Below are 57091 nucleotides of genomic sequence, written 5' to 3' on the forward strand. Positions count from 1 at the left end.
GCGGCACCAGAAAGGGAATCCGGATCAAGGCCAGGGCGAAGCCTGTAGCAAAGATCAGGATGAAGTAGATGAGAGCAGGTTTTATCAGTCGCATTTGGAGTACGTATTATGCTTTGCCTTACCACCATTGTAACGGGCCGGTTTAGAGCGTCAGTACAACATTGGGGTCAGGTCTTGAATGTTGCGATCAAACGCACGGTGCAAGACCTGACCCCGGATCCAGTAGAGCTGGGCTCTGTGGCCGTTTTTTGGTTCGCCGAACCAAAAAAACGGCCCTACCCCCCCCAGTTATATTTTAATTTCTCCAATACCGACAAATTCGCTAAGAATAGAAAGGCGCTCTTTAATATTTGAAGCATCATTTGTTCCTTGTTGAGTCAATCGGTCATATTCCAAAAGATCAAAAGAGGACTGTTCATAATCTTCAGCAGCCATTAACCGATTCTCCCTAAGCCTTTCATTAAAGTCGATTAGCTTACGCCTCGTAATCGAGTCTTCTAGGCCGCGCTCAACCGCATATCTGAATAAAAGGTAGTAAACAGTCATATTGCCTTGAGCTCTTAACAGATCATCACTAATGCTGAAAACTTCATACATCTTGTCTACAACAATATTCGCAGCCTCAGAAACCTCACCCACTTTATCCGAGTGCCCCGAGTAATAATTTCTTGCCATTGCATCAAGGTAGACCTTTTTTGTATCCATTAAGGTGTTACCGAACCTTAAATTTTCTTCAACCAAAAGAAAACGAGCTGCAACCTCTCTATGCTGGTACCTCTTATTCCCAAACTTTACCTTTTCCAAAAACAATCTATGCTCAGACAAGGCTCTGATGGCATGCACCATTTCTCCGCCAATGGCATTCCTTTTCTCAGCAGCATTCAACGGCACAGCTTCATTTAAACGATAAAACATATCCTCAATAAGGTCTTCATCGTCGGTATCAACAGCTATAACAGGCAAAACAAATGAGTCGAATTTTATTTTTATCCGAGGATATTCCTTTGCAATATCGTCATACGCCAAACCAGAAAGCTTAATGTTTGGATCTCTCTGATATTCAAAATCATCAGACAAGTTGAAGTCGCCATCAATAAAGCCCCATATAGTCTCGAGCCTTTGACGACCATCAATCACCGCATAATTAATACCGGTGTTAGCGGATTGCTCTCGAGAATACAAATGAAAGTATATTTTCGGGAGATCATAATCATTTAATATAGAATCAATTAGAAGCTGCTTTTTTTCCTTTGTCCATACGCCTCCCATTCTTTGATACGGAGGATCTAACTTTATCTCATCGCGCTCTGAATACAGGAGCATGATAGTGCTGTTCTTAATTGGTGACGTCTCAATATAGCTCACAGCAAATTTCCTTTTATGATATGCCCAATACTTGCAAGCTCTGGAAAAAGTTGAAATTTTGTATATCCAAGAAGTGATAACTGCTTAACAATACTGTTTCTACTATCGCCAGGAATTATATATTTAACTACATGGCTTGCATCGCCAATCTCTTCAATTGGAACTCTCTCATGATGATGTATAGTAAAGACTCCATGCTGGGCCTGGATTCTTGCATTATTCCTAGTAGCAATTGTGGCCAAAGGGCGGAGTTGTGTTCTCTGGTTTTGTGCAAGATTTTCAACAGAGTAGTTAGTCAGCTCAATATCTTCAAATGAGGGAATAAAAAATTCTTCATCAACATTATTGATGCCTGCATTTTTATTAAGTTCCGAGGGCCTCAGTGACCACAATGCAGCATCTTCGTCATGCCCATCTGAATCACCATCAACAGCGAAATATAAGGCTACCAGGGGACTCTCACTCCAATCGAGCAACCTAGTGGGCACACCATAATGTTGCATCAAAAATAGCCAATCAAAAGACTGATTAGGTGTATTCTGTACTAACATTGCAGCACTTTGTTTAAAGCGCTTGATCAAAGTTGCTTCAGAGGGTGGCTGATTGAGCCGAAGATAACCAGGAAGCAACGGCCACTCCTTACGGGATTGACCTCTATACCAAATTGACCCGTCGTAACCTTCATTATCGGCTTCAAGCTCTACCAAAAGGTCTTGAACCGATCGAATCTCTTTCTCAATCAAAAGACAACTCCTCTGTCTTGCTCGGAAATTTAACGTGGAGTACAACGGCGATCCGTCCGGGACGTCCGCCGGCCACTAGACGCGAACTGATGCAAATTGCCATAAATTAGCGCACATCAATACCTTCTAGGGGATAACCCACAATACAACCAACATAGAGCTACTTTTGTTCCAATCTAAAAACGAAGGACGTTTTCATGTACGCGATTTCTCTTGAAATACTCGTCTTATCTTTCGGTTCGATAAAATAGCCAAACGCTTCAAACTCCTAGGAACCAGGGTCAGGTCTTGCTTCGTGCCCCCCTTAACGCACGGGGCAAGACCTACCCCCCATAATCTCTGTTCTTTTTTCCCCTTTCCGGGTGCCATGCGCAAGTTTTCTTCATAGCTCCGATTTCACATAACGCCCGGCGCAGCAGGCAAATTGGAGCGACGCAGGAGCGCAAATTTGGTCTGACTGGCGCCGCTTGTTATGTGAAGCCCTCTCGCAGAGATCACTCACCAGCTTTAGACCTTTGAAACTGCCACCGTGACAAAGCGATAAAAACCACCCCGAGGGAAAGAGCCACTACCCCCTGATACTCAAACGACTCTGTTGGAACAATTTTATAATACGCACCAGACTCACGCCCCATAACCAGATCGATTGTTGATTGCCAAAAACCAACGGGAAGAAGACCTAGAAAATAGAGACCTGCGTAAATAAAGCATAGAACTCCCAACCCAAAAGAAAACCACTTCATCAGTCCACACCTAGCCTGAGCACACATAACAGCGTATTCAGTCGAACGATTCGACCTATCCTTTTTCGACATAATTCTTTGATGACTTTCGGGAGAAATACAGAAACCCGAAAGCCCGTCAGGCACTTACAGCAAAAACAAGAACCCTTCTCGTCTGACAAAACTCGAAGAAGCGGCCTATTTCCTGACTTACCCCGATATCCCCCGTTCCGAAAACCACTCTATATCAACCGTTTAGCATTTTCTGTAAGCCATATCCTACAAAGATAGGGCTCGTTCTGTTGAGCACGGCATATTGGGGATCACTGCTTGGAGGGGGGCACGGCCCAAGAGGGTCTGGATAAACCACTGGGCCTGGCTTGCGAAGACGCAGAGGCTCGCGAAAGCACGGCAGTGACGTCCGCCCCTTCGCCTTGCGAGCAAGGCTCCAACGAGGATTGGGGGTTGGGGTGTTGAAGGGCTTTTGGGGCAAGGAGCGGTTGGGGAGCCGCTGGACTCAGGGGGTGATGGTGAAGCGCATGACGCCGATGATCTGGTTGTCTGCGGTGCGCACTTCCACTCGCCACCGGCCTTCTGAGGGAACCGGGATATGGCGCTTGTGGGACCAGGTGCGAAAGCCGGATTCACGGCCGCCGTAGAGCTTGAGAGGAATCCGGTCGATCTGTTCGCCGTTCTGGAACCAGTAATGGTAAATGTCCTGTCCCAGGCCCAACGGCGCCTTGATGGCGGTGTAGGCATAGAGGCCGGCGGTGACTTCGTCGCTGGTGAAGCTTTGCCCGGTGACCAGGGGCTGGCGTTGCTCTCGGTTGAAGGACAGGGCCATCGCCCGCTCTTCCAGGGACAGGGTCAGCGGTGGCACCAGGGGGGCCAGCCAGCGTGGCGCCAGGGCGATCACACAGGACACGGCCAGCAAACCCGCCCAGCGAAACCATTTTCGCGGCCCACCGAAGCGCCAGAAGCTGGGCAGCGCAAACAGGGCGGTGAGCCAGCCGGCCCAGGTGAGGGAGGAATCCGTGCTCCAGTGGAAGATCAGCGGCAGCAGTACCAGCAGGGCCACAAACAGGGCCCAGGCGTGGAAGCCGAAGTACAGAGCCCGGTGCCGTGCCAGCCAGAAGTACAGCGGGTCGATGATGCTGACCAGCGCGGCACTGATCACCAGGGTGGTGAAGAAGATGTATTCCGCCCCGCCGGACCATTGCAGCAGCACGAACGGCAGGCTGAAGAAGAAGGCTTCCTGGTGGACCGCTTGCAGCAGCAGTTTGAGCATGCCCTGGGACATGCCTTCCATGGCGGTACCGGCGAGACGCCGTTGCCAGAGCCCTTCGGTGAGCAGGAGCAGCCAGCTCAGTACCAGAAAACCGGTGAGCACCGCGGCCAGCCAGGGCTGGCGTTCCACCAGGAAGTAACTGGACAGACCCAGTGCAAAGCTGATCACCGCCCACAGGTGGCGGATCTGGTAGAGCTTGTCGGTCAGGGTTTGCAGGGCGGGTGGCAAGGGGGTCGCTCCGTTGGGGTTTGGCTGTTCGACGTACTATAGGCGTTGGGGTTCCCGGTGGGTGTAAGAACTGGAGGGATTTGCTTTGGGGGAGGCGGTGCCGGCTATTGGTATCGTTTGAGAGTTTCGTGGGCGGATAGGCCTGATCGCCCTGCGGGCGACTTCCGCGCTGCGCGCGGTTCGCCATGCGAGCATGGGCTCCTACAGCGGCTTTGCAGAAAGGTTTGAGCGGCGCGGCCTGGGGCCGCGCGGGTTAGCCGGCGAAGTTGAGGAGGACGCCGGCGGCGACGGCGGAGCCGATGACGCCGGCCACGTTGGGGCCCATGGCGTGCATCAGCAGGAAGTTGTGGGGGTTGGCTTCCAGGCCCACCTTGTTGGCCACCCGGGCGGCCATGGGCACGGCGGACACGCCGGCGGCGCCGATGATGGGGTTCACCGGGTGGTGGCTGAGGCGGTTGAGCAGCTTGGCCATGAGCACGCCGGTGGCGGTGCCGATCATAAAGGCCACCAGGCCCAGCACCAGGATGCCCAGGGTTTCCATTACCAGGAATTGTTCGGCGCTGAGTTTTGCGCCCACCGCCAGGCCCAGCATGATGGTGACGATATTGATCAGCGCATTGCTGGTGGTGTCCACCAGACGGCTGACCACACCGGATTCCTTCATCAGGTTACCCAGGCAGAACATGCCCAGCAGCGGCGCCGCATCGGGCAATACCAGGGCTACCAGCACCAGCAGCAGAATCGGGAAGAGAATCTTTTCCGTCTGGCTCACCGGGCGCAGCTGTTCCATCTTGATGGTGCGTTCCTTGGCGGTGGTCAGGGCGCGAATGATGGGGGGCTGGATAATCGGCACCAGGGCCATGTAGGAGTAGGCGGCCACAGCAATGGCGCCGAGCAGTTCCGGGGCCAGCTTGGTGGTCACGTAAATGGAGGTGGGGCCGTCCGCGCCGCCGATGATGCCGATGGCCGCCGCATCCGCCAGGGAGAATTCCATACCCAGAAAGTTCAGCGCCAGCGCCCCCAACAGGGCCGCAAAGATACCGAACTGGGCCGCGGCCCCCAGCAACAGAGTACGCGGGTTGGCCAGCAGCGGGCCGAAGTCGGTCATGGCGCCCACGCCCATGAAGATCAGCAGCGGGAAGATGCCGGTCATCAGGCCCACGGTATAGATCAGGTAGAGAATGCCATCGCCGTAGTTGGCGCTCTTCGCCAGATGATGGAGCTGGTCCTGGGCAGCAGGCCCGGCAGCTTGAGCGGCTTTATAGAGCGCTTCTCGCCCGGCATCCGCATCCATGCCCAGCACCTGGGCCATGCTGGCGAGCAGATCCTGATTGCCGAAGTGCATGGCCTGGCTGATGGCGGATTCCGCCAGCCCGGCCACGGGGATGTTGGCCAGCAGGCCACCGAAACCGATGGGCAATAACAATAGCGGCTCGAATTTCTTGTTGATGGCCAGCCACAGCAACCCGAGACAGACCAGCAGCATGATCAACTGGCCACCGGACAGGTGAAACAGGCCGGTGCTGTGCCAGAGCGTTTCCAGCTTATCCATGGGCCGGCTCCACGCTGAGCAGGGTCTGGCCGACGGTGACGGCGTCGCCCTCTTTCACTGCCAGCTCGGTGACAATGCCCGCTTCCGGGCTGGATACGTCAGTTTCCATTTTCATGGCTTCCAGCACCATGATCTTCTGCCCTTCGGTGACCCGGTCACCGGGTTTCACCAGCACCTTGAAGATGTTGCCAGCCAGGGGCGCCGGGATCGGCGTGCTCTGGGACGGGTTGTGGACCACTGGCGGGTTGGGCTGGGTTGCCCCTGCGCTTTCGCCGAGTGCCTTGATACCGGTCACGTCACCGCCGTCACTGACTTTGACGGTGTACTCCCGGCCATCCACCTCCACGGTGTAAATACCCTCGCTGTTACCCGCCACGGGAGCCGTCTGGCCATCCGGCACCGGCTCGAATGCCGAGGCGTCGCCACGATGCTCCAGGAAACGCAAGCCGATCTGCGGGAAAAGCGCGTAAGTCAGCACGTCATCGATGCGGCGCTCGCCATCCGCCAGCGTCAGGTTTTTTTCGCCGGCCAGGTTTTCCACTTCACGGATCAGGCTGTCCATCTCGTCGTCGATCAGATCCGCCGGGCGACAGGTGATGGGCTCGTCGCCGTCCAGGGCGCGGGCCTGCAACTCGGTATTGAAGGCCGCCGGGGCGGCGCCGTATTCGCCACGCAATACGCCACGGGTTTCCTTGCTCAGTGCCTTGTAGCGTTCGCCGGAGAGCACATTGAGCACCGCCTGGGTGCCAACGATCTGGGAGGTGGGCGTGACCAGGGGAATAAAGCCCAGGTCTTCGCGTACCGCAGGAATTTCCTGCAGCACTTCGTCGAAGCGGTCGGTGGCGCCCTGCTCTTTCAGCTGGCTTTCCATGTTGGTAAGCATGCCGCCGGGCACCTGGGCCACCAGAATGCGCGCATCCACGCCGCGCAGGCTGCCCTCGAATTTCGCATACTTCTTGCGCACTTCGCGGAAGTAGCCAGCGATACGATTGAGTTTTTTCAAATCCAGGCCGGTGTCACGGTCGGTGCCTTCCAGCATGGCCACCACGGACTCGGTGGGGCTGTGGCCGTAGGTCATGGACATGGACGAGATGGCGGTGTCCACATTATCAATGCCGGCCTCGGCCGCTTTCAGTGCGGTGGCAGTGGACAGCCCGGTGGTGGCGTGGCACTGCATGTGAACCGGAATGGAGAGCGTCTGCTTGAGGCGGCTGACCAGCTCAAAGGCCACATTGGGGCGCAGCAGGCCGGCCATGTCCTTGATCGCCACGGAGTGGGCGCCCATCTGCTCAATCACCTTGCCCTGCTCTACCCACATATCCAGGGTATGCACCGGGCTGACGGTGTAGGCGATGGTGCCCTGGGCATGTTTGCCCTGCTTGATCACGGCGGCGATGGCGCGTTCGATGTTGCGCATGTCGTTCATGGCATCGAACACCCGGAACACGTCCACGCCGTTTTCGGCGGCGCGTTCCACAAAGGCGTCGACCACATCGTCGGCGTAGTGGCGGTAGCCCAGCAGGTTCTGTCCGCGCAGCAACATCTGTTGCGGCGTGTTGGGCATGGCCTTTTTCAGTTCGCGGATACGCTCCCAGGGGTCCTCGCCCAGATAACGGATGCAGGCATCAAAAGTCGCGCCGCCCCAGGATTCCAGGGACCAGAAACCGATTTCGTCCAGTTCAGCGGCAATCGGCAGCATGTCGTCCAGACGCATGCGTGTGGCAAACAGGGACTGATGGGCGTCGCGGAGCACCACATCGGTGATGCCCAGAGGCTTGTGATCACTCATGGAGAAATTCCGGTTATGACTGGGACTGCCGGTGCTGACGCACCGCCAACTCAATGGCTTTGATCACCGCGGGAGACGGTTGCGCTGCTGCAGGTGCAGAGGTAGCCGGCGCAGGGACGTCTGCGGGCGCTTGTCCGAAACGTTTTACCAGTGCGGACATCAGGGATGTCACGGCCACGAGAATAATCAGAAAGGTAAAGACTACGCCCATGCCGACCAGCATGAGCTCCAGGCCCTGGGCCATCAGTGTGTTCATGGAACACTCCTTTACGGTTCCGGTGGCAGTTTGCATTACCGCGGGCGAGAGCGGGCCAGCCCGCCGTGTCAGCAGGCGCCCGGAAGGCTCCCGGGTGGTATTCGGGATATTTCCGATTATCTCTCGTCGATTTCTGGGAATGTAGAGGGATTGTCGACAATCTGCAATGAGGCTTGAGTACAACAAGGGTGATCAATTTGATCAATTCATGCGGGTCAGCGGGCCAGGCCGCCGGCTTCATACCTTGAGGCGTGATTATTTTTTTCTGGCTGAAACGAAAAAGGGCCCGCTGATTAGCGGGCCCTTTTAGGGATATGGCGCACCGGGGAGGATTCGAACCCCCGACCTACTGGTTCGTAGCCAGTTGCTCTATCCAACTGAGCTACCGGTGCATGTCTCGTTGCTGTATCGCCCCGAGAGGCTGCGCATTATTCCGAAAGCCCTGCTGGGAGTCAAGCGCCAGTCGCTTAAAACTTCAGCAATCAGTCTTCTGCGGTTTCCATTTGTTTTTGCAGGTAATTTTCGATGCCCACCAGGTTGATCAGGCTGAGCTGGGTTTCCAGCCAATCGATGTGCTCTTCCTCGGATTCCAGGATGTCCTTGAGCAGGTTACGGCTGATGTAATCCTGAATGGATTCGCAGTAGGCGATGCCTTCGCGGAGGTCCGGTACCGCCATCTTTTCCAGCTTGAGGTCGCACTCGAGCATCTCTTTGGTGTTTTCACCAATCATCAGCTTGCCCAGATCCTGCAGGTTGGGGATGCCTTCCAGAAAGAGAATACGCTCTACCAGCCAGTCCGCGTGTTTCATTTCATCGATGGACTCGTGGTATTCCTTTTCATACAGCGCCTGGAGGCCCCAGTCCTTGTACATTTTGGCATGCAGGAAGTACTGGTTGATGGCCACGAGCTCGTTGCCGAGTGCCCGGTTCAGGTACTCAATCGCCTTGGCGTCGCCTTTCATGGGGTTGTCTCCGTCCGATGAACTTGTGTCTAAACTTGGGTTAACCCCCATTGTTCAGCAAGCAGATGACAGAGACAAGGCAGGAATGCAAAAAAGCGCTTGCAATACAAGCGCTTATGTAAATGAGAACGATTAGTTATGCGGTTTGGGGCCAGTAGACCACCACACCGTCAGAGGAAGAGTGCGAGAAAGAGGGTGCCTCGTTGGCGCTACGGGCTTCACGCATCACTTGGCGGGCATGACGGGCACATTTACCACACTGACTTCCAACCCCAAGTTCCCGACGAAGATCACGCAGGCTGTCGCAGCCATTGCCGACCGCTTCCCGTATATGGTTGTCAGTAATGCCCTTACAAATGCATACGTACATAAGAATGCCATCCCTCAATCTCTAGTGGGCATGCTAACCCTAACGCGAATCATTATCAACTGCTTTCAGATATGGAATCATTGGCCTGCCAGCACTTCGTCGTGGTCAGGCCGGTCATTGGGCATTTTTTGCTTAGCCTCTCCCCTCTTAGGGGATACGCCGTAGAGATCAACGGGAGTGGCCCGGGGAGACCTGATTGGGGCTGCCCGGGACAGGCATAAGGAAGGCTGGCGGTGACTCAGGACAACGAGCCAGGGGGAGCCCCCTGACCGCCACCGATTGCGGTAGGGTGCACTGAGCCTCAGGCGAACTGCACCATCAAGCGCCGGGTCGGTGCAGTTCGCCCTAGGCTCAGTGCACCCTACGGATTGGAAAGACCCTGGTATTTCGACAAAAAAAAGCCCCGCGATGGCGGGGCTTTTTTCAGAAAGTCCGGATCAGGGGATCAGGACGATTTCTTGGCCGCTGGACGCTTGCTGGCCGCTTTCTTGCGGGCCGGCGTCTTGCGAGCGGCCGCTTTTTTGGCAGCAGGCTTGCGCTTGGCTGCGGTTTTCTTGGCAGGCGCCTTACGGGTGGCAGCTTTCTTGGCAGGAGCCTTGCGGGTAGCCGCCTTTTTACGCGTGGTGGTTTTTTTCTTTACCGCGCGCTTGGCTTTGGCTGCTGCTTTCTTGGCAGCGGCCTTCGCTTTCTGCTCGGCTTTTTTCTGCTCGGCTTTGGCTTTCTTCGCCAGTTTGCGCTCGTGTTCGCGCAACTTGGTCTTCAGATTGCGCTCAGCGGTACGGAGCTTTTTCACCTCACGGGTGACCACTTTCTTGGACGCCTGGATTTCAGCACGAATCAGCTTGGCTTCACCACGCAGATCCTGCAGTTTCAAACGAGCGGTATTCATGCGACCACGTGCTGTATCCACTGCGCGCTTGGCGGCAGCGGTGGAAGACGCCTTCGCCTTATCGCGCTTGGCAGCAAGGTCAGCGCGCATTTTCGACAGCTTGCCATTTTCGGTATCGATCTTGGCGCGGTGCTTGTCCAGTTTGGTCTGTGTCTGTTCAGCTTTTTTCTGCGCCTGGTCCACGGCTTTCTGCTGCAGCTTCACCTTGGATTCGGCATTAGTGACGGACTTCGGCAGAGCCGGTGCCTTGGCAGCGGTTGCCTTCTTTGCTGCGGGCTTACGCGCCGCAGTTTTTTTAGCGGCGGCTTTCTTTGCTCGAGCCATGATTGATCTCCTAAGCTATGGCGTTGTCATCAGTACTGCGACAATTCGAAAAATAGCATAAAAAAAAATCAGTTGGTACATTATTTGACCAATTCGTTTTTGTTTTTTTCATTTAGCGCTTTTCGTATTTGCTGACATCGCTTTTTTGATTCCTTTTCTGTTTCTTAAAAAACATTTTTCGGCCCTCCTCAGTCAGCCTGACTGGCACATCTGAAAAGCCGTCAGGAATATTTTTCTGCGCTTTTGGGCCGTTTTATTAAATAAAATCGCGATGGAGATCATTCAATGCACCATGGCAACAACATCGATCGGCACAGGGTGTTGGCACAAAGATGTACGGCGACGGTGATATTGCGAAACAGGGAAAAGAAAAAAACGCCCCTGCCCTGCTATCCCGTCACGGTGTGACTCGCAGGCCCGGGAGCAGCCGACTGGCTGAGCCCTTGTGTAGAAAGGTTACATTTTCGATTGCTGCTGAAAATTCGCCGAAAAGAGAATGCACGATCATGGGCAGCACCCCGTGGACAATGACAGTGCACGGAACGCTATCAGGCTTGCCTTTTTACACAGGGGCCAGGAAACATCCCGGCTCAAGATTATGGCGACCCCAGCAAGATGTCGTTTAGGCAGGCGCTCCAGGCACAGGGCGTATTCGCAGTGCAGCGCAAACCGTCGAGGGCATGACAAAAGGAGATGAGAGAGGGAGAGGAATAACCTTCATGGCTGAGCCATCGTGAAGCCACTGCGCTCAAGCGCTGGCTTTTCTGACTCGCGCAATCGCGCCATGAGTATGCAATTTTTTCTGTTGTGGCCACTCGGTAAGAAACCTGCCGACCGGCGTGGCATCTTTTCCGGACGCATTCGCGGACATGGCAGAGGTTTCCGGGAGGAGTCTCCCGCCGTACCGGCGAGAGCCCGTGGAGCCTCCGCCAACAAAAAAGGGAAGCCCGCAGGCTTCCCTTTTTCAGTCTGACACCTTCAAGCAGGGATCAGTCTTGCAGAGCGTCCAGCACTCGGCTGCGGATATCATCCACGGAGCCAACACCGGCCACACGCACGTAGCGGGGCGCTTTGGCATCGTCTTTCTTGGCCAGATCCTGGTAGAAGTCCACCAGCGGACGGGTTTGAGACTGATACACTTCCAGACGCTTGCGGACGGTTTCTTCCTTGTCGTCATCACGCTGAACCAGTTCTTCACCGGTTTCATCGTCCTTGTCGTCTTCCTTCGGCGGGTTGTATTTGATGTGGTAAACCCGTCCGGAGGAAGGATGAACGCGACGACCGCTCAGGCGTTCAATGATTTCCTCATCGTCCACATCGATTTCGACCACGAAGTCGATATCCACGCCCTGCTCTACCAGCGCTTGCGCCTGGGGAATGGTGCGCGGGAAACCATCGAACAGAAAACCGTTGGCACAGTCGTCTTCGCTGATGCGCTCTTTGACCAGGCCCAGAATGATGTCATCGGACACCAGACCACCGGCATCCATCACTTTCTTGGCTTCCAAACCCAGGGGAGTGCCTGCTTTAACAGCAGCGCGCAGCATGTCACCAGTGGAAATCTGAGGAATATTGAACTGTTCCTTGATGAACTGCGCCTGGGTGCCCTTGCCCGCACCGGGGGCACCAAGCAGGATGACACGCATAGGATTCTCCATCGTTCTGTGGTCGAAAAGGCTCCAATGCGCCAAAAGAAACGTTCTGTCACAAGGGAGCCAGGCAAGCGCTCCAATCAAGGCGATAAGGCACAGAACCGGATAACGGGTTCGGGCTTTTTAACGCCAGGCGGGCACTTTGACGACACGAATTTGTTGCAGAACCTTCCGTTTGGCCCATTCAGGGGCCTCCGAAGGGGTGCAACTTTACCCTGAGGCCCCGTTCTTCACAAGTGATTGGAGGGTGCTACCTTGGTAGCACCCCTGTGAAAGGACGGGCTCAGGGGCGTTCGAGAACCAGCGTGGCTGGACTCTTCTGGGGTAGTTCAAGGGGTTTGACCGGAGCCATGATGGCAGCCTGATCCACGCCGCCGCCTGGCGCCGGGGTGTAACGGGCGCCTATGACCAGCGCCGCCGAGTCATCCGGATAGCGTTGCAGCCAGTCCCGAGCCGACAGCGACACGGTGGCCGGGAAATGGGGAACCACCTGGCGGCGGGCCGCCAGCGGCTGGCCACTGCTGCCGGCCTCACGAAGATAGACAAAGACGGTGCCGCCTGCGGGCAGATCGTCCGCCTCGACCACCGCCTGAATCCCGGCAAACTTTTCCTGACGTGCCTTTTGCTGGCGGGCATTTTCCAGACCGCGTCGCAACAGATCACCGGTTTCACCCTCACTGTGGCGGGACAAAAGCGCTTGCCAGCCCTGCTCGGCCAGGTCATAGCGCCCGGCCCGATCCGCAGACATGGCCAGCATCATCCAGGCACCGTCATGGGCAGGTTCCCGGTCCAGCACCCAACGCAGCTCTGCCAGGGCCGGGTCCGTCAGTTTGCCACCGGCTTTCTGAATCAGCGCCCTGGCCAGCAGCAAGTGCATGGCGGGCTCCTGCGGACTCATGGCCAACGCCTTGCGGGCCGCTTCCTCACTCTGCTCCGGGGCGCCGAGTTGATCGTAGAGCGAGCCCAGCGCATACCAGCCCATGGCGGACGGCTCTTTTACCAACTCTGACTGCAGGACTCGCACCAGGGCGCCCACTGGCACCTCCGAGGCGGCACGCTCCGGAGACTCACCGGCGATAATGGCGCGGGCCACGTCGCGGTATTCCTGTTGGTCGGCAAGCCAGTCATTGGTGTGTTCGTTATAACCGATCAGGCCGTACCCGAGAGCCGCCAACAGCACCACGACCAGCGGGATACCAATGGCTCCACGCATTACCTTGCCCGCCTTGCGGGCTTCGCGTTGCCACAGCAGCCATATCAGGGCGCCGAGGGCGACCAGCAGGACCACCGAAATCACTATCCACACCATTAACGGTCTCCCCGCTGATTCATATCGCTTTCCTCACCGCCCTCGTCACTGTCATCCACCCGGGCACTGGCCCGGCGCAACAACAGCACGATGATCACTGCACCACTGCCCAGTAGCAGCAATGGCGCCAGCCAGAGAATGGAGGTGGTCGGCGTTACCGGGGGGCGGTAGCTGACAAAATCGCCGTAGCGGGCCACAAAATAGTCGACGATCTCATCGTTGCTTTTGCCTTCCTTGATCATGATCTCGACCCGGGCGCGCATATCCTGGGCAATGCCGGCATCGGAATCAGCAAGGCTCTGGTTCTGGCATTTGGGGCAACGCAATTCATCCAGCAAAACCCGAAACCGCTGTTCCTGTTCCGGGGTTTCGAATTGATAGATATCCGTGGCGGCCATGGCCGACAGGGAAATGCCAAGCAGAAAAACAATTCGCAGCATCCGTGTCATGCTTCCCCCCCCGGTTGGTTCTGTTCCAGCAAGGGCACAAATTTTTCCTTCCAGACACGGGCATTCAGGTCACCGGCGTGGCGCAGCACAATCTCGCCGTCCGGATTAATCAGGAAAGTTTCCGGTGCGCCGTAAACGCCCAGATCCAGACCCAACTGCCCATCCGCATCCACGATCACATGGGTGAAGGGGTTACCGTGCTCCGCCAAATACTGACGGGCCGGATCACTCTCGTCCTTGTAGTTCAACCCGGCAATGGCAACGCCCCGGGCGGCCAGTTCCAGCAAGAAAGGATGTTCTATATAGCAGGTGGGGCACCAGGTGGCCCACACGTTGAGCAACTGCCAACGCCCCTTGAGAGAGTCCTGCGTCAGGGTCTCGTCGGTCATCAGCGACGGCAGGCTGAAACTCGGCACCGGTTTGCCCACCAGTGCCGAGGGCAATTCCTGCGGGTCACGTCCCAGGCCGCTGGCCAACAACACCGCCAGCAACACGAAGCCGACCAGCGGCAGGAATACCCAGGGAGAATTAGCTTTCATTGGTCGCTTCCTTTTCCCCGTTGGCAAAACGCAAGCGCCGGTAGCGTTTATCCGACAGCGCCAGCACACCACCAAACGCCATGATCAGTGAACCCAGCCATATCCAGCGGATACCCGGTTTGAAATAAATGCGCACCGCCCAGGCATTGCCATCATCCAGGGGCTCGCCCATAGCCACATAAAGGTCACGCCAGAAACCCGCATCGATGGCAGCTTCGGTCATGATCTGGCCACTGGCGTGATAGGTTCTTTTTTCCGGATGCAGAATCACCACGGGCTCACCCTGGTAGGAAACCTGGAAATGGCCACGGGTGGAATCAAAGTTGGGCCCCTGGTAGTTGTCCAGGCTATCAAAGACAAAATCGTATTCGCCGATACTGGCCCGGTCCCCGGGACCCATGCGGATATCTCTCTCCACTTCATGGAAACTCACCAGGGTGATGCCAGCCACCATCACCGCCAGTCCGCAGTGCGCCGACACCATGCCCCAGTAAGCCCGTCCCAGTTTGCGCAGGCCGGTAAAGAATCCCTGACCATAGGCCCTGGCACGACGCACCACATCATCCACGTGGGCAAACACCAGATACAACGCCAGCATGATCGCCAGGACACCTTGCCAGGGAGATGGCTCCGGCAAGCGGGAGCCGAACCAGCCGGCAATCACCGCTGCCGGTGCCAGCATGGCCATCCGCTTGACCAGCACGCGGCCATCCTGACGCTTCCAGTTACTGAAGACACCCGGGACCATGAGCACAATCAACGCCATGGTCAGCGGCACAAAGAATCCATTGAAATAGGGGCTTCGAATGGAAATTTTCAGATCCAGGGCCTCAAAGAACAACGGCGCAATGGTTCCCACCAGCACCACAAAGGTGGCGGTCAGCAGGATCAGGTTGTTGCCCAGCAAAAAGGCTTCCCGGGACACCGGCTTGAAGCCCTTGTTGTTTGTCAGGGTGGAAGAGCGGACCGCAAACAGCGTCAGTGCACCACCGGCGACCACGATCAGGAATCCCAGGATGAACGCGCCCCTCTCGGGGTCGTTAGCAAAGGCATGGACGGAGGTAAGCACACCGGAACGCACCAGGAAGGTGCCCAGCAGGCTCAGGGAAAAGGCAATGATCGCCAACAGCACCGTCCAGGCCCGGAACAGGTTACGTTTTTCCGTCACGGCCAGGGAGTGGATCAGGGCGGTCCCGGCCAGCCAGGGCAGCAGGGAGGCATTCTCCACCGGGTCCCAGAACCACCAGCCACCCCAGCCCAGCTCGTAATAGGCCCACCAGGAACCCAACGCGATACCGACGGTGAGAAAACTCCAGGCCACGGTGGTCCACGGCCGGGCCCAGCGCGCCCAGGCCGGATCCAGATTCCCGGCCAGCAAGCCGGCCACGGCGAAAGCGAAAGCCACGGAAAAACCCACATAGCCCATATAAAGCATGGGCGGATGAATAATCAGCCCCGGATCCTGCAGCAGTGGGTTCAGGTCTGCCCCGTCCAGCGGGAACCAGGGCAGCACGCGATCAAACGGATTGGACGTGAGCAGCATGAACAACAGGAAGCCCACCGAGATCATGCCCATGACAGACAAGACACGGGCCACCATGGCCAGCGGCACGCTGCGACTGAGCACCCCCACCATGGCCGCCCAGCCGCCCAGCATCCAGCCCCACAGCAGCAGCGAGCCCTCATGCCCGCCCCAGATAGCGGACAGCCGGTAGGCCACGGGCAAGGCGGAATTGCTGTGATTGGCCACGTAGGCCACGGAAAAGTCGTTAATGTAGAAGCTGTAGCCCAGGCAGACCATGGAAAGGGTCAGGGCCAGCCATTGCACCCAGGCAAGAGGCCGGGCGTACCATTGCAGGGCGAGGATATTGCGCTGCACTCCCACCAACGGGAATACCGATAAACACAGGGCTGCAGCCAGTGCCAACCACAGGGATAGATGCCCGATTTCTGCCGCCACGAGAGCTCCTCAATCCGCTTTTTTACTGTCCGATGCCTGTCAAACCGCCATTACGCGCGGTCCGGCGCGCATAGCATCGGTACATGGTCCGGCAATTGCAAGTCCGTGGCGTGGGGGGAGCCGTTGAACAGCGCGAGGCGATTTTCACAGGCTCCCGAGCCGCAATTGACTCATGGGTATCATAGACAGGCGTCTTTATTGTACGTTCATCGGTCATTTTCGGTAAAGCCATCCTTTCGACATATTTTGAGACGCTTGCTATTCGTATGCTTTCACTTGGCTTTGCTAGTATGCGTTCGATCATGACACCGTGTCATATCGGTGAAGATAAAACGTCATAAATCATCCATATACTCGGAATGCGCCATCAGGCCTTCACGGAGTAAGACTTTGAGCACTACAACAGAACAGAAATCCTCCTACGATCGCGAGGATCTGCTTGCCTGCGCACACGGCGAGCTTTTCGGGCCCGGCAATGCCCGTCTGCCCTTGCCCAACATGCTGATGATGGATCGTATCACCCACATCAGTGATGAAGGCGGCAAGTACGGCAAAGGCGAAATTATTGCCGAGCTGGATATTCGCCCGGACCTGTGGTTTTTCGAATGCCACTTTGAGAGCGACCCGGTGATGCCCGGTTGCCTGGGCCTGGATGCCACCTGGCAGTTACTGGGTTTTCTGCTTGGCTGGCTGGGCCACCCGGGACGTGGCCGGGCCCTGGGCGTGGGCAATGTGAAATTTTCCGGGCAGATTCTGCCCACCGCCAAGAAAGTCACTTACAAGCTGGACGTGAAACGGGTGATTTCCCGCAAGCTGATTCTGGGCATCGCCGATGCCACCGTCAGCGTGGACGGCAAGGAGATCTACCTTGCCGAAGACCTGCGCGTGGGCCTGTTCACTTCCACCGACGGATTTTAGGAGTCAATCATGCGCCGCGTAGTCATCACAGGAATGGGCATTGTCTCCTGCCTGGGCAACGATACCGACAGCGTCACCCGGTCCTTGCGCGAGGGCCGTTCCGGCATTCGCTTCAAGGAAGACTACAAAGAGCTCGGCATGCGCAGCCATGTTGCCGGCACGCCGGAGATCGCGCTGGACGACTTCATTGACCGCAAACCCCGCCGTTTCATGGGGGATGCCGCTGCCTACGCCTACATCGCCATGCAACAGGCCATCGCCGATGCCGGTCTGGAAGAGCACCAGGTCAGCAACGAGCGAACCGGCCTGATCGCCGGCTCCGGTGGCCACTCGTCCTTTAACCAGGTTGAAGCGGCGGATATCGCCCGCAACCGTGGCGTCAAGCGTGTGGGGCCTTACATGGTTCCCCGGGTGATGGCGTCCACCGTCTCGGCCTGCCTGGCCACCCCGTTCAAGATCAAGGGGATCAACTACTCCATTGCCTCCGCCTGCGCCACCAGCGCGCATTGTATTGGCAACGCGGTGGAACAGATCCAGCTGGGCAAACAGGATGTGGTGTTCGCCGGCGGCGGCGAAGAAGAACACTGGACGCTGAGCTGCCTGTTTGACGGCATGGGCGCCCTGTCCAGCAAGTACAACGACACCCCGGAAACCGCTTCCCGGGCCTACGATGCCAGCCGTGACGGCTTTGTCATCGCCGGCGGTGGCGGCATGGTGGTCGTGGAAGAGCTGGAGCACGCCAAGGCCCGCGGCGCAACCATCTACGCGGAAGTGATTGGCTACGGAGCCACCAGCGACGGCCATGACATGGTTGCCCCCAATGGCGAAGGCGCCGCCCGCTGCATGCGCCAGGCCCTGGCCACCGTGGAGGGGCAGGTGGATTACATTAATGCCCACGGCACCAGTACCCCGGTAGGGGATGTGGCCGAGCTGAAAGCCATCAGTGAGGTCTTTGCCGATAACTGTCCGTCCATCGGCTCCACCAAGAGCCTGTCCGGCCACAGCCTCGGCGCGGCGGGTGTCCACGAAGCCATCTACAGCCTGCTGATGATGCAGCACAACTTCACCGCCCTGAGCGCCAATATCGAGACGCTGGACGAGAAAGCGGAAGGTCTGCCGATTCTGGTGCAAGGCAAGGACACAGGCCCAACCACTGTACTCAGCAACAGCTTCGGTTTTGGTGGCACCAATGCCAGTCTGGTACTGCGCAAATGGGAAGGCTGAGGAAAAAGCAGTTAACAGTTAATAGTGAATAGTTAACAGCTCAAAAAAGCCCGGCATTGCCGGGCTTTTTTTTGTTTGGGGTATTTGTTTTTGCAAGGTCGCCCTGCATCGCTTCGAGTCCACGAAAACCTTCCTTTATTCGTAGGGTGCACTGAGCCTAAGCGAACTGCACCATCAAACGCCGGATCGGTGCAGTTCGCTTAGGCTCAGTGCACCCTAGGTTTTGTAACGCTGCCGGTGTTTAACCCAAAAAAAAGCCTCCGCAGAGGAGGCTTGAAAATACCGTCATAGCTATTCCTGCCGAGGCAGGTCCCGAGCCTGATGACGATAGGCACACAAGATTGCGCTGTCAGAACCAGTGATCTTTCATCTTGATAAAGGTGTTGTCCGCACTGATAAGCCGTTGCGCGTCCAGCTCAACCCGGGGTAGCTCCCAGTGAAAGAAATACTGTGCCGCCTGCAATTTTCCTTGCGCAAAATTATGGTCTTCGGGCGCCTCCAGCGCAGCGGCCGCATTGGCTTGTCGCAGCCACATCCAGGCCGCCACGGTATGCCCCATCAGTTGCAGATAGGCATTGGCGTTGGACAGCGCCATGCGCGGTCCCTGCTCTGCCATCAGCTTGCCCGCCACTGTCGTAGCCGCTTCAATACGCGGCAACATGGCCTTCAAGGCCTGTGCAAAAGGCTGGCAGCGTTCGTCTGTGGTGTTGTCTATGTCGGCCAGCATACGCTGGGCCAGCAGTTGCAGCCCCTTGCCATTGGCCATCCACACCTTGCGTCCCAGCAGGTCCATGCCCTGCACACCGGTGGTGCCTTCATGGATCGGGTTAAGTCGGTTGTCCCGCCAAACCTGTTCCACCGGGTACTCCCGGGTGTAACCGGCGCCACCGAATACCTGAATGGCCATGTCGTTGGCTTTGACACCAAATTCCGAGGGCCAGCTTTTCAGTACCGGCGTCAGCAGATCGAGTAACAGGTGCGCCTCTTTCGCCGCGGCCTCGTCACCGGTCTCGATATCATCCACCAGACGATAGCCATACAGACTCATGGCAATGGCCGCTTCCGAATAGGCTTTCTGGGTGAGCAGCAGACGCTTCACGTCCGCATGTTCAATGATCGGCACCTGCGGTTTGCTGAAATCCGCATCGTCCGGGTGACGACCCTGCAGACGATCCCGGGCGTAATCCAGCGCAAAGCGGTAGCCCCGATAGCCCAGCACGGCAGCCCCAAACCCGACCCCAACCCGAGCTTCATTCATCATCTGGAACATGTAACGCAACCCCTGGTGGGGTTCACCGACCAGATAGCCGTGACAATCATCATTATCACCGAACGTCAGCGCCGTGCTGGTGGTACCGCGATAACCGAGTTTGTGAATCAGCCCGGCCAGTATCACGTCGTTACGTTCGCCGGGATTGCCATCCGCATCCAGGCGATACTTGGGAACCACAAACAGGGAAATGCCTTTCACGCCTTCCGGACCGCCGGGTATCTTGGCGAGCACCAGATGCACAATATTCTCCGCCAACTCGTTGTCACCGCCGGAGATATAGATCTTGTTGCCCTTGAGGCGATAGCTGCCGTCATCCTGAGGCACCGCACGGGTGCGGATGTCCGCCAGGGAGGAGCCGGCATGGGGTTCGGTCAATGCCATGGTGCCGGTAAAACGCCCCGCCATCATCGGCGTCAGAAACTGTGATTTCAGCGTATCGCTGGCAAAACTGCGAATCACATTGGCCGCTGCTGCTGTCAGAAACGCATAGCCGGTGGAGCTGGGATTCACACAGGTGAACATGCCTTTACAGGCCGCCGCAGCGATCTCCGGCAACTGCATGCCCCCTTCTTCAAAGCTGGCCCGCGAAGACAGGAAACCCGCATGGATATAAGCGTCGAAGGCCTCTTTGACTTCCGGACGCATTACCACCTTGCCGTCCACAAAGGAGGGTTCTTCCTTGTCCGCCAGGCTGTTGTGATTGGCGAATTTTTCCCGGGCCAGTTTCTCTGCGGTATCCAGTGCGGCCTCAACCGTCTCGCGACTGTGTTCCGCAAAACGCGGACGCTGAAACAGGGTGTCGGTATCCAGCACCTCGAACAACTGAAAACTGAGATCACGACGGTCGAGAATCACATCACTCACGGCTTGGCTCCGGTTAATTCAGGTGGAACAGCTTGCCATTCCCCCTGCCCGTCTGGCATTGTCGCCTATGACTTATTCATGGTGGAATACGACACGATGTATCGAGTAGCCGTATTAGCCTTCGATGGCGTTTTTGCCTCTGCTCTGACCGGGGTGGTGGATTTGTTCAACCTGACCGGGGTGACCTGGAACCGGATACATGATCAACCCTTGAATCGGCAATTCGAGGTCAAGGTTGTCTCCCGGGGCGGCAATCCGGTGCGCTGTACCAACGGCATCCGCATGGCAGTGGACTGCTCCCTGGAGCAACTGGATCAGGCTGACCTGGTGATCGTGCCAACCATCGGCGGCAAGCTGGAAACCGTACTGGCCCAGGAACAGGAGGCGCTGCCCTGGTTGCGGTTTCTTTATCAGGGGGGCGCGGATCTGGCCAGCAACTGTACCGGTGCCTTCCTGTTGGCAGAGGCCGGCCTGCTGGACGGCAAGACCGCGACGACCCATTGGGGTTTCAGTCAGCAGTTCCGGCATCATTATCCGCAGGTCAAACTCAACGAGCGTGAGCTGATCACCCGTGATGGCAATATTTTCTGCGCCGGCGGCGGCACCGCCTGGCGGGATCTGACCATCCTGCTGGTGGAGCGTTATTGTGGTGCCGACCTTGCCCGGGAGTTGGCCCGCGCCTTTGTGATTGATGTACGTAATGACCTGCAAAGTATCTACGCCGGCCTGCCCGCCCACAGCTACCACCAGGACGATCAGGTACAGACCATTCAGGCCTGGATTCATGAGCACTACAAGCAAAGCACCAGCCTGGGCCAGCTGGCAGAAATGGTCCACCTGAGCCCCCGCCAGCTGCAGCGTCGCTTTACCACCACCCTGGGCGAGCCTCCGCTGCAATATCTGCAGCGGGTACGCATCGAGGCGGCCCGCAAGATGCTGGAGCGCGGCACCAATAACCTGGCGAAACTGTCCGAACAGGTTGGCTACCAGGACGTGAGCAGCTTTTCCCGTCTGTTCAAGCGCCATACCGGCCTGTCTCCCAGCCATTACCGTCAGCGTTTTGCCCGCACCGGCGCCCTCACTGACTGATAAAAAAACCGACGAGCGTGAAGAACCTTGACGGCTCGTTGACGACTGGGGCCTGATGATGGGCATAACTGCAAAGGAGAGACCCTGTGGAAAACCTGTCCATCTTACTCGTGGAAGACCATCGCCAACTGGCCCAGACCGTGGTGGAATTTCTGGAACAGGAAGGTGCCACGGTGGACTATGCCGGTAACACCAGTCTGGCCCGCGAATTGGTTCAGGAGCATCACTATGACCTGATGCTGCTGGATGTGATGCTGCCCGGGGAAGACGGCTACAGCTTCTGCCAGTACCTGCGCAAGGATCTGGCCCTGGACCTGCCGGTGATTTTCATGACCGCCCGTGACCAGCTGGAAGACAAGCTGGAAGGCTTCGACCGAGGCGGCGATGATTACATCGTCAAACCCTTTGCCCTGCCGGAGCTGGCAGCACGGGTCTCTGCACTGATTCGTCGACAGCGCCGCGAAGTGACCGCCAACACCTTGCAGGTGGCAGACCTGGAACTGGACCCGGCCCGCCAGGAAGTTCGCCGGGACGGTCAGTTACTGAAGCTGTCCCCCACCGCCTTTCGTATTCTGCGTATCCTGATGCGCGAATCCCCCCGCGTGGTTAGCCGTGAACAGCTGGAACACGAGCTTTGGGGGGACCTGGTACCGGATTCAGACGCACTGCGCAGCCATCTCTACAACCTGCGCAAGGCCGTGGACAAGCCCTTCGATAACGCTCTTCTGAACACCCTCCCCGGTGTGGGTTTCAGCATTCAGGAAGACCGGCCCAGCGCAGGTTGATTGGCAGAAAAAACGCGCCGTCCGTCTTGCAGGGCTTGTAGTTTTCATCCAGGGGACCAGAGAATACGCAAAATTTGCAATATTCCCGGTCCCTATGCCCGCCAATATTCTTCATCTCCCACACTTCTCGTCCTGCAATGCCCTGCTCGATGCGCATCTTGAAGAGCTGCAGAAACGCTTCGGGATGACCACATGGATGATTACCCGCCTGGTCGGTGACGAGCTGGTTATCTTGCGACTCAAAGATCGGCATTACCGGCTGCATCGGGGTTATCGACTGAACTGGCGCCAGAATTACTGTGGTGAGGTGGTGGAAAAAGGCCGTCCGGCTATTTTTCCCGATGCCTGTGCACATCCCGACCATGCGTCGTTGTCACGGAACAATCCGTTGAATATCCAGGCATATGTGGGGCTGCCACTGGTCGATAGCGACAACCGCAAATTCGGCACTCTCTGTGCCATCGATCCACAACCCCAGTCTGACAGCCTGCAGGACGCCGCCACCTCCCTGATTCACGAGGCCGCCCTGATCAGCTTCCTGCTCAGCAACGCGGTGCGCGAAGCCAGGGAAAAACGTCTCACCACCTTTGTGGAGCATCCAGACCGATGTGACGATACCGGCCTGCCGGGTCATGAAGGTTGGCAAGACATTTGCCGACAGGAAGCCAGCAATTGCCGGGATTTCGGTCTGGAGTCATCGGTCCTTTATCTGCAGGCCCCACAGGGCAGCAACAGCCTGACCATTGCCGATTCCCTGGCCGCCCTGCTGCGGGAACAGGACAGCATTGCCCACCTGGGCGATAATCGTTTCGGGATCATGCTGGCAGACACCGATGAAACCAAGTCCCACCGTGTGGCAGACCGGATTCGTGATGCCTTGAACGCCAAACAATTGCTGGTGCGCATTGACCGGGAACGGCTGGTCAGCGGCTAGTAGAGCCTCTGTATAACGCCTTCAGGCTCACTCTTTCCTCTTTCTGCTGACTCGCCCCAACGGATTGCAGGCCTGCCTGGCAGGCCCGGCAGCACTCGCAGCGCCCGAATACTCCAGAGCACAGGGGCGCAAACTGAAAGGCAAAATTGCCGGGTTTTGTGGCTAGGAAAAACGGATCGCCACTTCCGTGCCGCGCCCCGGGGCACTGGTGACCATCAGGTGCCAGTGATAGCGCTCACAGAGGCGTTGTACGATCGCCAGCCCCAAACCGTGGCCGGCTTCCTGGCTTTGCCCCCGCTCGAACGGTTTGAGGATTCGCGCCAACTCATCCGCATCCATACCGGCGCCATAATCCACCACGTGCACGGTTTTTTCCGCCACCAGAATGGTGACATCACCGGAGCCACTGTAGTTGATGGCGTTGCGCACCAGGTTGGTTAATACAATCGTCAATGCCACTTCCGGGCTGTGCACCGTGAGCAAGGCAGTCTGACGCACCTGCAGGCGAATCTGCTTGCGATCAGCCAGGGGGCTGAGGCGCTCCATCAGATTCACTGCCAGGTCGTTGACGATCACATCCTCATTGTCTGGCTGACGCTGTTCCGTCCGCGCCAACATCAGCAAGGTTTCCAGCGTCGCCTCCATGTCTTCGACGGTATCTTCCATGCGACGAATCAGCGGACGATCCCCGATCTGACTGACCAGTAATTCCAGGTTGGCACGAAACACCGCCAGCGGGGTTCTCAGCTCGTGGCTGGCATCGCGGGTGAACTGCCGCTCGCGCTCCACGAAACTCACCAACCTGTCCGCGTAGGCATCAAGGGCCGCCACCAACACGGCCACTTCGCTGTCAGTGTCCGCATCAATACCGCTCAGATCCGGGCGCGCAACGCTGGGATCTTCCACCGGAGTCTGCCGCAAACGATCCGCCAGCTGAACCAGTGGCGACAACAGGTCGCGGGATTTTTTCCAGCCCAGGAACGAGGTGATATAGATCACCAGAAGGACACCGGTGAGCGGCAGAATACCAAACAGGAATGCCAGCACGGATACCCGTTGCTCATCGAAAATCAGATACAGCCGGGCATTCCCCTGACGCTCGATGTAGACAATCGGACGCTCGCCAGCAAGGTCCGCACGCTGGTAACCGTCCGGCAGAGACTGCAGCACCTGCGGGATGTCATCGTTCACCGCTTCACTGTTCAGCAGCCCAAGCAGATGCCGGGTATTCGGGCGCGGCTGAGTGGGATTGTCATCCAGCAGGGACCAGTAGTGCTCGGCTTCCTTGATCAGCGCCTGCTTGACCAGTACCTGCTCGATGATGTTGGCGGTCGCCCAGACGCCCAGCACGGTCGTCAGACTGATCAGCAACAGCTGCAACAGATAGACACGGGTAATACGATGCTGGACGCCGGTTTTCTTCATGCACAATGCTCAACAATTTCAGCCGGCGGCATTTGCCGGACGGGAAAACAGATAGTGGGCCACGAACCACTCTTCCCCGTCACGATAGTCAAACAACTCCGCACAAGCCATGAAAAACATGCGCCAGCGTTGCAACCAGACCTTTCCTTCGCCCTTACCATAAACCTCATCCAGCAACGGGATCAGTTGGGACTGTTTCTGGTCAGCCAGATCCAGCCAGGCTTCCAGGGTCCGCGCATAATGGGTACCGTTCACGGCCCAGCGCTGATCTTCTTCCAGCTTGCCCGCACAGTGCGGCAACCAGTCGTAGGCCGGCATCATGCCACCGGTGAAAAAGTAACGGGCCATCCAGTCGCTGCTGCCTTCGTCTTCAAACAGATAGGTCAGGTTGCGATGGCAAAAGACATGGATAAACAGTTTGCCGCCGGGCTTGAGCCAGTCGTGGATCCGCGCCATCAGCGCTGTGTGGTTGCGCATGTGCTCGAACATTTCCACCGACACCACGCGGTCAAACGGTTGATCCGGATGGTACAGGGACGCGTCGGCGGTGATCACACGCACATTGGTCAGACCCTTTTCCGCCGCCCGGCCCATAATGAAGGCTTTCTGTGACGCCGAGTTGGAAATGGCGGTTATGCGACTACCGGGGTAATGCTCGGCCATCCACAGGGTCAGCGATCCCCAGCCACACCCCATTTCGAGAATATCCTGACCGTTGTCCAGCTCTGCCCGCTCGCAGGTCATTGCCAGCATGGTGCGCTCGGCCTCAGCCAGGTCGTTAACCCCCTTGGGCCAGTAGGCACTGGAATATTTCAGATAGGGGCCAAGCACCTGTTCATAAAACCGGGAATCCACCTCGTAATGTTGCTCGTTGGCTTCATCCTGACCCACCGCCACCGGGCCCTGTTTCAGCGCACTTTCCAGGTCCTCGCGACGCTGCTTCTGTCGCTCCTGCTCAAGCCGCTTTCCCAACAAACGCCGGATACCGAAACGTACCAGGGCATCGGGCAACAGGCCGGACTCCGCCATTTGAATCATCATGCTTTGGGTCTCCAGGGAAAGAACGCACTGGTGGTGCGTTGATAGTCGCGATAATCGTCGCCACGGGATTTAAGTGCCTGCTTTTCGGTGTAGGGGATACCCGTGACGAACCACAGGAACACGAACATGGCCACTGGCAGGCACCACAACCAGGCACCCTGACTGGCGCCAATGGCAATCAGTGGGTAGCTGCACCAGTGCAACCACTCGAAAAAGTAATTGGGATGACGGGAATAGCGCCACAACCCGTCTCGGCAGGTGCGACCGGCGCTGTCGGGTTTGCGCTTGAAGCGTGCCAGTTGTCTGTCGGCAAGGCTCTCACCGGCAATCGCCAATGCCCCCAGACAAGCCCCGGCAAGCACCGCTATGCTGACGCTGTCCTGCTGGTTGCCAATCACCCAGAATGTGAGGGCAAACCCCCATGCCAACAGTGCCTGGCCCCAGTAAAACAACAGAAAAACCGGTTGGGTCTTTTCCTGCAAGGCCTCGCGCATGGCCGCATAGCGACCGTCTTCCCGGGACTCACTGGCGACACGTCGAAAGATATGGCTGCCCAGACGCACAGACCAGAGCAACAGCAAGGCGCCAGCAACCCAGCGAGGCAATACCTCTCCGCTGCCGGTCACCAGAAAGATCAGGCCGACCACTCCCACAGACCAGGACCAGAAAACATCCACCCAGCCCGCATTGCGGGTCTGCAGTTGTTGTAACCACAACACGGTGGCAACAATCAGCAAGGCCACAAGCAACAAATAATGTATCTCAGGCATGATGATGTTCCTTTTCGCCGGTAAGTTGTGCGGCGTAGGCCAGCAACGGCACGGCCACCGCCCATACCACACCATAGGTGATCGCAATGGGCAGCCACTCAAGGGGCGCGCTGGCAGCGCCAAGCCTCATCCCCATGGTGACCGAAAAGACCCCGCCAATGGCACCAAAAGCGGCTCCCAGCCAGGGTCTGCCGCATAGCCAGTTGAGGCTGTAATGAAAACTGACGGCAAACCCCAGCCAGAGCGCCCAGATCCATGCCGGCGCCAACCAGGGGTGCTGCCAGCCGGTATAGGCCAGTAGCCCACTGCTCAGCCAGATCGGTTCAAGCAAGAGGCAAAGTACCAGCCCCCACAAGAGCATGGCGACATTTTTCGACCAGCGCGGGTCGAACCACCATTGTCCGGCCAGCATCACCGCCAAAACCGTCCAGGAAGGCCAGGACATTTCCCTGGCACCGCCAAACACCGCGGCAGCCCACAGCAGCTGAAAGCCGACAAAGTTGATAATCAAGGGAGCAGGCAATCGTTTCATCAGCGAACAGTGCACCGCGACTCGTCAATGGCCTGTGAAATTCCTTCACAGCCGGATCACCTGACTGCGATCAGACTCGCCTCATGAAATCATTACTTTTGACAATGGTGTTGCTGGTACCGGTTCTACTAACGGGGTGTAGTAGTACTCCGCTTGGCCCCTATGGCTACACCGACCAATTTCTGGAACGCCTGGAAGCAGACGGCCAGGTTGCTGTGTTACCTGATGACGACACCTTGTCCCGCTTTATTGATTTCTACAATCCGCTGGATCATCAGCGCATCGCCGAAGGGATCGACCAGATTTATGCCAGCGATGTGTATTTCAACGACACCCTGGTGATCGTGCGGGACAGGGAGACTCTGCAGAAACACCTCCTGGCCACCGCCGAACGGTTGAGCTACATGTCACTGGAGCCGTTGAATGTGGTCCGCGACGGACAACAGGTCTACCTGGTCTGGGTCATGGAAGCGCATTTTTCCCTGCTGGGTCGGGAGCGCTTGTCCCGCACCATTGGCATCAGCCAGCTGCGTTTCAACCGCGACGGCCAGGTTTTCTTCCACCAGGATTTCTGGGACAGCAGCCAGGGCCTGGATCAACATTTGCCAGTATTAGGACCGATGACACGATGGCTACGCGATCACTGACCCGTTCCTTTCTCCTTTCAATGTCCTGCCTGTTGGTAATGGGCAGCCCTGCCCAGGCGGATGACTGGCAGCAGTGCCACCGCAGTGATGTGAAGGCATTACGCTTTATCACCGTGGGTGAAGCTCGCCTGCTTCGGCAGGACTGCAATGTGGATGACCTGCTGGCCGCCCCCATGAGGCTGGAGTTCAGCTACCAACGGGAGGTGCCCGGTGATGCCTTTGCCAAGGCTGCCATGAACTTTCTGGAGAAAAACCTCAGTGACAGCGAGTTCGAACAGCTGAAACCCCGTTTTGAACGATTCAACAGCCATTATCAGGATATTGGCGATGGCGACACCTACGCCATGGTTTACCAGGACGAGCAGCTGCAATTGCTGCTCAACAACGATCCCCTCACCAGTGAACAAGGTGCGCAATTCGCAGAGGCCTATCTGACAATCTGGTTCGGCGAGAAACCCTACTCCAGCAATCTCAAGCAGGCCCTGCTGGGCAATCCCTGACTGCGTCTCCACTATTGCGCCTGGGCGGGGCAATCGGGATACTGATTGGATAAAAATCAATATCTTGTTCGGGGATATCACAGCATGTCCAAGCTGTTCCATGTGGTGGCCTCATCGGCCCGGCAGACAAGCCGGCACGACCGTGCCACCGCACTCAAGGGCACCTTGCTGATTACACTCAGCGCCGTATTGCTCTCTCTGATCCTTACCAGCATCGCCATTCTCGTGGTGGGTGAGAGGGACTGGCTTTCCGCCCTGATTCTGGCCACCGTGCTGCCGCTGATGCTGCTGCCGCCCCCACTTTATCTGGTGGCCAGCCGTTTGATGTCACTGGATCGGCAGAATCACCAGCTGCAACAGCTGGCCCGCGAGGACCACCTGACTGGTCTGTTCAACCGCCCTCACCTGCTCAGCATGCTGGAAAGAGAACTGGCATTGAGTCAACGTCATAACTACACGGTTTCCATTCTGTTACTGGAGATTAACGACTTCACCCAGTTGCTGGATGAATACGGTCGCCATACCGGTGAAAAAGCATTGCGCCTGTTTGCCGATTGTATCCGTGAAAAAATCCGCGAAAGCGATCTGTTCGGACGCTTCGATGGCGCCCAGTTCCTGCTGGTACTCCCCCACACTAACTACGATGATGCCGCCCGAATGGGTGAAGGTCTGCGCGCGCTCACTGCCGGCATAAGACTGTCGAGCCCGCAACCCGGAGAAGCACAACCGGAAAATGTCAGAATCAGCGCCAAAATCGGTGTTGCCAGCACCGAAAACAGTGGCCGCAATATCAATCCTCTGCTTAACGAAGCCGACTATGCGCTTTACCAGAACCGCAACGAAGGACGCGACCGTTCCGAATTGCCGAAAAGCAATCTTTAAATCGTACCTCAAAAATAAAAAGTAATGCTTTTACACTAGATAATTACAAAACCCCACTCCGCCGATACCAAACTATTTCCATATTTGTAAATTTTTTTATTAATCTGTCATGTGAGGATTTACATGGGAGACAGGCTGCACAACACTGACCTGGTGTTTGTACTGCCTATTGGACAAAACAAGGAAGGAGCTTATGAACGCTAAACATTTTTTGGCGGCTAGTATTGCTTGCGCATCTGTCACTGCGACCACTGCGGTCACTGCTGATGAAATTCCCGAGCGTTATTTCTACTTTGGTGGTCACATCAGTGAGAACTGGATCGACATCGGCGATCACTACGACCAGAACACCAGCGAGAACAGTGTAACCCTTCCCGGTGCCCAACTGGGCTACCGCTTCAACCGTGACTGGTCTGTCCAGGGTTGGTGGGAGCGTAACAACTCCAACACTGACCTGATTGGTGATGCAGACATCAACATCGCTCACGGTAGCCTGCGTAAACACTTCGCCGGCAACTCCGCATTCGAACCCTACGTGGGTATCGGTGCCGGTGAGTTCCGCACCGAGCCGACCAGCGACAGCTCCAACGATTTCAAGGAAACCATCGGTACCCTGGAAACCGGTTTCCAGACCCTGCTGCACCCGCACTTCCTGCTGGACGTGGGCGCTCGTCCCTACTACAGCTTCCGCACCGAGCGCTGGGATGCTGAAGTCTATGCAGGCCTGAACTTCCTGATCGGTGCATCCGAGAAGGAAGAAGAGCCGGCGCCGGTAGTTGAAAACGTGGTAACCGACAGCGACGGTGACGGCGTACCTGATGATCGCGATCAGTGTGCCAACACCCCGGCTGGCGCCCAGGTTGACGCAACCGGCTGCGAACTGGACGACGATGGTGACGGCGTAGTCAACAGTGCCGACGAATGCCCGGATACTCCGGCCGGCGCACTGGTAGACGAGAAAGGCTGTCAGCAGTACCTGGAGAAAGACGTTAAGGAAACCCTGTACGTTGAGTTCGGTCTGGACAAGGCGGAAGTGCGTCAGACTTCCTACCCTGACCTGGAGCGTCTGGCTGAAGAGATGCGCAAGTATCCCTCTGCTGACCTGGTACTGGAAGGTCACACCGACAGCACTGGCGCAGCGAGCTACAACAAGTCGCTCTCCAAGAAGCGTGCTGATGCAGTGAAGAAAGTACTGGTGGAAGAGTTCAACATCAGCACTGACCGCATCACCACCGAAGGCTACGGCGAAGAGAAGCCGATTGCCGACAACGGCACCAGTGAAGGCCGCGCGGAGAACCGTCGCGTAGAAGCCATCATGAAGGCCACTACCCAGGAAGCTCAGTACCAATAAGAGCTTTTCCTGAACAAAAAAGGGCCGGCATTGCCGGCCCTTTTTTTATGCTCTTCGTCGTAGGGTGCACTGAGCCTAAGGCGAACTGCACCGATTCAACGCCGGGGTGGTGCAGTTCGCCTTAGGCTCAGTGCACCCTACCCACCATCTCAACCCTTGCGGCGAGCCGCGAAAAACGCCTTCAGCATGGCCGCACTCTCCGCCTCCATCAGCCCGCCTTCCACCAGCAGCTTGTGGTTATAAAAATCCACCTGCGGCAACTGCAATTGACTCTCACAGACCCCGGCTCGGGGCTCTTTGGCTGCATAGACCAGACGAGCTACACGGGCATGAACCATGGCACCAAAACACATGGTGCAGGGCTCAAGGGTCACGTACAGCGTGCTTCCCGGTAAGCGGTAATTCTGCTCGGCACGTGCAGCAGCACGTAGCGCCACCACTTCCGCATGGGCGGAGGGATCATGGGCGATGATGGGTTGATTGTAGCCCTCGCCCAGCACCTGCTGATCACGGACCAGCACGGCCCCCACCGGCACTTCGCCTGCCTCGGCAGCCTGCCGGGCCAGTTCCAGCGCCCGCTGCATCCAGATTTCGTCGTTCATGGTTCTATCCTGATCAATGCGGGGCCATGGTATGTCGCAGCCGGCCCTAGCACCAGCACCCCATTTCGTTACAATCATGCCATCAATCGCATTGAGAGCTGTTATGACATTCATCGGAACGCCTTTTACCGACACTGCCACCCGCGTCATGCTGCTGGGCAGCGGCGAACTGGGCCGGGAAGTGGCCATCGAACTGATTCGTTATGGCTGCGAAGTGATCGCCGTGGACCGCTACGATCATGCCCCGGCCATGCAGGTGGCCCAGCGTCGTCATGTCATCAACATGCTCGATGGTGCCGCCCTGCGCCAGTTGGTCGAACAGGAAAAACCGGCACTGATCGTGCCGGAAATCGAAGCCATCGCCACCGACGAACTGGTTCAACTGGAAAGCGAAGGCTTTACCGTGGTGCCCACTGCCCGGGCTGCAAGACTGACCATGAACCGCGAAGGCATTCGCCGCCTGGCAGCAGAAGAATTGTCACTGCCCACCTCCCCTTACCGCTTTGCGGAAAGCCTGGAGGAATACCAGCAGGCTGTTGCCGAGATAGGTCTGCCCTGCGTGGTCAAACCGGTGATGAGTTCCTCCGGCAAGGGCCAGAGCACCGTGAAAACCGAAACTGACATCCAGTCCGCCTGGGACTATGCCCAGTCCGGAGGACGCGCCGGTCAGGGGCGGGTGATCGTTGAGGGCTTTGTGGACTTCGATTACGAAATCACCCTGCTTACCGTGCGCCACCGGGATGGCACCACCTACTGCTCCCCCATCGGTCACCGTCAGGAAAATGGCGATTACCAGGAATCCTGGCAACCCCAGCCCATGAGCGACAAGGCGCTGCAAGCCTCCCAGGAAGTGGCGGGTGCCATCACCGAGGCACTGGGCGGCCTGGGCATTTTCGGCGTGGAGCTGTTTATCAAGGGCGATCAGGTGTATTTCAGCGAAGTGTCACCGCGCCCCCATGACACCGGCCTGGTAACCCTGCTTTCACAGAACCTGTCCGAGTTCGCCCTGCATGCCCGCGCCATTCTCGGACTGCCAGTCCCTGACATCGAACAACGGGGGCCCAGCGCCTCTTCGGTACTGCTGGTACAAGGCGACTCCAACCAGATGCGTTACCGTGGGCTGGACCAGGCCCTGGCCCAACCGGAAACCGAAGTGCGCCTGTTCGGCAAACCGGAGGTGAAGGGCAGCCGCCGCCTGGGTGTTGCCCTGGCCCGTGGTGAATCCATCCAGGAAGCGCGTGACAAGGCGAATGCCGCCAGTGCCGCACTGAAAGTCGATCTATAAAACGAGGTTAATCGCCATGCAGAATCAGGATACGCACAGCAAGGTCATCGGCTATCTGCTGTGGATTTTCGGCTTTATGGGCGCCCACCGGTTTTACTACGGCCGCCAGATCACCGGCACCATCTGGTTTTTTACGCTGGGGCTGTTTTTCATCGGCTGGATCATCGATCTGTTCCTGATCCCGGGAATGGATGATGCCGCCGACGAGCGCTACGAACCTGGTAGTATCGACTACAACATCGGCTGGGTTCTGCTTACCTTCCTGGGCATCTTCGGCATTCACCGCTTCTACATGGGCAAGGTAATCACCGGCATCATTTACCTGCTCACCGCCGGCCTGTTCGGGCTGGGCATCCTCTACGATTTCTGGACCCTGAACGGCCAGATCACCGAGAAAAACCGCCTGGCCTGAACCCGGCATACGCCACGCCCATCGCGGGCGTGGCCTCAACGCATCACAAACCCGGCAAACAACACCGCGAAACCTCCCACCTCGGCCACGATCAACGACACCATGAATGTGGACATGGCCAACTCCGGCACACTGCCGCCGCCCAGCCGGTGGGGCCGTTGCAACTGGTTACGGGTGTCCTGCAGAAAACCGTGGAGAATATAGCTGCCAATGGCCAGGCCGAAGAACAGCAGGCTCGCCAGGACGGCCAACGTATTGATCCAGTCGTCCCAGACGCTAAGCAACGCAAACCGCTCCAGCACCAGACAGGCAAAGGCGTACATCAGGCTGGCCCGGTGCGCCACATCCACGTAGTAATGGGCACGCCCCTTTTCACTGGTAGCCACCTGCCAGTACTTCCACACCCCGGTCAGCAGGCCGGTCAGAAAGTAAATGCCGCAGCCCCACAACGCCCACTGGTCTGCTGTCATTGCGCTCTCTCCTTATAATTCAAAAAAACGGGCCAGGGTCGCCTGCATGTGCGGCCGGGTATGGCAATAGCGCCGCCGCCCTTCCCTTTCTACCCGGATAAGCCCGGCTTCCGCCAGTTCACGCACATGGTGGGATACCGTAGGGGCACCGATATTGAGACGCTGCATGAAGTCCCCGAAAGCACAACCCGCCGGCACTTTCGCCAGATCCGCATGACCATGGGCGCGGCAATGCTCCAGAATCACTTGGTAGATTCGCAAGCGGTTAGGATTGGACAGGGCCCGAAAGGCCGCTGCCAACTGCTCCGCCGAGCTCTCCGATATGTCTTTCCGTGCCAAAACCGGCACCTCCCCACAAAACAGTTTGACGGGTATAAAACTAACTTATAGTTTGACCATCATCAAACTATACAGCTGCTGACCGTAACAGGTCGTTGGAGGACAATCGTGAGCCACGCGGACACTCTCGGGCAATCACTGGCCCTGCCCTGCGGAATAACGCTGAAGAATCGCTTCGCCAAATCCGCCATGAGCGAAGCGCTGGGAACCATCGATAATCATGTGACCCCGGCGCTGGAGCGACTCTACGGCCGCTGGGCCCAGGGCGGCACCGGGTTGCTGATTACCGGCAATATCATGGTCGACCGCAACCACACCGGTGAGCCCCGAAACGTGGTGCTTGAAGACAAGCGCGACATGACCCTGCTGAAACGCTGGGCGGATGCGGGCCAGAGCCAGGGCAATGATATCTGGGTGCAACTGAACCACCCGGGCAAACAGATCCCGCGCATGCTCGCCAGCGGCGATACCCTGGCGCCTTCCGCGGTGCCCTTCGGCAAGGAACTCAAGAGCGCTTTCAAAACGCCACGGGCGCTCAACGAAGACGAGATTTTCGATATCATCCGGCGCTTTGCCACCAGCGCGGCACTGGCAAAAGAAGCCGGCTTTACCGGTGTCCAAATCCATGGCGCCCACGGTTATCTGGTCAGCCAGTTCCTGTCCGGCCACCATAACCGTCGTAACGACAAATGGGGCGGCTCCCTGGAAAACCGTATGCGTTTCCCGCTGGAAATCTATCGCGCTATCCGCGACGCCGTTGGCCCGGATTACCCGGTGAGCATCAAACTCAACTCTGCAGATTTTCAGCGTGGTGGTTTCACCGAAGAAGAATCCATGACCGTGGCCGAAACCCTGGCCGCCGAAGGGCTGGATCTGCTGGAAATCTCCGGGGGTAACTATGAAAACCCGGCCATGGCCGGCGCCAGAGGTGTGCGCGAAAGCACGGTGAAGCGGGAAGCCTACTTCCTTGACTACGCCCAGGCCATTCGCCAGCGGGTTTCCATACCGCTGATGGTCACCGGCGGCTTCCGCTCGGCCCAGGCCATGGCGCAAGCGGTGGAAAGCGGCGCCACCGACCTGGTCGGTATTGCCCGCCCCTTGGCCGTGGAACCGGATCTGGCCAACCGCATTCTCGCCGGCCAGGAAGGAGTCATCAGCCGCGTCACGCCGCGCAAGACCGGCATCAAGATGATCGACGAAATGGCCATGATGGAAGTGTCCTGGTTCTCCCGTCAGCTGCACCGTATGGGCAAGGGAAAGGATCCAAAGCCGGATGAGAGCGTCCTGCTGTCGCTGTTCAAGGTAGTCACCGAGATGGGGATTGGCAGCTTCAAGACCCGACGGTTGCGGGCAAACAGCTGAAAGGCAATTAATAGTTAACAGTAAATAGTTAATAGCGAAAAACACAAAAAAGCCCTTGCCGAGATTTTCTCCGGAAAGGGCTTTTTTGTAGAAGCGGCTTTCCTTAAAGGGCGGCGGCTACCTCGGCGCCCTGACGAATAGCACGCTTGGCGTCGAGCTCTGCAGCCAGGTCAGCGCCGCCGATCAGGTGGAAGTTTTTCGCGTCTTCCTGATACAGCTCGCGCAGGGATTCCTGACCGGCACAGATCACCACGTGATCCACGTCCAGCACCCGGCTTTCCTCGCCAATCTTGATATGCAGGCCGGCATCATCGATTTTCTCGTAGCTACAGCCCTTGAGCATTTCCACATTGCGGGATTTCAGGGTGGCACGGTGTACCCATCCGGATGTTTTGCCCAGGTCCTTGCCCAGTGAGGTTGGCTTGCGTTGCAGCAAGGTGATCTGTCGGGCCGGTTTTTCCACGTCCGGCTCCACCAGCCCACCCGGGGCATCGCTGTTCATGTCCACGCCCCACTCCTTCATCCACTCCGGCAAAGGCTGCTCACCCTCGCGGGGATGTTCGGCCAGGAACTCGGACACGTCAAAGCCGATACCACCGGCACCAATCACGGCCACTTTTTCGCCCACCTGGGCCTTGCCACGCAGGACATCCACATAGGAAAGCACCTTGGGATGATCAATACCGGGAATGCCCGGGGTGCGCGGCAGCACCCCGGTAGCAATAACGATTTCGTCAAAGCCCTGGGCCTGCAGATCGGCCACGTCCACTCGCGTATTAAGCTTCAGGGTGACGCCGGTGTTTTCGATCCGCTTGCCGAAGTAACGGATGGTGTTGTGGAATTCTTCCTTGCCGGGGATCACCTTGGCCATGTTGAACTGGCCACCGATTTCGCCGGCCTGATCAAACAGGGTCACGTCATGGCCCCGCTCTGCCGCCACCGTGGCACAGGACAATCCCGCCGGGCCGGCACCCACCACCGCCACCTTCTTCGGCTTGGCAGTGCGCAAGTAAAGCAGCTCGGTTTCGTGGCAGGCTCGGGGGTTGACCAGACAGGACGCCCGCTTGAGCTGGAAAGTGTGGTCCAGACAGGCCTGGTTACAGGCGATACAGGTATTGATCTCGTCCGCTTTGCCCTGCTCGGTTTTCTTCACGAACTCCGGGTCCGCCAGCAACTGGCGGGCCATGGACACGGCATCCGCCTGGCCACTCTTGAGAATCTCTTCCGCCACATCCGGATCGTTGATGCGGTTGGACGCTACCACCGGAATGGAAACCACGTCCTTCACCTGGCGGGTGGCCTCCACGAAGGCTGCCCGTGGCACGGAGGTAACGATGGTGGGCACCCGGGCTTCGTGCCAGCCGATACCGGAATTCAGCAGACTGGCGCCGGCCGCTTCCAGCTCCCTGGCCAGATCCAGCACTTCCTCACGGGTGGACCCTTCCGGGACCAGATCAATCACCGACATGCGGAACATGATGATGAAATCATCACCACAGCGTTTGCGGGTTTCACGCACGATTTCCACCGGGAAACGGCGGCGGTTTTCCGCATTGCCACCGTACTTGTCCTTGCGCTTGTTGGTGCGCGGCGCGGTGAACTGGTTAATCAGGTAGCCTTCGGAGCCCATGATTTCCACGCCATCGTAACCGGCCTTCTTGGCCAGGTAGGCCGTGTGGGCAAAATCCTTCACCGTCTGCTCCACCTCTTTGGTGGACATGGCCTTGGGCTTGAACGGATTGATCGGGCTCTTGATGGCAGAGGCAGAGCGGGAGAACGGGTGGTAACTGTAACGGCCGGCATGAAGCACCTGCAGGGCAATCTTGCCCCCTTCCCGATGTACCGCATCGGTGACCTTACGGTGGTTCATCACATCAAAGCGGCTGTTGAAAAGCCCGGAGAACGGATAAAACCAGCCCTTCTTGTTGGGGTTGAAACCACCAGTGACAATAAGGCCAACGCCACCGCGGGCACGCTCGGCAAAATAGGCTGCCAGCTTGGGAAACTGCCAGAAACGGTCTTCCAGTCCGGTATGCATGGACCCCATAATCACCCGGTTCTTGAGCTGGGTGTGGCCCAGATCCAGGGGGGAAAGCAGGTTGGAATAGCGGTCGGCTGTCATGGTGTATGCTCCGTATCGTCACCAAAGATGGCTACGCGTTAATTATCTGGACGGCGTCAAGTTAATGGCTTATTTTGACACTGTCAAGATTATTCCTGAAACTACCCTGGCAAGTGACACGTTGAAGGTTTGAACGCGGCATCTGTGTGGCCATAATCTGCACCACCCTGCCCGCGCTCAAACCCGCTTGTTTGCGTAACCGGCGGCTCGTCTGCTGCCTGCTTTGACAGCGCGTTGTAACTTGCCACTTTCAACTTGCAACTGGATTACCCATGTCACGACCCGCCCGCTACCACCACGGCGACCTGCATTCCACACTGCTCCGGGAAGCCAACCGCTTGCTGGACGAGGACGGCATCGATGGTCTCTCCCTGCGCAAACTGGCAGAACGGGCCGGCGTCTCCCGCACCGCACCCTACCATCACTTTCGTGACAAGAATGCCCTGCTCTGCGCCCTGGCCACCCAGGCCTTCAGCCAGCTGGATGAGATGATCGCCCGGCAATTGCAGGGTGACGGCTCCCGGGAACGGATTCAGCACTTTGTCAGCGAGTACCTGCGTTTTGCCACCGAACACCCGGAACAGTATGAGCTGATGTTTGGTCGCACCATCTGGAAGAGCGGAGACCCCACCGACGAACTGAAAGCGGTGGCCTACCGCAGTTTCCGCCACTATGCCGAGCGGCTGGGCCGCCAGCTTCAGGGCCGACTTCCAGCTGACACGGATCCGCTACGGGTTGCTCAGGCCAGCTGGGCCACCATTCACGGGCTCTGCCGCCTGGTCATCGATGGCATCTATGTGAACCGGGACGACATGGAAGCGGTGAGCCAACAGGCCGTGGCGTTGATCATGGCCGCCCTCAAACCGGTGAAAAACGACTGATACACCGCCAATAACGACTCACTGGGTATTCGGGTCATAGGACTGCTCCACCACTTCGGGCTAGCCTGAGAGAAAGGGAGAGACAAAAGACCCGAGCCATGAAAACAATAGCCACGTTCTGTCGCGTCTGCGAACCCTCCTGTGGCCTGGTGGCCCAGGTGGAAGACAACATTGTCCAGCGCCTGCAACCCGACAGGAACCATCCTGTCAGTCAGGGGTTCGCCTGTCACAAGGGCGTCAATTACCTGGCCATTCACCAGGATCCGGATCGCCTGGACTACCCCCTGCAACGTGAGGGCTCCCGGCAGCCCGGTGAAGGGCAATGGCATCAGCAAGACTGGGATAGCGCTATCGCCGCTGTCGGAGATCAGCTTGCACAGATCCGCGACCAGTATGGTGCGGATGCCATCGGCGGATATATCGGCAACCCCACCGCCTTCAATGCCCTTGGCAGCCAGGGTATCGGTGAGTTTTTCATGGGTATCGGCAGCCGCCGTATCTTCAACTCCGGCACCCAGGACTGCTCCAACAAGTTTGCTGCCGGCGAAGCCGTTTTCGGCACCAGCACCCTGCACCCGTTACCGGATATCGACAATACGGACTGCCTGCTGATCTTCGGCGAAAACCCCAAAGTCTCACACATGAGCTTTATTTCCATTGCCGATCCCATGGCCAAAATTCGCGCGGCCTGCCAACGGGGCGCCCGTGTCTTTTACATCAACCCACGCAGGATCGAATCCGCCAGCCCGAAGACCGGCGAGGTGATACAGATTCTGCCGGACACCGACTTCTATCTCATGGCCGCCCTGCTCCACGAGATTGATGCGCTGGGTCGTTTCAACCAAGCCGTGCTGCGCGACCATGGCAATCACGTGGATGAACTGCGTGAGGTGATCGCGCCCTATTCCGCCGACAGCGTGGCCGATGTGGTGGGGCTCAGCGCTGGGGATATCCGTGCCCTGGCGGATACCTTCAGCGCGGCCAAGCGAGCCTCGGTGCACATGTCCACCGGCGTCAACATGGGTCGACAGGGCACCCTCTGCTACTGGCTCCTGCAGATGCTGAGCTTCGTCACCGGCAACCTGGACAGAGAAGGGGGCAATTTCTACAGCGAGGGCTTCTACCCGGCCGCCAAAGCGGGCCGTGCCCGGCCTGACGACAGCCTGTTCTTCTCCACCCGATACGGCGAGTTACGGCATATCCGGGGCGCCCTGCCCAGCAACCTGCTGCCGGACATGATCCTGGATGACGACAACCCTGTGCGGGCCCTGGTGGTGATTGCCGGCAACCCCCTGCTCAGCGTGGGCGGCGAGGATCGCTGGCGCCAGGCCCTGGAAAAACTGGACCTGCTTGTTGTCATCGACCTGTTTCGCAACGCCACCGGGGAGTACGCCCACTTTCTGCTACCCTCCGCAGATATGCTGGAGCGACCGGACATCAATATCTGCGGCTTGGGCATGCAGTACCGCCCCCATGTGCAATACACCGATGCCGTGGTGCCGCCAGCCCATCAACGCAAGGAAGAATGGTGGATCCTGTCCCGGCTACTGCAACGCATGGGCTTAAGCGCTCCTCTGTTGGAGCAGACCCCGGCCAACCCCTTCGGCCGACTGGAACATATGATGTCCCGACACCAGCTGGACGTGGCGACCCTGAAGCAGGCCCCCTCCGGTACCGTGGTTCTCGACACCCAGCCCATTGGCCGCCTCTACAGGGACTTCGTGCAGACCGACGACAAACGGGTGGACTGCTGTCCGCCCCTGTTTGCCGAAGCCATTACCCTGGCGCGGCAACAGTTCGATGCCCTCAAACACACTGCCCCGCCATTCCGGTTGATCACTCTGCGGACCAACTACATGCACAACAGCTGGTACCAGAATGTGGCCAACCTGAAACGGGGTCAGCATGACCATAATCCCTTGCACATGAACCCCCAGGACATGGCCTCACTGGGACTGGCTGATGGCGACCATTTGATCCTCAAAAACGAGTACGGGGAAGTGATGGCGCAGGCCCGCGAGGATGACTCCCTGCGGCCCGGCGTGGTAGCCATGACCCATGGCTGGGGGAATCAGAAAACCCCGGGGCTGACCGTGGCCAATCGCTACCCGGGGGTGAATATCAATGCCCTGCTGCCCCACGGTCCGGGCAGCTTCGAAAAGCTGAGCAACCAGGCATTCATGAGTGGCATACCGGTAACCATCAAAGCCGCAGGCAAGTTCGCCTGAAACCCGTGCAAGGCAACCGCTGTCAGTGCCTGTTCAGAAAGGCCTTGAGCGCGGCGATATAATCATCAAACGCCTCGTACTGAGGCACGTGGCCAATGCCGTCCATCTCCACCAGGGCCGCATGAGGAATGCGACTGGCAGCCTCCTTGCCCAGGCGATCATAACGGCCCAGCTGATCCCTTTGCGCTTCCGGAGCCCGGTTACGTCCCAGTGCGGTTCGATCACGGGTACCGATAATCAGTAATGTGGGCAGGGTCAGCCGATCGAAATCATGCACCACCGGCTGGCTGTAGATCATGTCGTAGTGCAATGCGGAACTCCATGCAATGCGCCGGTAATCCGGACCACGCATCCACCCCTGCTGCAGGGTGAGCAGGGGGTCATAGGTCTTTTTCCACTGACCATCAAAATAGCTGCGGGTCATGTAGGCTTTGACCTTCTCCGGGTTCTTGTTCATTTCTCCCTGATACCAGGCGTCCACGGACTGCCATGGCACCTGCTTGCGCTGCCAGTCTTCCAGGCCAATGGGATTAACCAGCACCAGTGCATCGCTGCGATCCGGAAACATCAACGCAAAGCGGGTGGCCAGCATGCCCCCCATGGAGTGCCCCACCACTGTGACACGGTCCACCTTCAGGGTATCCAGCAGACGGCGGGTCTGGTCGGCGAGGGTCTGGAAGCTGTATTGAAAATGCGCCGGTTTCGATGACTTGCCAAACCCGATCTGGTCCGGCGCTACCACCCGATACCCTTCGGCCAATAAGGCCGACATGGTGTCTTGCCAGTACGCACCGGAAAAATTCTTGCCGTGCAAAAGCAGGACTGTTTTTCCATTGCCCTGTTTCGGCGCCACATCCATGTAGGCCATCTCCAGATCCTGTTGCTGATCCTCCAGACTCAACATCTGCACCGGGAAGGGATAGTCGAAATCCGTCAGACGGGCATCAAGAGAAACCGGTGCCGCGACCAGTCGTCCGGCCAGTAACAGTCCCAGCAGCACCAGCCACAACCGCTGTTCTTTCATGGGGCTCTCCTTACTCAGGCGTTGTCAGGGGTTTATGGTCCGAGTGCGCTCACCCTGGCCAGGTTCCCTGCCGGTGATCACGATGGCTGGCGCCCACCAAGCAGAAGCGGTAGCCGCACCACTACCTGCAAGCCCCCCAGCGGGCTTTCCCCCAGGGACAGATCGCCGCCATAAGCCGCCACGGTATCGCTGACAATGGCCAGCCCAAGGCCATCCCCCGGTGTGCGTTCGTCCAGCCTCTGACCCCGCTGCAGGACCTGCTGGCGACGCTCAGGGGCAATCCCCGGACCATCATCCTCCACACACAGGCACAGCTGTCCGTCACCTTGATCCAGTGTCAGGCGAATGTGGCTTTTTGCCCATTTGAACGCGTTATCCAGCAGATTGCCCAGCACTTCCAGCATATCGTCCCGCTCCAGTGGCAGAGCGGTCAGCTGGTCCCCTTCTACCGTCACTTGCAGGGAACGGTGATGAGCCCGCTCCAGCGTCGAGACGAGCAGGGGCACATGATCGGCCGGACAAAACCGGTTGCTGGCCGTTACCCCCGCCGCCACGCGGGCCCGTCCCAGCGCCCGGCGGATCGTCGCTTCCATCTGATCCAGCTGCTCTTGCAGCAATGCATGGAGGGCAGGATCCGCGGTTTTCAGTTGTTCATTGCAGCGATTTTTCAACACCGCCAGCGGGGTTTTCAGCGCATGCCCCAGGTCCCCCAGCCCATGGCGGGAGCGCTGCAGCTGTTGTTCGGTATGCCGTTGCAGACGGTTGATTTCCACCACCAGCGGGTGCAACTCCAGCGCCACGTTTTCATTGAGCGTATTGCGCTGGCCACCGCGAAGCTGTTCGATCTCCTTGCGGGCTTGCCGCAACGGCGACAGCCCCCGGCGCAACAACCACTGTTGCACCCCTGCCAACACCAGCAGCACCACCAGCCAGGCAATCAGCACAGCGGTGCGGGTGCGGGCGTACGCGGTCATCACCGGGGTGTAATCCTGGGCCACAATGATGGTCACCGGCTGATCGTTCATCCGGTATTCACCGCGGTAACGCAGTAACTGCTGACCGCCCGGCCCGGGCTGCAGCATCGGGTCCATGCCGGGGGACTCCGGCATGGACAGCGTGGCATCCCACAGTGACCGGGAGCGCCAGCGGCTGTCATCCACCAGCACCACGAAATAACGTCCGGAGAGAGGCCGCCGGTAAGCCGGATGCAGTCGCGTCGGGTCCAGCGTCAGCACATCATTCCGGTCCCGGCCAATGGCGGTGAGCACCCCGGCCGCATCGTCACGCAGCGAGGCGCTGAGCGAGTCACGTTGTTCTCGCTCCAGCCACCACAGCGCCCCCTGGCTAATCAACAGCCCCGCCAGCAGCAAGCTGACGAACAGGCTGATACCCAGGCGACGGCCGATGGAGGTCATCCCTGCCCCCCGATAAAGACATAGCCCTGCCCCCGGCGGGTTTCGATCACATCCTTGCCGAGTTTGCGGCGCAGGCGATTCACGTGCACTTCCAGTACATTGGAATCCCGGTCACTTTCGTTGTCATACAGGTGGGAGGCCAGCTGCCCCTTGGATAACAACCGACCCGGGTTGTGCATGAAATATCGCAACATGCGGAACTCGGCCCCAGTAAGCGTCATTTCCTGCTCACCCTGCCAGACACTCTGGCGCTGCTCATCCAGTGTCAGGCTGCCCACACGCAAACCGGCATCATTGACGTTGCCGTGGCTACGCCGCAACAGGGCCTGCACCCGCAGCAGTAATTCATCCGGATGGAACGGTTTGGTCAGGTAATCGTCGGCGCCCAGCTGCAGCCCCTCGATTTTTTCCGACCAACTGTCCCGGGCGGTGAGAATCAACACCGGCACACCGAGCCCCTCTGCTCGCCACTGCCGCAGAACCTGCAGGCCATCCATACCGGGTAGCCCCAGATCCAGAATCACCAGATCGAAGGGATCATCATGGGCCCTGATAACGGCATCTCGACCATCAGCCAGCCAATCCACCGCATAGCCGTGTTCGCGCAACATGGGGATCAACTGATCGGCCAGGGATACGCTGTCTTCCACCAACATCAGCCGCATCAATCGTCTCGCTCATCATCCAGCCAGGCCCCGTCACGGGCATCGATTTCCAGTTCGCGCACCACCCTGTCACGGGTCAACAACTCGATTTCATAAATCAGGATACCGTCATCCCGTTCCAGCTCCACTTCCAGCAAGCGAGCCTCCGGATAACGGCCAAGGATAGCATCCAGTACAGTTTCAAACGGCAGCACCACGCCCTGCTCCCGAAGACGCAGAGCTTCTTCGTGGCTGACATCGTCCGCAATCGACGAACTGGAAAACAGGCCAAGCAGGGCGAGTAACCCCGCCCTGCTGACCCGTTTCGACATTGTCACAATTTCAGTCCCGTTCATCCTTCAGCACATCGCCGGTACTGGCATCAATGTCCACATCCCATTCCTGGCCCTGGCCATCACGGAGCTCCACCTGATAGATGTAGCGACCGTATTCGTTTTCCAGATCGGTGTCGGTGATCTGTGCGTCGGGATGCGTATCCATGGCCACCTTGTCCAGCGTCTCCAGAGACTGGATTGTGCCGTCTTTCACTAACTGTGGCACTTGCTGGTGGGGTACATCATCCGCATGAACGGTACCGGCGGCGGCCACGCCGAGCAGGGCGGCAATCAGAGGGGTTCGGGAAAATCTCATGGTGTTGCTCCTTTCCTGTTGGGTTTGAGTCCCTGTCGGGATAGGAAACACTGTAAGAGCACAACCTGAATTTACCCTGAACGCTACCTGAAACCAGCATGAATCCGTGGGCAGCGGATATTTCAGGCATAAAAAAACCGGCCCGAAGGCCGGTTTTTTGCGTCATGCCAGCGATTATTTCTCGAGAATCGCTACCACGCCCTGGCCGCCAGCAGCACACACGGAGATCAGTGCGCGGCCGGAGCCTTTTTCGTTCAGCAGCTTGGCCGCGTTGGCGATGATACGGCCACCGGTGGCAGCGAACGGGTGGCCGGCTGCCAGGGAGGAACCTTTCACGTTCAGTTTGCTGCGGTCGATGCTGCCCAGTGCTTTCTTGCGACCCAGACGCTCTTTGCAGAAGGTCTCGTCTTCCCAGGCTTTCAGGGTAGACAGTACCTGGGACGCGAAGGCTTCGTGGATTTCGTAGAAATCGAAGTCCTGCAGGGTCAGGTCCAGCTTGTCCAGCATGCTCGGCACAGCGTAGGCCGGTGCCATCAGCAGGCCTTCTTTCTTGCCGATGAAGTCCACGGCAGCGGCTTCACCGATGGTCAGGTAGGCCAGTACCGGCAGGCCACGCTCTTTGGCCCACTCTTCGGTGGCCAGCAGTACTGTGGACGCACCGTCGGTCAGCGGGGTGGAGTTGGCCGGGGTCATGGTGCCGTCCGGGCCACCGAAGCAAGGCTTCAGGGTAGCCAGTTTTTCCAGGGTGGAGTCACCGCGCATGTTGTTGTCGCGCTCCAGGCCCTTGAACGGGCTGATCAGGTCATCCTGCCAGCCATCTTCATAGGACTTGGCCAGGTTCTGGTGGGATTTCCACGCCAGCTCGTCCTGGTCTTCCCGGGCAATGCCCCACTCTTTGGCGGTGATCGCCTGGTGCTCACCCATGGACAGGCCGGTACGGGGCTCGCCGTTCTTGGGGATGTCGGGCATCAGGGATTTCGGATTGAGCAGCTTCAGGCCCAGCTTGGCGCGTTCGCCGTTGGTCTTGGCACGGTTCAGCGCCATGAACACCTTGCGGGCTTCTTCGTTGACGCCCAGGGGCGCATCAGAGGTGGTGTCCACACCACCGGCGATGGCGCAATCGATCTGACCCAGCGCAATCTTGTTGGCCACCAGGATGGCCGCTTCCAGACCGGTGCCGCAGGCTTGCTGCAGGTCATAGGCCGGGGTTTCCGGGGCCAGCTTGGAGCCCAGTACGGATTCGCGCACCAGGTTGAAATCGCGGGCGTGCTTCATTACTGCACCGGCAGCCACTTCGTCGATCTTCTCGCCGTGCAACTTGAAACGATCCACCAGACCGTCGATAGCAGCAGTCAGCATTTCCTGGTTGCTGGTATCAATATACGCAGAGTTGGAACGGGCAAACGGGATACGGTTACCGCCGATAATGGCAACCTTACGTACGGCTTTACCTGCCAGCATAGTCATGTCCTCTAAAGATGGCGGTGAGCAACGACAGCGTGAAAACGCTACAGTATTCACTCGAATGGGCGCAGTCTACCCGCAACCGGCACGGCCTCATTGGCTCAAACGCCTGTTTGACTCCCGGCGCCGGTCAATACACCTGCCACATTGCAGTGATTCAATACGCGCCAGTGTGCGACAGGGCTGATTCCCATGCCCTACGAAAGAAGTCTGATTTTGGCCGTTCTTTCCTTGGCACATCTTTAAACTCGCTCTGGTTGCACTAATGTAGCCAGACACATTCATCTTCTGATGGCAAAGGACAGGATCATGAGCGATACCTATCAGGCGATTGCCAATTCCTCTATGGGCAAGGCGCTGTTTGGCGCAATCAATCTCCCCATCCCGGTGATTCTCGATCGCTGGCAGCCGGGCCAGGCTTCTTTCATCAAGGGCCGCGTACTGGTGGGCGCCGCCAACGGTTCCACCGGTATCGATACCGTCCTCGCGACATTGAAAGGGGCGCCGGAAGCACAGGTCGCCGTGCTGGCCAACACCGGCAACGCCACCGAGCTGCAGAAGAAAGCCGGCAAGCTGGGCGTGAGCGCGGACAACTACACCGCCAACCGCGAAGACGATGCCAAGTTCAAGGGCCTGGTATTCGATGCCACCGGTATCCAGAACCCGGATGAGCTGAAAGCCCTGTGGGAGTTCTTCCACCCGGTGATTCGCAAGCTGGAAAAATGTGCTCGCATTGTGGTCATTGGCCGCACCCCGGAAAAACAGACCGGCGCCACCCGTGTGGCCCAGCGCGCCCTGGAAGGTTTCACCCGCTCTGTGGGCAAGGAAATCAAGAAAGGCGCCACCGCCCAGCTGGTGTATGTAGACGAAGGTGCTGAAGCACAATTGGCGTCTCCCCTGCACTTCTTCCTGTCGCCGAAATCCGCCTACGTGTCCGGCCAGGTGGTTCGTGTTTCCGAAGCCGGCTTCAAGGCGACCAAGTTTGACTGGGACAAGCCGCTGGCGGGCAAAAAAGCGCTGGTCACCGGCGGTTCCCGCGGTATCGGTGCGGCCATTGCCGAAGTTCTGGCCCGCGACGGCGCCACTGTGACCGTACTGGATATCCCGCCCATGGCTGATGACCTGAACCAGGTGGCCGAGCAGATCGGTGGCGATACCCTGGAACTGGACATCACCGCTGACGACGCCCCCGCCACCATCGCTGCCAAGGCGAAGGCCATCGGCGGCTACGATGTGGTCGTGCACAATGCCGGCGTCACCCGTGACAAGATGCTGGGCAACATGCCGGAGAAATTCTGGGACATGGTGCTGAACATCAACATCGCCAGCCAGCTGCGCATCAACGAAAAACTGCTGGCTGATGGCGGCATGGGTGAAGGTGGACGCATCATCTCCATCAGCTCCATCGCCGGTATCGCCGGTAACCTGGGCCAGACCAACTACGGCGCTTCCAAGGCAGCCGTGATCGGCATGATCGATGCCTACAAGGACGAGTACGCCGAGAAAGGCATCACCATCAATGCCGTGGCCCCGGGCTTCATCGAAACCCAGATGACCGCCGCTATCCCCTTCACCATCCGTGAAGCGGGCCGTCGCATGAACGCCATGAACCAGGGCGGCCAGCCGGTAGACGTGGCTGAAACCATCGCCTTCTTTGCCAGCCCGGCCTCTCAGGGTCTGACCGGCAACGTGGTGCGTGTGTGTGGCCAGATGCTGCTGGGTGCGTAACAGCTGCAAGCCTCAAGCTGCAACACGGTTTGAGGCTTTCGCCACACGATCGACAAAAGAGCCGCACCGCAAGGTGCGGCTCTTTTGTTTGTGGGTTGTACTCCCAATCTATCAACGATAGCCGCTGTAGGAGCTCCTCTTGAGGGGCGAACCGAGCGAAGCGAGGCGGCAGACACATCCGTCCCCGCACTCTTTTCTAAAAGCTGCCGAGCCTTGAAGCGCCTGATCATCCTTCGGATGATTTCCGCGTTCACACACAGTTCGCCCCTCAAGAGGACTATTCGCTACGCTCACCCTTCGGGCCGCACTGTACTGCATGCGTTACTTCGCTGCGCTCTGTTCCTACAGCGGTTTCATAGATATGCCGTCGTAAAGGCCCACCACCAACAAGATCGTCGTAGAAATCCTGGCGCATCCAGTCCCCGGTTTTATCTTTTCGCAACTCGCTCCTCGTCACTCGCTACTGATTTATAAAAAGCCCTGCCGGGTTACCCCGGCAGGGCCTGAAAGATCCCGTGCTCTCCCGCAACGAAACACGGTGTGATCAGCGCGGCGGCACTCAGGCCGCTTTCGCCAGTTTGTCTTCGCGTTTCTTTTTCGCTTTCGCCGCTCCGCCCGGCATGTACTGACGCACATCCCAGAAGAAATAACGCTTCAACACGCTGTTGGCTTCGTCATCATTCTGCCGCCAGCCATACATTGCGGGTTTCTCCCTCTCGATGGCCAGGGTGCCGAAAATCAGCCAGTCGTAAATGGCCAGCGTGGAGGTCACATTCCTGGCGGAATTGGGGCCACGGGAATGATGATGGTGATGCTGGGTCGGGAAGGTCAGCACATGGGCCAGTGCCCACATGGTCTTGCGCACCCAGGCCCACCGGTGGTTATGGAAATACAGATCCCAGTTCCAGTTCACATGGGTCTGGGCCGCCCAGATGCCCTTGATGGCGGTGCCGATCAGGAACACCTCCACCAACCCCAGATACAGGCACACCAGCTGGAAGGTGTAGTTGGGCATGATCAGCCACCAGGCCCAGCCGTTCACAAAGGTCTGGGTCACAGACAATTGCCCCTTGTTGTCCTGGCCGCCTGCCAGGTGGTGGGGGCGATGGCTCATCTTGTAGAACGCCTGCACCCATTGCAGCAGCCGGTTCTTCGGTCGGCGGCTGTGGGCAAACAGGTGGAAGGAGCCATGGATAAACTCTTCGATGCAGAAGAAGACGATCAGGGTCGGCCAGAAATACTGCTCTTCAAGCCAGGCCAGGGAGCCCGCACTGCCAGGAAACAGGCCGGACAGCCCCAACGTCAGCAGCAGTAGTACCAGGGGCCGTTGCACGACCACCATCATCAAGGTGGCCAGGAAGGCGACCTTCCAGTCCTGACGGGTCTTTTTTCCGTCGCGGGTCCGTCCGGCGAGGACTTCCCAGATCGCGGCGAGGACAATAAAAACTGTCACAAAGGTAGTGAGTTGCTGGTCCATTGTTATTCTCCGGTTCAAGCATGTTGTTGCGCACACCGTTGAAAATAGACACCGGGTATTCCTTTTCCTAATTGATATTTGATATAAGTAATATCCATGAAACTGAATTTACGCAGTGTCGACCTGAACCTGCTGCCAGTATTCCACGCCATCATGGAGGCAGGGCAGCTGTCCCGGGCGGCAGAACAGCTTGGCATGAGCCAGCCAGCGATCAGCGCGGCGCTGCAACGGTTGCGTCATACCCTGGGCGACGAGCTGTTTGTGCGGACTCGCCAGGGCATGTTGCCCACTCCCCGTGCCCGGGAACTGCATCAGCATCTGGCGCCCCAACTGGCTTCCCTGCGCGACGTTCTGGATCCGCGCAATCGCTTTGACCCTGCCACCAGCCAACGGCATTTCCGCCTGCTCAGCACAGATTATTTCGAGATGGTACTGCTTCCGCCCTTACTGCAACGGATCCGCCAGCACGCACCGGACGTAATGCTGGAAGTGGCGCCGGTCGGTGACAACATGGCGGATACCCTGCACAAGGCCCATGCGGACCTGGCCGTGGATGCATTTGTGCCGGAAGACAGCCGGCTACGTCGGCACGTCCTGCTGGAAGAAAATCTGGTGGTGGTTGCCCGGCGGGGTCACCCGCAATTTCGCGGTCGCTGCAGTAAAAGGCGCTTCCTGGAGGCGGAACACGTGGTGTTGCCGGAGCGTCACCGTCGACTGCCGCTGGATCTGGTACTGAACGCGCCGGGCTGGCAGCGCCGCACCGGCGCCAGGGTGACCCAATTTGCCAGTATGCTCGCCGTCACCGCCCGCTCGGACATGATCGCCACGGTGCCCGAGCGTCTGGCTCGCCATTATGCCCATGGGCTGCAATTGCAGATATTGCCGTTCCCGGTAGCGATTCCCCCGGTACCGATTTATGCGCTCTGGCCCGACGCCCAGAACGGGGACCCCGCCCACCGGTGGCTACGTCAGCAACTGGCCGATTCCCTGGACACTGAACCTGTCCCTTGAATCCCTGTCCAATTACCACCATGTTTGAACACACAGACTTCTGACACAGGACACCCCATGGGTTTCGGTCGCATTTTCTTCTTCATCTTCGCTTTTGCCCTGCTGGAAGTACTGGTACTGGCGAAAGTCGCCGGCCTGATCGGCTGGCCGATCACCATCATCGCCACGGTGGTTACTGCCCTGCTGGGCAGCTATCTGTTTCGTCGTCAGGGACTGGAAACCTGGGTACGACTGAACCAGCGCATGCAGCAAGGTGACATGCCCGGCCAGGAAATGGTGGAAGGGATCATGCTGCTGCTCGGCGGCGCCCTGCTGATCACCCCCGGCTTCATTACTGACGCGGTGGGCTTTGCCCTGCTGCTGCCAGGCTCCCGCCGTGCCATGGCCCGCAAGGTGATCGAGAAAGGTACCCTGCAGGGCTTTACCACCATGCAGGGAGCAGGCTTCACCTACAGCAGTTATACCCGGCAGGGTCCCAACCCGTTTCAGCAGCCCCCCGGCCGGGACGATGGCAATGTGACCATCGAGGGGGAAGCCCACCGCACCGACGAACGCTAATCACAGCGTCAGCGTCGGGGAAATCCCCTGGCGCCAATTGAGGTGGCATGTCTAACCCGGTGCGTCGGCGGTTCAGCCGGTTCGCGCGCGCTCCCCTCCCCCTGCTAAACTCCGCGCCTTTACCTGACCCAGCCCGTTCGGCGGAGGCGCCATGAGCCTGTTTCTCAACCCCATTGTCTGGTCCGTGATTCTGCTCATGGGCCTGAGCATTGCGCGCATGAACGTGGTACTCGCCCTGCTCTGCGCGGCGCTGGTGGCCGGCATGGGCAGTGGCCTGGATCTGCAAAGCACCCTGTCTGCCTTTGGCGACGGCCTGGGTGGCGGCGCCAATATCGCCCTGAGTTATGCCCTGCTGGGGGCCTTTGCGGTGGCCATTGCCCGCTCCGGGATTACCGAATGGCTGGCCGCACGGATCATTGCCCGGCTCGGTCGCACCCCGGCGCCGGACCAGCTGCGTCTGATTCGCACGCTGCTACTCACGGTGCTGCTGGCCGCCGCCATCATGAGCCAGAACCTGGTGCCCATTCATATCGCCTTTATCCCGATCCTGGTGCCACCGCTACTGGAAGTGATGCACCAGCTGCGCCTGGACCGGCGACTGGCTGCCTGTGTGCTCACCTTCGGGCTGATTACCCCGTATATGGTGTTGCCGGTGGGTTTCGGCAGCATTTTCCTGCATACCCAACTTGGCCCCAGCCTGGCAAAAGCGGGTCTGGAAATTCCCAAGGGGGAACTGCCCCTGGCCATGCTGCTGCCCGCTGCCGGCATGGTGGTGGGCTTGATTCTCGCCTTCATCCGTTATCGCAAGCCCCGCGACTACCGGCCTGTGGCGCTGCCGGGCGAAGAGCAACACGCGCCGCTTTCGCTGCGAAATGTGATCGTCGCCGCCATTGCCCTGGCCGCCGCCCTGGCACTTCAGCTCTACAGCGATTCCATCATTCTCGGCGCCCTGGTGGGGTTTATGGTGTTTACAGCGGGGGGCGTGGTGCCCTGGCGGGAATCCCAGGACGCCTTTACCCAGGGCGTGAAAATGATGTCCCTGATCGGCTTTATCATGATTGCTGCCAACGGCTACGCTGCCGTGGTGGGTGCCAGCGGACAGGTGCCATTGCTGGTGGAGAGTGTGACCAGTGGTTTGCAAAGCCCGCCGGTGGCAGCGGCACTGCTATTACTGCTCGGCTTGTTTGTGACGCTGGGGATTGGCTCGTCGTTTTCCACCATCCCCATCATCACCACCCTGTATGTGCCGCTCTGCCTGGCACTGGGTTTCTCACCACTGGCCACCGCCGCCCTGGTGGGCAGTGCGGCTGCCCTGGGTGACGCCGGTTCCCCGGCCTCGGACTCCACGCTGGGTCCCACCGCCGGTCTGAACGCCGATGGCCAGCACGACCATATCCGTGACACGGTGATTCCCACTTTTATTCATTACAACCTGCCGCTGATCGCCGCTGGCTGGCTCGCCGCCATGGTGCTTTGAACAGAGGGCACGCTACCTGGACCGTTGGAGCCTTGCTCGCAAGGCGACTCTTTCGGGTATCCCTTTTTCACTGGTCCTTCGCCTTGTGAACAAGGCTCCAACGGGGTGATTACTTGCTCTTCCACATGCGGGCCACGGCCTTGTCGCTCCCCAACAGACCGACCACTTCACACACCAGCCCCACTGCCAGGAAAACCGCCACCGGGATCAGCCCGCCGTACAACTCAGCCACCACCGTTGCCGCTGCCGCCCCGGTGGACAGCACCAGAAACAGGGCTCCCACCACGATCAGGATTTTCCGGTGCGACGGACGATAGGCATAGTTGTCATCGCCGGACTCAAACGGATTGAGGATGGGAGAAAACACTTTGCGAAGAAATTCTTTCACTGGTTAACACCGATTCAATGTATTGATGAATGCCCCACTACCCGGTGAAGCAAGGATGGTGCCATGAGATGGAGCCATGAAATCTTTCACGGACAAACCGTAAAAAGGCGCCCTCGGCGCCTTTCTTTTGCTTTACTGTTGACCACGATCGACGCCTAACTTCTCTCCGCGGCATCTTCTTCCGCCTTCAACTTTCGGTACTCAATGGGTGTCATACCGACCCAGCGCTTGAACGCCCGATAGAAGGTGGACGGTTCCGAAAAACCGGTGAGATAGACGATTTCGTCGATGGATTCCTCGGTGCCGGCGAGCAGGCGTTTGGCCAGACGGCAGCGATAATCGGCAACCAGCTGGTTGAAGTTGGTACCGGCATCGGCCAGCCGGGTACGCAACTGGCGAGCCTTGATGCCCAGTCGCTCGGCCACTTCTTCCAGATTGGCATGGCCGGATTCCAGCAGTTCGCCGATCAGGCGATTGACCTGGGCGACCAGATCCTGCTTTTCCAGACGGGCCACCTGTTCGCTGGCCAGCTGCTCGTGCAGGTGCAACAGTTCCGGCTCGTGGTGGGCCGACGGCAGATTCATGACCCGGGCATCGAAGTACATGCCGATACTCGGCATATCGAACTTCACCGGACAATCGAAGAGCCGCTCGTATTCCTGCTGGTCCGCATGACGGCTATGACCGAAGTGGACTTCAAGCGGCTCGAAGGCACCGTCAGTGACGAAACGAAAGAACTTGATCACGCCCATCATCATGCATTCATTGAGATGGCTGAGACGTTTGCTCCAGATCATCTGTTTGAGAAAGACCCGATCCCCTTCCTCGAACAATTCCCCCTGGGCAGCGTCTGACAGCAGGCGCTGGTAATCCAGGGCACGTTTCAGGCCTTCGCCAAAAGTGGGGCTGGACAGGAACAGGTATTCCAGGACTTGGCCCTTGTAAACAGGAATATGCTCACCCAGGTGCAGGCCGACGTGTTCATCACCGGAGACTTTCTCCAGTGCCTGCCAGAACCATTCCTGGGCATCGTGGGGCGTACGCAGGTCAGGAACCTGAAGAATGGATTTGTCGAGACCGACTTCTGCCAACACGGCATCGGCATCAATACCGGCGTTAATCATGGCCTTGTAGGCCATTCGTAACAGCACACCGGAATCTGTCATTTCTGCCATGCGTTCTGCCTTGTCCCCAAATAAAAAAAGCTACTCTCAGATTGACTGAGAGTAGCATAAGGATGGCAGGGCCGGAACCAGCGCAGGACCGGCCCCAACCAGGAGATCGAGCTGCCCGGGAGTGATCAGGCAGCCTTGCGGGTTTCTGACTGCGGTTCACGGGTCAGGGATACCACTTTGGCTCGCAGGCCATTGAGTGGTCCCTTGTCGCTGCCGCCCTGGGTCTTGCTGGGCAAAGACAGCTTGAAGATCCGCTTCCACACACTCAGAGACTGCTTCACAAACGAGCCGGTGTTATAAGGCAGACCGTGCTTTTCACAGATGGCACGCACTTCCGGCGCAATTTTCGCGTAGCGATGGGCCGGCATGTCCGGGAACAGGTGGTGCTCGATCTGGAAGCTCAGGTTGCCGCTCATCACGTGCATCAGACGGCCGCCTTCAAAGTTGGCCGAGCCCAGCAGCTGACGGACATACCACTGTCCACGGGTCTCGTTCTCAATCACGGACTCCGGGAACTGCTCCACCTCTTCCGGGAAGTGACCATTGAAGATCACCTGGGAAGACCACAGGTTGCGCGCCAGGTTGGCGGTCACATTACCGGCAAACACGAAGGGCGCAAACGGGCCAGCCAGTGCCGGGAACAGCAGGTAGTCCTTGAACAGCTGCTTGCGCATCTTTTTCCAGGTCGGCTTGAACTCCGCTTTCAGCTCTTCCTTGGTCTTGGTCTTGTAGACCAGGTAGTCCTCCAGCTTGAGGCTCTGGATCGCCACAAAGTGCTGGAAGAAGGTGGCCAGGATGCCTGCCAGGATCGGGTTGAACAGGAAGCGCGGCTCCCAGTCCTGATCATCGGACATGCGCAGAATGCCATAGCCAATGTCATGGTCCTTGTCGAGCACGTTGGTGAACGTGTGGTGCTCGAAATTGTGAGTCTGCTTCCAGGCCGTGTTGGTGCAGGTGTTATCCCAGTCAAAGACCTTGGAGTTAATGGCCGGATCGCCCATCCAGTCATACTGGCCGTGCATCACGTTATGGCCGATCTCCATGTTGTCGAGGATCTTGGAGGCAGACAGACAGGCCACACCGGCCAGCCATGCCGGCGGCAGGAAACCTGCCATCAGCAGACCGCGGCCGGCCACTTCCAGACGACGCTGACGCTTGATCAGAGTACGGATGTAGTTGGCATCTTTTTCGCCCAGGTCCGCCATTTCCCGATTACGGATGGCATCCAGTTCCTGGCCAATGGTCTCGAATTGTTCGGCGGTCAAATTGCTGAAAATACTCATGTGCTTTCTCCTTAAACCCGGTTTGAAGATTCGTCCTGTGACGCTTCGGTTTGGGTGAATCCGTTTAGATGTCCAGGGTCACCGTGCCCACCGGCACGCTGACGCAAATTTGAATATCTTCTTCGCCACTGCTGATCTCACCGGTGCGGATATCGCGCACGTCACCGGCGGTCTTGCGGCAGGTACAGGCGTGGCAGATGCCCATGCGGCAACCGGATTCCGGGGTCAGCCCGGCAGATTCCGCTTGCTCAAGCAGGGTGGCACCATTGTTAATGGCCATTTTCTCGCTCTGTACGAAACGCACTTCGCCTTCCGCGCTGTCGCTTTCGATCTGCGGCGCCGCCAGGGTGAACTGCTCCTTGTGCAGACGCTCTGCCAGGCCGTCCTCTTCCCAGACTTTTTCCACCGCAGCCATCATCGGCGGCGGACCACACAGAAAAGTGGTTGCCTGTGCAAATTCCGGCGCAGCAATGTACAGATGTTCACGGGAAAACAGGCCGGACAGTTCACCCTGTTCACCCTCATCATTGAAGCAGCGCACCAGGGTCACGTTGTCGTGGGTCCGTGCGATCTCGTCCAGCTCGCTGGCATAGATCATGTCGGCGGCGCTGTTGGCGTAATGCAGGAAAGTGATCGGGCCGCTGAAGCCCTCATCACAAAGGGTGCGCAGCATGGACATCACCGGTGTGATACCGCTGCCACCACTGATCAGCAGCACCTGCTCCGGGCGTTCTTCCGGCAGGGCGAATTCGCCGTCCGCCTGGGACAGCAACACCACATCACCCACACTCAGTTGTTCACGCAGGTGACGGGAAACAAAGCCGTTGGCGTGCACTTTGGCGGTGAGCTCGATGCAGCCATCGGCGCGGTGCAGGGAGTTGGCCGGCGAATAACAGCGGGTCTGGCGCTTGCCGTTGATGGTGACGGAAAGCTGCACGAACTGGCCCGGGATAAAGCCTTCCCAGTTGTGATTGGGGCGCAGGGTCAGGGTCACGCTGTCATTGGTCAGGTAGCGCACGGCTTCCACCTTGGCGCGCACCTCATTGACGGACCACAGCGGATTGAACACTTCCAGATAACGGTCAACGCCATGGGGATAGGAAAGAATATCCGCCACGCGGGACTGCAGCAGGCGGGTAAGGCCTTGCTGAAAACGGCTGGAGGTCTGTGTCATTGCGTTCATTGGGTTCATCCCTGTAAGTGAACAGTTGTACGCATTATTCACAGGCTCATCGTTTTCGTCAACACCTGTACACACAATTTTGTAAAAACCTTCACTATCATGCAGTTACACATGTTTTCTGCGCACCAGTTGCATCACGGGCTCACAACGGGGAGAATTTACAGCGTATTTTCAGGGTCTGTGGGTGCGTGATGCCCGCCAGTACCCCGGCATTGTCCTGCCCGAGCAGCCGGAAACGGGAATGAAACTGCCGATCGGGCCTGCCCAACGACCTGAACCCCCCATGCAGAGGCGACCGGAATGAGCAAAGAAAGCACCAGCAGAACCCGCAAGCCGAAACGGGGGCAAACCCGTGAAGCTCTGATGGCAGCGGCGCTGGATCTGGTCGTCAAGAAAGCCCCGTTTTCCGCATTGAGTCTGCGTGAAGTCACCAAGAAAGCCGGAGTGGTCCCCACTGCCTTCTACCGGCATTTTCCGGACATGAGCGCCCTGGGGCTGACGCTGCTGGACGAATCCTTCCGTACCCTGCGTCATATGATGCGCCAGGTCCGCCAGGAAGAGCTCCCCAATGAACGGATGCTGCGCGGCTCCCTGGAGGTGTACTTCAACTATGTCCGCAACAACCGGGCGCACTTCCTGTTCGTGTCCAAGGAACTGGCCGGTGGCACGCCCACCATGCGCAACGCCATCCGCCGGGAAATCCGTATGTTCACCAACGAGCTGGCCATGGATATGGCCCGCTTTCCCTTCCTCAATCATGTGAACGCAGAAGACCTGCAAATGATGGCCGGGCTGGTAGTCAACAACGTGACCGCCCTCACCCAGGAAATGCTGGAACTGGAAGAAGACGACGAATTCGGCCAGAACCAGGTTCTCGGCACCGCCGAAAAACAGCTGCGGCTGATCTATTTCGGGGTCGGCATGTGGAAATCCAAACCGGACCAGTGAACCGGTCCCTGCCACCTTCCTTCTTGCAGACAAACCTCTGTCACAGTTTTATTTACGTGTGCTTTAGTCCCTATACAGCTTGTCTGCGCGGCCAATAGCGCATCGCCGACCCTGCTCTATACTCCCAGCAACATCGTCGTTCCATGATCTTTACGCCTCTGCCGGTCGCCGCGCAGGGTCATAAAGATCATGGGTCTGAGACCACCACACGACCAACGGGAAAGGATCGAGTAATGAGTGAGGTAAAATTCCGCGAACTGCGCAACGCGCCCCCCATGGTGATCAACTTCGCCAAAGCGGTCATGCGCGCCACCGTAAAGCCGGGCAGCAAC

Annotated in this window: 55 protein-coding genes and 1 tRNA gene (1 of these 56 cut by a window edge); 20 read left to right on the forward strand and 36 right to left on the reverse strand. The window is 58.2% G+C overall.

Features of this window, described 5'->3' with window-relative positions; genetic code table 11:
* Positions 1-288 precede the first annotated feature (288 nt).
* From A0251_RS15975 to A0251_RS16045, 16 genes are all read right to left on the reverse strand, one after another.
* Positions 289-1365: a DUF262 domain-containing protein gene (locus A0251_RS15975; protein WP_062817839.1), complete on the reverse strand. Its 1077-nt coding sequence runs from the start codon at positions 1363-1365 to the stop codon at positions 289-291.
* Entirely contained in the window at positions 1362-2108 is a 747-nt protein-coding gene (locus A0251_RS15980; protein ID WP_062817840.1) for an FRG domain-containing protein, read from the reverse strand. Before A0251_RS15980 ends, A0251_RS15975 begins: the two co-directional genes overlap by 4 nt.
* A 494-nt stretch (positions 2109-2602) precedes the next feature.
* The gene (locus A0251_RS15985; RefSeq protein WP_062817841.1) at positions 2603-2851 is read right to left on the reverse strand and encodes a hypothetical protein; all 249 of its coding nucleotides are present in this window, start codon (positions 2849-2851) and stop codon (positions 2603-2605) included.
* Between the two features lie 496 nt (positions 2852-3347).
* Complete coding sequence (locus A0251_RS15990) at positions 3348-4346, reverse strand: DUF5924 family protein (RefSeq protein WP_062817842.1); 999 nt, start codon at positions 4344-4346, stop codon at positions 3348-3350.
* A 253-nt stretch (positions 4347-4599) separates the two neighbouring features.
* Positions 4600-5898, reverse strand: coding sequence for a sodium ion-translocating decarboxylase subunit beta (locus A0251_RS15995; protein WP_062817843.1), 1299 nt, complete (start codon positions 5896-5898; stop codon positions 4600-4602).
* Entirely contained in the window at positions 5891-7687 is a 1797-nt protein-coding gene (gene oadA, locus A0251_RS16000; RefSeq protein WP_062817844.1) for a sodium-extruding oxaloacetate decarboxylase subunit alpha, read from the reverse strand. Before oadA ends, A0251_RS15995 begins: the two co-directional genes overlap by 8 nt.
* Before the next feature lie 13 nt (positions 7688-7700).
* Positions 7701-7943: an OadG family protein gene (locus tag A0251_RS16005; RefSeq protein WP_062817845.1), complete on the reverse strand. Its 243-nt coding sequence runs from the start codon at positions 7941-7943 to the stop codon at positions 7701-7703.
* A 315-nt stretch (positions 7944-8258) separates the two neighbouring features.
* Positions 8259-8335 (reverse strand) — tRNA-Arg (locus A0251_RS16010).
* A 90-nt stretch (positions 8336-8425) separates the two neighbouring features.
* Positions 8426-8905 carry a bacterioferritin gene (bfr, locus tag A0251_RS16015; protein ID WP_062817846.1) on the reverse strand — a complete coding sequence of 160 codons (480 nt, stop codon included), beginning with the start codon at positions 8903-8905 and terminating at the stop codon, positions 8426-8428.
* Positions 8906-9041: 136 nt separating this feature from the next.
* Positions 9042-9275 carry a bacterioferritin-associated ferredoxin gene (locus A0251_RS17290; RefSeq protein WP_082810938.1) on the reverse strand — a complete coding sequence of 78 codons (234 nt, stop codon included), beginning with the start codon at positions 9273-9275 and terminating at the stop codon, positions 9042-9044.
* 445 nt (positions 9276-9720) lie between these two features.
* Positions 9721-10488, reverse strand: a complete 768-nt coding sequence (locus tag A0251_RS16020) for a hypothetical protein (protein WP_062817847.1) — start codon at positions 10486-10488, stop codon at positions 9721-9723.
* 989 nt (positions 10489-11477) lie between these two features.
* Positions 11478-12134, reverse strand: coding sequence for an adenylate kinase (adk, locus tag A0251_RS16025; RefSeq protein ID WP_062817848.1), 657 nt, complete (start codon positions 12132-12134; stop codon positions 11478-11480).
* A gap of 289 nt (positions 12135-12423) precedes the next feature.
* Entirely contained in the window at positions 12424-13449 is a 1026-nt protein-coding gene (locus tag A0251_RS16030) for a tetratricopeptide repeat protein (RefSeq protein ID WP_062817849.1), read from the reverse strand.
* Positions 13449-13889, reverse strand: coding sequence for a cytochrome c-type biogenesis protein (locus A0251_RS16035; protein WP_062817850.1), 441 nt, complete (start codon positions 13887-13889; stop codon positions 13449-13451). The genes A0251_RS16030 and A0251_RS16035 overlap by 1 nt, the downstream gene beginning before the upstream one ends.
* A gap of 5 nt (positions 13890-13894) precedes the next feature.
* Positions 13895-14437 (reverse strand): DsbE family thiol:disulfide interchange protein, encoded by a 543-nt coding sequence (locus tag A0251_RS16040; protein ID WP_062817851.1) that lies wholly within the window; start codon positions 14435-14437, stop codon positions 13895-13897.
* The gene (locus A0251_RS16045) at positions 14427-16397 is read right to left on the reverse strand and encodes a heme lyase CcmF/NrfE family subunit (protein ID WP_062817852.1); all 1971 of its coding nucleotides are present in this window, start codon (positions 16395-16397) and stop codon (positions 14427-14429) included. The genes A0251_RS16040 and A0251_RS16045 overlap by 11 nt, the downstream gene beginning before the upstream one ends.
* Positions 16398-16787: 390 nt before the next feature.
* On the opposite strand from A0251_RS16045, the gene fabA reads away from it, so the two are divergent.
* Positions 16788-17315 (forward strand): 3-hydroxyacyl-[acyl-carrier-protein] dehydratase FabA, encoded by a 528-nt coding sequence (fabA, locus tag A0251_RS16050; protein WP_062817853.1) that lies wholly within the window; start codon positions 16788-16790, stop codon positions 17313-17315.
* Positions 17316-17324: 9 nt separating this feature from the next.
* Positions 17325-18539, forward strand: coding sequence for a beta-ketoacyl-ACP synthase I (gene fabB, locus A0251_RS16055; protein WP_062817854.1), 1215 nt, complete (start codon positions 17325-17327; stop codon positions 18537-18539).
* 349 nt (positions 18540-18888) lie between these two features.
* Here fabB and A0251_RS16060 read toward each other — a convergent pair whose 3' ends face one another.
* Positions 18889-20676: an acyl-CoA dehydrogenase gene (locus A0251_RS16060; protein ID WP_062817855.1), complete on the reverse strand. Its 1788-nt coding sequence runs from the start codon at positions 20674-20676 to the stop codon at positions 18889-18891.
* A gap of 96 nt (positions 20677-20772) precedes the next feature.
* On the opposite strand from A0251_RS16060, the gene A0251_RS16065 reads away from it, so the two are divergent.
* The 3 genes from A0251_RS16065 to A0251_RS16075 all read left to right on the forward strand — a co-directional run bounded on the left by A0251_RS16065 (position 20773) and on the right by A0251_RS16075 (position 23484).
* On the forward strand, positions 20773-21765 hold the full coding sequence (locus A0251_RS16065; RefSeq protein ID WP_062817856.1) for a GlxA family transcriptional regulator: 993 nt from the start codon (positions 20773-20775) through the stop codon (positions 21763-21765).
* Positions 21766-21860: 95 nt separating this feature from the next.
* On the forward strand, positions 21861-22550 hold the full coding sequence (locus A0251_RS16070) for a response regulator transcription factor (RefSeq protein ID WP_197461968.1): 690 nt from the start codon (positions 21861-21863) through the stop codon (positions 22548-22550).
* A 94-nt stretch (positions 22551-22644) separates the two neighbouring features.
* Positions 22645-23484 (forward strand): GAF domain-containing protein, encoded by an 840-nt coding sequence (locus tag A0251_RS16075; RefSeq protein ID WP_082810939.1) that lies wholly within the window; start codon positions 22645-22647, stop codon positions 23482-23484.
* A gap of 162 nt (positions 23485-23646) precedes the next feature.
* On the opposite strand, the gene A0251_RS16080 is transcribed toward A0251_RS16075, so the two are convergent.
* From A0251_RS16080 to A0251_RS16095, 4 genes are read right to left on the reverse strand one after another with little or no spacing between them, the layout of a single operon-like run.
* Complete coding sequence (locus A0251_RS16080; RefSeq protein ID WP_062817858.1) at positions 23647-24909, reverse strand: HAMP domain-containing sensor histidine kinase; 1263 nt, start codon at positions 24907-24909, stop codon at positions 23647-23649.
* Between the two features lie 18 nt (positions 24910-24927).
* Complete coding sequence (locus A0251_RS16085; RefSeq protein WP_082810940.1) at positions 24928-25950, reverse strand: cyclopropane-fatty-acyl-phospholipid synthase family protein; 1023 nt, start codon at positions 25948-25950, stop codon at positions 24928-24930.
* On the reverse strand, positions 25947-26720 hold the full coding sequence (locus A0251_RS16090) for a DUF1295 domain-containing protein (RefSeq protein WP_062817859.1): 774 nt from the start codon (positions 26718-26720) through the stop codon (positions 25947-25949). Before A0251_RS16090 ends, A0251_RS16085 begins: the two co-directional genes overlap by 4 nt.
* The gene (locus tag A0251_RS16095) at positions 26713-27252 is read right to left on the reverse strand and encodes a DUF2878 domain-containing protein (protein WP_062817890.1); all 540 of its coding nucleotides are present in this window, start codon (positions 27250-27252) and stop codon (positions 26713-26715) included. Before A0251_RS16095 ends, A0251_RS16090 begins: the two co-directional genes overlap by 8 nt.
* An 83-nt stretch (positions 27253-27335) precedes the next feature.
* Between A0251_RS16095 and A0251_RS16100 the strand changes: the two genes are divergently transcribed.
* The 4 genes from A0251_RS16100 (at position 27336) to A0251_RS16115 (ending at position 30632) form a co-directional block, all read left to right on the forward strand.
* The gene (locus A0251_RS16100; RefSeq protein WP_062817860.1) at positions 27336-27899 is read left to right on the forward strand and encodes a nuclear transport factor 2 family protein; all 564 of its coding nucleotides are present in this window, start codon (positions 27336-27338) and stop codon (positions 27897-27899) included.
* Positions 27881-28399, forward strand: a complete 519-nt coding sequence (locus A0251_RS16105) for a chalcone isomerase family protein (protein ID WP_062817861.1) — start codon at positions 27881-27883, stop codon at positions 28397-28399. The genes A0251_RS16100 and A0251_RS16105 overlap by 19 nt, the downstream gene beginning before the upstream one ends.
* Positions 28400-28483: 84 nt before the next feature.
* Positions 28484-29281 carry a GGDEF domain-containing protein gene (locus A0251_RS16110; RefSeq protein ID WP_062817862.1) on the forward strand — a complete coding sequence of 266 codons (798 nt, stop codon included), beginning with the start codon at positions 28484-28486 and terminating at the stop codon, positions 29279-29281.
* 193 nt (positions 29282-29474) lie between these two features.
* A complete protein-coding gene (locus tag A0251_RS16115) occupies positions 29475-30632 on the forward strand; it encodes an OmpA family protein (RefSeq protein ID WP_062817863.1) in 1158 nt (385 codons plus the stop codon).
* 149 nt (positions 30633-30781) lie between these two features.
* Here the strand turns inward: A0251_RS16115 and tadA are convergent, their stop codons facing one another.
* Positions 30782-31234 carry a tRNA adenosine(34) deaminase TadA gene (gene tadA, locus A0251_RS16120; RefSeq protein WP_062817864.1) on the reverse strand — a complete coding sequence of 151 codons (453 nt, stop codon included), beginning with the start codon at positions 31232-31234 and terminating at the stop codon, positions 30782-30784.
* A gap of 103 nt (positions 31235-31337) precedes the next feature.
* Between tadA and purT the strand changes: the two genes are divergently transcribed.
* Positions 31338-32519 (forward strand): formate-dependent phosphoribosylglycinamide formyltransferase, encoded by a 1182-nt coding sequence (purT, locus tag A0251_RS16125; RefSeq protein ID WP_062817865.1) that lies wholly within the window; start codon positions 31338-31340, stop codon positions 32517-32519.
* A 16-nt stretch (positions 32520-32535) separates the two neighbouring features.
* Positions 32536-32931, forward strand: a complete 396-nt coding sequence (locus A0251_RS16130) for a TM2 domain-containing protein (protein ID WP_035246668.1) — start codon at positions 32536-32538, stop codon at positions 32929-32931.
* A gap of 35 nt (positions 32932-32966) precedes the next feature.
* Here the strand turns inward: A0251_RS16130 and A0251_RS16135 are convergent, their stop codons facing one another.
* Both A0251_RS16135 and A0251_RS16140 read right to left on the reverse strand, forming a co-directional pair.
* Entirely contained in the window at positions 32967-33401 is a 435-nt protein-coding gene (locus A0251_RS16135) for a hypothetical protein (RefSeq protein ID WP_062817866.1), read from the reverse strand.
* Positions 33402-33413: 12 nt separating this feature from the next.
* A complete protein-coding gene (locus A0251_RS16140; RefSeq protein ID WP_063531308.1) occupies positions 33414-33749 on the reverse strand; it encodes a helix-turn-helix transcriptional regulator in 336 nt (111 codons plus the stop codon).
* A 99-nt stretch (positions 33750-33848) separates the two neighbouring features.
* Between A0251_RS16140 and A0251_RS16145 the strand changes: the two genes are divergently transcribed.
* Positions 33849-35102 carry an NADH:flavin oxidoreductase/NADH oxidase family protein gene (locus A0251_RS16145; protein ID WP_062817868.1) on the forward strand — a complete coding sequence of 418 codons (1254 nt, stop codon included), beginning with the start codon at positions 33849-33851 and terminating at the stop codon, positions 35100-35102.
* A gap of 103 nt (positions 35103-35205) precedes the next feature.
* Here the strand turns inward: A0251_RS16145 and A0251_RS16150 are convergent, their stop codons facing one another.
* On the reverse strand, positions 35206-37224 hold the full coding sequence (locus A0251_RS16150) for an NADPH-dependent 2,4-dienoyl-CoA reductase (RefSeq protein WP_062817869.1): 2019 nt from the start codon (positions 37222-37224) through the stop codon (positions 35206-35208).
* Positions 37225-37496: 272 nt separating this feature from the next.
* Between A0251_RS16150 and A0251_RS16155 the strand changes: the two genes are divergently transcribed.
* Positions 37497-38105, forward strand: a complete 609-nt coding sequence (locus tag A0251_RS16155; RefSeq protein WP_062817870.1) for a TetR/AcrR family transcriptional regulator — start codon at positions 37497-37499, stop codon at positions 38103-38105.
* 98 nt (positions 38106-38203) lie between these two features.
* Positions 38204-40333, forward strand: a complete 2130-nt coding sequence (locus tag A0251_RS16160) for a molybdopterin-dependent oxidoreductase (protein ID WP_062817871.1) — start codon at positions 38204-38206, stop codon at positions 40331-40333.
* A 22-nt stretch (positions 40334-40355) separates the two neighbouring features.
* Here the strand turns inward: A0251_RS16160 and A0251_RS16165 are convergent, their stop codons facing one another.
* From A0251_RS16165 to A0251_RS16190, 6 genes are all read right to left on the reverse strand, one after another.
* On the reverse strand, positions 40356-41357 hold the full coding sequence (locus A0251_RS16165) for an alpha/beta fold hydrolase (protein WP_062817872.1): 1002 nt from the start codon (positions 41355-41357) through the stop codon (positions 40356-40358).
* A 77-nt stretch (positions 41358-41434) separates the two neighbouring features.
* Complete coding sequence (locus A0251_RS16170; RefSeq protein ID WP_062817873.1) at positions 41435-42772, reverse strand: ATP-binding protein; 1338 nt, start codon at positions 42770-42772, stop codon at positions 41435-41437.
* Entirely contained in the window at positions 42769-43437 is a 669-nt protein-coding gene (locus tag A0251_RS16175; RefSeq protein ID WP_062817874.1) for a response regulator transcription factor, read from the reverse strand. Before A0251_RS16175 ends, A0251_RS16170 begins: the two co-directional genes overlap by 4 nt.
* On the reverse strand, positions 43437-43748 hold the full coding sequence (locus tag A0251_RS16180) for a PepSY domain-containing protein (RefSeq protein WP_062817875.1): 312 nt from the start codon (positions 43746-43748) through the stop codon (positions 43437-43439). The genes A0251_RS16175 and A0251_RS16180 overlap by 1 nt, the downstream gene beginning before the upstream one ends.
* Positions 43749-43758: 10 nt before the next feature.
* Positions 43759-44067 (reverse strand): PepSY domain-containing protein, encoded by a 309-nt coding sequence (locus A0251_RS16185; protein WP_062817876.1) that lies wholly within the window; start codon positions 44065-44067, stop codon positions 43759-43761.
* Between the two features lie 174 nt (positions 44068-44241).
* Positions 44242-45528: an acetyl-CoA C-acetyltransferase gene (locus A0251_RS16190; protein WP_062817877.1), complete on the reverse strand. Its 1287-nt coding sequence runs from the start codon at positions 45526-45528 to the stop codon at positions 44242-44244.
* A gap of 312 nt (positions 45529-45840) precedes the next feature.
* On the opposite strand from A0251_RS16190, the gene A0251_RS16195 reads away from it, so the two are divergent.
* Positions 45841-47259 carry a 3-oxoacyl-ACP reductase gene (locus tag A0251_RS16195; RefSeq protein WP_062817878.1) on the forward strand — a complete coding sequence of 473 codons (1419 nt, stop codon included), beginning with the start codon at positions 45841-45843 and terminating at the stop codon, positions 47257-47259.
* Positions 47260-47818: 559 nt separating this feature from the next.
* Here the strand turns inward: A0251_RS16195 and A0251_RS16200 are convergent.
* Entirely contained in the window at positions 47819-48736 is a 918-nt protein-coding gene (locus A0251_RS16200) for a sterol desaturase family protein (protein WP_062817879.1), read from the reverse strand.
* A gap of 96 nt (positions 48737-48832) precedes the next feature.
* Here A0251_RS16200 and A0251_RS16205 point away from each other — a divergent pair, with 96 nt between their 5' ends.
* The 3 genes from A0251_RS16205 (at position 48833) to A0251_RS16215 (ending at position 51782) form a co-directional block, all read left to right on the forward strand.
* Complete coding sequence (locus tag A0251_RS16205; RefSeq protein ID WP_062817880.1) at positions 48833-49747, forward strand: LysR family transcriptional regulator; 915 nt, start codon at positions 48833-48835, stop codon at positions 49745-49747.
* 57 nt (positions 49748-49804) lie between these two features.
* Positions 49805-50305 (forward strand): FxsA family protein, encoded by a 501-nt coding sequence (locus A0251_RS16210; RefSeq protein WP_062817881.1) that lies wholly within the window; start codon positions 49805-49807, stop codon positions 50303-50305.
* A gap of 151 nt (positions 50306-50456) precedes the next feature.
* Positions 50457-51782: a Na+/H+ antiporter family protein gene (locus tag A0251_RS16215; protein WP_062817882.1), complete on the forward strand. Its 1326-nt coding sequence runs from the start codon at positions 50457-50459 to the stop codon at positions 51780-51782.
* A 109-nt stretch (positions 51783-51891) separates the two neighbouring features.
* On the opposite strand, the gene A0251_RS16220 is transcribed toward A0251_RS16215, so the two are convergent.
* The 4 genes from A0251_RS16220 to A0251_RS16235 form a co-directional block, all read right to left on the reverse strand.
* Entirely contained in the window at positions 51892-52170 is a 279-nt protein-coding gene (locus tag A0251_RS16220; protein ID WP_062817883.1) for a hypothetical protein, read from the reverse strand.
* Between the two features lie 155 nt (positions 52171-52325).
* Positions 52326-53345, reverse strand: coding sequence for an AraC family transcriptional regulator (locus tag A0251_RS16225; RefSeq protein ID WP_062817884.1), 1020 nt, complete (start codon positions 53343-53345; stop codon positions 52326-52328).
* Positions 53346-53470: 125 nt separating this feature from the next.
* Positions 53471-54628 (reverse strand): acyl-CoA desaturase, encoded by a 1158-nt coding sequence (locus A0251_RS16230; protein ID WP_062817885.1) that lies wholly within the window; start codon positions 54626-54628, stop codon positions 53471-53473.
* A gap of 64 nt (positions 54629-54692) precedes the next feature.
* A complete protein-coding gene (locus tag A0251_RS16235) occupies positions 54693-55811 on the reverse strand; it encodes a ferredoxin reductase (protein ID WP_231874267.1) in 1119 nt (372 codons plus the stop codon).
* A gap of 300 nt (positions 55812-56111) precedes the next feature.
* On the opposite strand from A0251_RS16235, the gene A0251_RS16240 reads away from it, so the two are divergent.
* Both A0251_RS16240 and A0251_RS16245 read left to right on the forward strand, forming a co-directional pair.
* Positions 56112-56759 (forward strand): TetR family transcriptional regulator, encoded by a 648-nt coding sequence (locus tag A0251_RS16240; protein ID WP_062817886.1) that lies wholly within the window; start codon positions 56112-56114, stop codon positions 56757-56759.
* A gap of 233 nt (positions 56760-56992) precedes the next feature.
* Positions 56993-57091 carry the 5' end (the start) of a MaoC family dehydratase gene (locus A0251_RS16245; RefSeq protein ID WP_062817887.1) on the forward strand. The gene runs 771 nt beyond the window's last position, so 99 of the gene's 870 nt are visible here — the first part of the coding sequence; the start codon lies at positions 56993-56995; its stop codon lies beyond the right edge, outside the window.

Origin of the sequence: Alcanivorax sp. NBRC 102024 (assembly GCF_001602235.1) — a bacterium.
Classification (GTDB): domain Bacteria; phylum Pseudomonadota; class Gammaproteobacteria; order Pseudomonadales; family Alcanivoracaceae; genus Alcanivorax.

What these genes read in the sequence shown, in the direction of transcription:
- tadA (WP_062817864.1), bottom strand. Translation starts at nt 31,234, where the DNA reads ATGAACGACGAAATCTGGATGCAGCGGGCGCTGGAACTGGCCCGGCAG.
- A0251_RS16095 (WP_062817890.1), bottom strand. Translation starts at nt 27,252, where the DNA reads ATGAAACGATTGCCTGCTCCCTTGATTATCAACTTTGTCGGCTTTCAG.
- A0251_RS16005 (WP_062817845.1), bottom strand. Translation starts at nt 7,943, where the DNA reads ATGAACACACTGATGGCCCAGGGCCTGGAGCTCATGCTGGTCGGCATG.
- bfr (WP_062817846.1), bottom strand. Translation starts at nt 8,905, where the DNA reads ATGAAAGGCGACGCCAAGGCGATTGAGTACCTGAACCGGGCACTCGGC.
- A0251_RS16110 (WP_062817862.1), top strand. Translation starts at nt 28,484, where the DNA reads ATGTCCAAGCTGTTCCATGTGGTGGCCTCATCGGCCCGGCAGACAAGC.
- A0251_RS16080 (WP_062817858.1), bottom strand. Translation starts at nt 24,909, where the DNA reads ATGAAGAAAACCGGCGTCCAGCATCGTATTACCCGTGTCTATCTGTTG.
- A0251_RS16130 (WP_035246668.1), top strand. Translation starts at nt 32,536, where the DNA reads ATGCAGAATCAGGATACGCACAGCAAGGTCATCGGCTATCTGCTGTGG.
- A0251_RS16075 (WP_082810939.1), top strand. Translation starts at nt 22,645, where the DNA reads ATGCCCGCCAATATTCTTCATCTCCCACACTTCTCGTCCTGCAATGCC.
- A0251_RS15995 (WP_062817843.1), bottom strand. Translation starts at nt 5,898, where the DNA reads ATGGATAAGCTGGAAACGCTCTGGCACAGCACCGGCCTGTTTCACCTG.
- A0251_RS16225 (WP_062817884.1), bottom strand. Translation starts at nt 53,345, where the DNA reads ATGGCAGAAATGACAGATTCCGGTGTGCTGTTACGAATGGCCTACAAG.
- A0251_RS16155 (WP_062817870.1), top strand. Translation starts at nt 37,497, where the DNA reads ATGTCACGACCCGCCCGCTACCACCACGGCGACCTGCATTCCACACTG.
- A0251_RS16020 (WP_062817847.1), bottom strand. Translation starts at nt 10,488, where the DNA reads ATGGCTCGAGCAAAGAAAGCCGCCGCTAAAAAAACTGCGGCGCGTAAG.
- A0251_RS16085 (WP_082810940.1), bottom strand. Translation starts at nt 25,950, where the DNA reads ATGATGATTCAAATGGCGGAGTCCGGCCTGTTGCCCGATGCCCTGGTA.
- A0251_RS16150 (WP_062817869.1), bottom strand. Translation starts at nt 37,224, where the DNA reads ATGACAGCCGACCGCTATTCCAACCTGCTTTCCCCCCTGGATCTGGGC.
- A0251_RS16165 (WP_062817872.1), bottom strand. Translation starts at nt 41,357, where the DNA reads ATGAAAGAACAGCGGTTGTGGCTGGTGCTGCTGGGACTGTTACTGGCC.
- A0251_RS16230 (WP_062817885.1), bottom strand. Translation starts at nt 54,628, where the DNA reads ATGAGTATTTTCAGCAATTTGACCGCCGAACAATTCGAGACCATTGGC.
- A0251_RS16205 (WP_062817880.1), top strand. Translation starts at nt 48,833, where the DNA reads ATGAAACTGAATTTACGCAGTGTCGACCTGAACCTGCTGCCAGTATTC.
- A0251_RS16175 (WP_062817874.1), bottom strand. Translation starts at nt 43,437, where the DNA reads ATGCGGCTGATGTTGGTGGAAGACAGCGTATCCCTGGCCGATCAGTTG.
- A0251_RS16240 (WP_062817886.1), top strand. Translation starts at nt 56,112, where the DNA reads ATGAGCAAAGAAAGCACCAGCAGAACCCGCAAGCCGAAACGGGGGCAA.
- A0251_RS16215 (WP_062817882.1), top strand. Translation starts at nt 50,457, where the DNA reads ATGAGCCTGTTTCTCAACCCCATTGTCTGGTCCGTGATTCTGCTCATG.
- A0251_RS16235 (WP_231874267.1), bottom strand. Translation starts at nt 55,811, where the DNA reads ATGAACGCAATGACACAGACCTCCAGCCGTTTTCAGCAAGGCCTTACC.
- A0251_RS16090 (WP_062817859.1), bottom strand. Translation starts at nt 26,720, where the DNA reads ATGCCTGAGATACATTATTTGTTGCTTGTGGCCTTGCTGATTGTTGCC.
- A0251_RS17290 (WP_082810938.1), bottom strand. Translation starts at nt 9,275, where the DNA reads ATGTACGTATGCATTTGTAAGGGCATTACTGACAACCATATACGGGAA.
- A0251_RS16100 (WP_062817860.1), top strand. Translation starts at nt 27,336, where the DNA reads ATGAAATCATTACTTTTGACAATGGTGTTGCTGGTACCGGTTCTACTA.
- A0251_RS16180 (WP_062817875.1), bottom strand. Translation starts at nt 43,748, where the DNA reads ATGTCGAAACGGGTCAGCAGGGCGGGGTTACTCGCCCTGCTTGGCCTG.
- A0251_RS16135 (WP_062817866.1), bottom strand. Translation starts at nt 33,401, where the DNA reads ATGACAGCAGACCAGTGGGCGTTGTGGGGCTGCGGCATTTACTTTCTG.
- A0251_RS16170 (WP_062817873.1), bottom strand. Translation starts at nt 42,772, where the DNA reads ATGACCTCCATCGGCCGTCGCCTGGGTATCAGCCTGTTCGTCAGCTTG.
- A0251_RS16195 (WP_062817878.1), top strand. Translation starts at nt 45,841, where the DNA reads ATGAGCGATACCTATCAGGCGATTGCCAATTCCTCTATGGGCAAGGCG.
- A0251_RS16160 (WP_062817871.1), top strand. Translation starts at nt 38,204, where the DNA reads ATGAAAACAATAGCCACGTTCTGTCGCGTCTGCGAACCCTCCTGTGGC.
- A0251_RS16035 (WP_062817850.1), bottom strand. Translation starts at nt 13,889, where the DNA reads ATGCTGCGAATTGTTTTTCTGCTTGGCATTTCCCTGTCGGCCATGGCC.
- A0251_RS16105 (WP_062817861.1), top strand. Translation starts at nt 27,881, where the DNA reads ATGGCTACGCGATCACTGACCCGTTCCTTTCTCCTTTCAATGTCCTGC.
- purT (WP_062817865.1), top strand. Translation starts at nt 31,338, where the DNA reads ATGACATTCATCGGAACGCCTTTTACCGACACTGCCACCCGCGTCATG.
- fabB (WP_062817854.1), top strand. Translation starts at nt 17,325, where the DNA reads ATGCGCCGCGTAGTCATCACAGGAATGGGCATTGTCTCCTGCCTGGGC.
- A0251_RS16065 (WP_062817856.1), top strand. Translation starts at nt 20,773, where the DNA reads ATGTATCGAGTAGCCGTATTAGCCTTCGATGGCGTTTTTGCCTCTGCT.
- A0251_RS16040 (WP_062817851.1), bottom strand. Translation starts at nt 14,437, where the DNA reads ATGAAAGCTAATTCTCCCTGGGTATTCCTGCCGCTGGTCGGCTTCGTG.
- A0251_RS15985 (WP_062817841.1), bottom strand. Translation starts at nt 2,851, where the DNA reads ATGAAGTGGTTTTCTTTTGGGTTGGGAGTTCTATGCTTTATTTACGCA.
- A0251_RS16185 (WP_062817876.1), bottom strand. Translation starts at nt 44,067, where the DNA reads ATGAGATTTTCCCGAACCCCTCTGATTGCCGCCCTGCTCGGCGTGGCC.
- A0251_RS16190 (WP_062817877.1), bottom strand. Translation starts at nt 45,528, where the DNA reads ATGCTGGCAGGTAAAGCCGTACGTAAGGTTGCCATTATCGGCGGTAAC.
- A0251_RS16030 (WP_062817849.1), bottom strand. Translation starts at nt 13,449, where the DNA reads ATGGTGTGGATAGTGATTTCGGTGGTCCTGCTGGTCGCCCTCGGCGCC.
- A0251_RS16115 (WP_062817863.1), top strand. Translation starts at nt 29,475, where the DNA reads ATGAACGCTAAACATTTTTTGGCGGCTAGTATTGCTTGCGCATCTGTC.
- A0251_RS16200 (WP_062817879.1), bottom strand. Translation starts at nt 48,736, where the DNA reads ATGGACCAGCAACTCACTACCTTTGTGACAGTTTTTATTGTCCTCGCC.
- adk (WP_062817848.1), bottom strand. Translation starts at nt 12,134, where the DNA reads ATGCGTGTCATCCTGCTTGGTGCCCCCGGTGCGGGCAAGGGCACCCAG.
- oadA (WP_062817844.1), bottom strand. Translation starts at nt 7,687, where the DNA reads ATGAGTGATCACAAGCCTCTGGGCATCACCGATGTGGTGCTCCGCGAC.
- A0251_RS16210 (WP_062817881.1), top strand. Translation starts at nt 49,805, where the DNA reads ATGGGTTTCGGTCGCATTTTCTTCTTCATCTTCGCTTTTGCCCTGCTG.